Genomic DNA, 57671 nt, shown 5'->3' on the forward strand with positions numbered 1-57671 from the left:
CGCGCGTCCCCCTCCGGGGGAACGACGCACGACCCTACGGGTCGTAAAGACGATAAAGCCCTACGGGCTTTCAAACCCATTCCTCCGGAATGGGTTTGGGAATTCCTCCGGAATTCCCGCATGCGGTGCGGGAATTGGTGTCGGCCTGTTCGGCGGCAGCAGGCCCCGGGGGTGACAGGAGGTCAGGCCCTGGGGCGGTCTGCCTGCACGGCTCCGCAGTGCAGGCAGACCTGAAGCCGGATCACCGCCTACCGCACGGCACGCGGCTGACGTCACGACAACTACGCGCCAACAAGAGGGTGCCTGCCCGGATCGGGGTCGCGTGAATAAATCTCCTCTGAGGCTAAGGCAATAAAGACCGATCTGCATCAGCTTCATATGCTGGGTAGAGACTGGGAATTTCCCCTACCGCCGACTGCCCAATGAAATCTAATTCTGACCCATATTGCGAATGCTACGAGACTCGCTTGAGGGCTCTCCAAATCTCCCAGAGTTTCCACCCATCAGAAATCCTGAGCAGCCGCTAATTACCGCTAGGTAAGTCACTTCGTGACGCTCAGGGAATTCTGTGGTTCTCCGCGCGGGTGCCACCGCAGAACGAACTCCGAGAAGCGCAAGCGGCCGGGCAAGGCGCCGGCGCCGGGCCGAATTGTCCGCTCGGCCCGGCGCCTCGCAACGCGCCGGACGTGCCGACTGTGCGGCATCGCCTGTAGTCGCGGCTCCGTTCAGAAGGGCCGGAAGACCTTTTCGGGATCGTCCTGGGCCCATGCCGCGAACTCCTCGAAGCCCAGGTTGCCGATGCTCAGGTTTGCGTAGACCTCGTGGACCGCTGGGGGGGGGTGGCGCGGAACTCACGCCCGAACTCGATCAGTTGCTCGTAGTCCTCACCGTCGACGCAGTCCTCCCGTGTCAGCGTGGTGACCGCCAGCAGCGGGTGGTATTCGGCCTGCATGCTTACCCGGTCGGCAATGAAGACAACGGACGGTTCCTCATCGCCGCTGACCGCAGTCAGCACCTCGTCGACGGTCGCCGCCGCCCAGGCCGGATCGTTGATGAAGTGGACCTGCGCCTCGTACTGCCTGTCTCCCCAGGGCTCCCTCAGCGCCGCCACCACGTCCTGCCGCGCTTGGTCGTCGCGGTAGTCGGTCCTGACAACCAAGGCATGAAACTCATCGCGGCCAGTGACAACGGGCAACGTTCCCATGGGTCCTTCTTCTCGGTGACGTTCGGTGAGCCGTGCCGTGACTGTCTCATGGTCGTCTGTCACGTCCCGCGGGAGGTATACGGCTCCGCCACGGGGGCGGCGTTGGCAGTATGCCCTCATCGCTGATTGGGGGGGGGCATGGTCAAGGGGCCGTACAGCCACGGGAAGACGAAGGCGGAAGTCGCAGGTGAGCTGCGCGTGTACTTGGTGCGTATCAGCCGACGCCGTAACAGGTTCCGTTGTGCTGAGCAGAGGTACTTGCAGGAGGTTAGAAGACATGTCGTGGATGCGGTGGTCTCGGGGATCGGCGTCGAGGAGGTAGCCACTGCTGCCGGCTACACCCCGAAGACTGTCGCGCGATGGGTAGCGAAGAGGAGCGGCGAGGCGCGGGGCATACCTATTGAGAGGGCTCAGGAGCGGCTTGCCCGGATCAGGGATCGTCGGCGTCGTATGTCGCAGACGGAGTTGAAGATTTCGGCGAGGGCCCGGTCTTCGGTGCGGAGATCCATAGAGGTGGGGCTTTCTGCCCAGGAGTTCTCTGACATCACCGGGTACACCAGTAAGACGGTTGATAGGTGGTTCGAGTCGTCTCGGCAGGCTTTGGAGCAGGCAGCGCGGCAGCGGGAGGTCGCGCAAGCTCGTCGGGGAAAGCGCCGGCGACCGCCCCAGCACCTGTCGCCAGACGAGCGTGCAGAGTGGCTTGCGCAGAGGGAGCGACGGCGTGCGGCTGTCATGCAGAAGAACGGGTTTCGGGTGAAGCCGGTTCGTTCTCTGGCAGCTGTGCAGGGGGTGGGTGAGGTGGCGCAGCAGCCGAGGGCACCCTGGAAGAAGACCTCGAAACCGGGCCGGAAGCGCAAGCGAAAGTGAACTGCGTCACAGGAACCTCCCGTGCGCGCGGACGCGTAGCGGGAATGCTAATCGCTACTGGCAGGTAAGTCGTCCGACACAGCACTGAGCTGACGGTCTGTTTGGGGCTACTGTCACATCCACTTCCGCAGCGATGCGTGGCCCCGTTCCCTCGGTGACGCGGCCGTGTACCGCCCATTGCTGCAGGGGTACCGACAAGTCACATGACCGATTGGGAGGTGTTCTTTTGCTCATGCCTACCGGCGCCGAGAAGGACGAGGAGGACCTTGCGTCCGAGAACGCAACGGGCCGGGAGGACCGCAGGAAGCGGCAGGGTCTCGTCAGCATGACGCTGCTCGCGCTGCTGATCGGCTTTGCAACCGGAGCCGGCGAGCAACTCGCTGAACTGCTCGCAAAGGTTCTGGGCGCGTAACAGCAGCGAGCCCCCTCGTGTCTCACCACTCGGGGGCCCACCTGCGGTGTCCTTCACTGGTGGCGGAACCCGTCTCTCATTCCACTGACGGCGGGTTTCGCCACGCGGGCACACGCTACGGAAGTGTAGGAGCGAAGAGAAGACTCCCCGTACCCCGTCCTGAACAGACCTCAGTAGCTGACCCCGGCTGAGGGCTGGCAGGCCCCCGCTGGGGGCTGGGCAGCACCAAAGGGGGCCGGGGCTCGGCCCAATCGGGCCCTGAGGGCCGCTGGGCGCCCTGCAGAGCCAATCGGGCGGGTCGGGCCTAGTGTCCGGCCTCCGGGTAGGGAGGATGGGGCGCACGAGCTCGCGTCCGATACTGAATCAGCGGGAGGCTGCCGCCGGGTGCGGTGTCAGCCGCACGGCCATCCGCCGGCGCCGGGAGGCCGGCAACCTGCCAGGCGCGCGAGCGCACGGTGGCCCCGGTGGCAAAGAAGCAGAGCGTGGCGGCTCTGCGGGTCGACTGGAGCGTGTGCGGCATGAGCACGCTGTGGCCGTGGCCCAGGGCGAGCACGGCCGCTTCCTGGCCCATGCCGAGGCGCAGCACCTGCGGCAACAGGCGAAGGCGCAGACTCCGTCGGCGGGCGGATTTGCGGGGAATGAGCCGAGTGCGGCCATTCGCAGCTCGCTGACGGTGGTCCGGCCGGTCGAGAAGGGGCGCAGCCTCGATCTGGACCTCCTGGCCGGCCGGGGTGGTGTCCAGCAGTGTGCGGGCTGCGCGGTGTTCAAAACAGCGATGCCCGCCCGGGATGGGTACGAGAACGGACGCCCCCCGGAGGCCGGGACGACAGGAGCAAACGGCTCCCAGGGCCGTACGGCTGCTGGAAGGATCAGCTCATGCTCATCACACCCCGGCCGGGAGCCGACCCTCGCAACCTCCTCCAAGCCCTCGGTGGTGCCCAGCTGGCGGCGGCGAACCTCCGCAGCTCCCACAAAGGCCGTGCCTACACCCAGCTTCTGGCCTATCTCGAATGGGCCACCGAGGCGGCCGGTGTCCTGCGCCATCAGGTCCGCGACGCCGACATCGACCACTTGGTACTCACCCGCCGGTACCAGGCACTCCTTGGTAGCTGCGGAAGCCTCGCCGGAAGCTCCCAGGAGCGTCTGGTCAACGGCCTGGTGGACCTTGAACTGGCGGAGCGGATACAGGCTCTCCAGGCCGCTGGCGAGGCGCTGAAGGCGCAGATGGACCGGTGGAGCCAGCCGGAGGTCCTCGTGGTCGCCGACTCCAGTTTCTACGTCCAGAACGCCCAGAAGCTCGCGGAAGCCGATCTGCACCAGATTCTGGATCTGCGGTCTCACGACGATGTCCGTCTCCTCTTCCCGATCACGGTCGTTGACGAACTCGATGGCCTGAAGGAGTCCGGCAAGGAAAGGAGCCGCTGGCGCGCGTCCCACACCCTCGGACTTCTGGACGGGATCCTGGGCGGGCGCACTTCCAGCGTTTGGCGAAGTCGGAGCTCCTCCTCCTGCGGCGACGGAAGCATGGAAATCCGCGGCCAGGTGAGCGTCGAGATCGTTCTGGATCAGCCTGGTCACGTACGGCTCCCCATCGCCGACGACGAGATCATCGACCGGGCTGTCGCCATCCAGTCGATGGCCTCCCGAGCCGTACGACTGCTGACGTGCGACAACGGGCAGCACACACGAGGGTGGGCGGCGGGGCTAGAGGTGACGAAGATTCCCGCGAAGGACCCCGGTCCGGAACCGGACTGGGCCTCTCAAGGCAAGCCGGGTAACGGGACGAGGCAAAGGCGTCGTGACCGTGCGGCCGCATCAGCGGCGGCACAGCCGCCGGCGGTTGAACCCTCCGCAGTCGAACCATCGACGTTCGAGGCGTCGGCGACTACTTAACGGGCGTGCAGCGACGGCTCAAGAGGGGTTTCAAATGCCGCAGCAGTTCGGTCACTCCGGGGCTTGTAGCCGTCGCACCGGATTCGGTCTTCTCGATCTCGGGCAACACCCAGCAGGTCCTGAGCGGCGATGTAGTCGCAGGTCCCGAGTGCTACCTGCGTGCCACCCCGCCCTGAGCCGCGCGCGGGGACCGCTGTACGCCATGGGGAAGCGCCAGCCACCCATCACGCCAGAAGTGGTCTGGATGTAGCGCTGATCAGCGGCTCAGTCAGACGCCGAGTCCGTCAGAGGTCGGTCCCCGTCTGACCTCTGGTCCTCGCAGAAGTCCACCTTTCCGCCGAATAGGCCCTCCCTCTCCCCTGTGGAAAAGACGATCTTGCCGTAGAGGGAGCGCTGACAGATCGAGGAGTGGTCTGAAGTGGGCAGTTGCATCCTCCGTCGGTCCTCCGTCGACTCAGTGAACCATTGTTTGATGCGCATGTAGCGGTATCCCTCGGCCCCTGTGTGGTCGCCGTAAACGATGTCACTGAGCCCCTTCAGGACCGCCTCGTGGGACAGAGTCTTCTTCGTTCCTGCTGGGTCCGAAAATGAGACCTGCCATGACCACTTTTGATTATCCGCGAGTGTGGCATCAGCGGGGAAAGCGCCGTCGAAGCCAGCAAGGTACTCAGCGTTCGGACCAATCACGATGCTGTCGTTTGCCCACTCGACATCGCCCAGCCAAGGAGAGGTTCCAGGAACCCCTCCGCGATCTGACGAGTCTCTTCGTCGGAAATCAGATGCTCTGCGCTCATGCTCTCTCCTCCGGCCCACTACCCGGAAGCCCACCTGAACAGGGCCCCGGGTCCCATCCTGCGTGATCGAGCGACTCCCGGTCAGGCCGACTGGGAATTGGCCACAAAGCCCCTATGACGCCTCGCTCGGCGCGGTGGGGTTCGCAGCTGCGGGGGGCGCGGTCTGGGCCGAGGTGGTCGCCGGTGCGGGGTCGGTTGCCAGGCTGGGAACGCCGAAGAGGAAGGCGAGGGCGACCAGGGTGATGGAGCCGGCGGTGAAGGCGACGCCGAGGTCGCCGGTCGGCGGGGTGGTGGTCGAGGCGGCTTTGGTGTGGCGGTGGACGGCGTAGTCGACGGCGGCAGAGACGAGGAAGATCAGGCCGGCGTCGGCATCGATGGGTACGATCATTTCCGGGCCCTTCGGGCTCAGGGGGACCGGGCGCCTCGACTCTCACATCAGCTGCGGGCAGGCCCTGCCCGGTGCGTAAGGGCGCGTCGGTGGAGCAGGGGCGGGCGAGGTGGTCGGCGCCCGGTTGGTTGTCGCTGGCCATGGTCTGCATGCGGGCGGCGAGGAGCGGCCACTGACGGGCGTTCACCAGCAGGCCAGCCTTAGCTCTTCCACGTCGGCAACGTCCACCCCACACCGGGCTCTCGGACCCACCGCACTGCACCTCACCGTGCCCCTTCCGACCGCTGAACAGAACCAGTCACGGTATCGTCGATCCCCCGTTCTGACGGGGCATCGGACACCAACAGGGGGCAGAGCGATGGCAGTCTCGGGGGCGGCGCGCGTGGGCGTTTGGGTGGTTGCCGTGGTGGCCGGTGTGGTGTCGGCGGGGCTGATCGTGGCGCTGGGGGTGAACCCGGACATGGCCGATCGGACCGCGAGCGTCACCGGCGCCGTCGTCGGACTCGCCACCCTCGTCCTCGCTGTTATCGCCCTCGTTCACAGGCCCGGAACCAGCGGCGGCGGACGCCGGGTAGAGGCCGGACGGGGCGGCCTCGCCGCTGGAGGGAGCATCACCGGCAACGCCATCGGCGACCGGTCGAAAGCCGTCGGGCCTCCGACACCGGCAGGGCCCGCTCCCGCGAGCGGTCAGGACAGCGACGTGCGCGCCGCAAGGGACGGACTCGCCGCAGGTGGCGACGTCACCGACAACGCCCTCGGCGACGACAGTGAACGCCGATGCCCCCCCCCCCCCCCCCCCCGCAGGCCACGCCGCAGCAACGACGAAGCGGCCGGGTCGCCCGGCACGCTTCCCGCAGCCTGGGACGAGCAAGAGCAGCAGGTGCCGCCGGTGCGGGTGACGGCCCGCGGTGGCGGGATCGCCGCGGGAAACGATGTCTCACACAACGCGGTGGGGCCGGGTAGTCAGGTCGTCGACAACCGGCAGACCCACATCCACCACGCCTCGGCTGAGGTGGCGTGGCCGCTCGAGATCGGTGCCGTCCCCGCTCTCGCTTCCGCGTTCCAGCCGCGGAGCGCACTGCGGGAGCGGGTGGATGAGGTGCGTGCGCAGGGGGCGGGGGCGGTGCTGACGCAGGTGCTGTCGGGCGGCGGGGGTGTCGGCAAGTCACAGCTGGCCGCCGCGTATGCCAGCGAAGCGCTTCACGACGGCACCGACCTCGTCCTGTGGGCGCCCGCTGTAGAGGTCCAGCAGGTCGTCACTCTTTACGCCCAGGCGGCCCTCCTTGCCGCCGCCCCAGGTGCGACAGGCGAGGACCCGGAGGGGGACGCGCGGGCGTTGCTGGGGTGGCTGGCGACGACTTACAGGCGGTAGCTGGTCGTCCTCGACGACATCACCGACCCCGCCGGAATGGTCGGCTGGTGGCCTGCCAGCCGGACCGGGACCGGGTGGGTGCTGGCCACCACCCGCCTGACCGACGCCGCACTGACCGGCAACGGCCGCAAGCGCGTACCGGTGGACGTCTACACCCCCGACGAAGCGGCTGACTACCTCCGCACCCGGCTCACCGACGACGACGCCGGACACCTCCTCGACAACACCGTCCAGGACCTGGCCACGGCACTCGGGCACCTCCCGCTGGCCCTCGGGCACGCCGCCGCCTACATGCTCAACCAAGACCTCCCCTGCGCGCAGTACCTGGACCGCTTCAACGACACCAACCGCCGTCTGGAACACGTACTCCCCAATACGGCCGACGCCGACGGCTACGGCCGCCAAATCGCGACCACGCTGCTGCTCTCACTCGACGCCGCACAGCGCACCGATCCTGTAGGTCTGGCACGGCCCGCACTCCAGATAGCCGCGCACCTCGACCCCGCCGGACACCCCCACGCTCTATGGAGCGCTCCCGCCATCTTGGCCCACCTCACCGAACAGCGGGACCTCGTCCCAAAGGCTGCCGACAACACGCCGGAACCGGTTACCAGCGAAGAGGCCGAGGCGGTGCTGCGGGTCCTGCACCGGTACGCGCTGATCACCAGCGACCGCCGGCAAGAATCCCGCGCTGTCCGCGTGCACGCCCTCACCGCCCGCGCCGTACGCGAAACCACCCCCGCCGAGACGCTCCGCCCGCTCGCTCAGGCGGCCGCAGACGCACTCATGCACATCTGGCCCGACCCCGACCAGCCCCACCCCGACCTGGCCGCCACACTGCGCACCAATACCGACCAACTCCACCAGACCACCGGCAACGAACTCTGGCACCAAAAGGGCTACAAGGCCCTCTACAGGGCCGGCAAGAGCCTGCTTGAGGCCGGCCTAATCTCAACAGCCACCGCGTACTGGGAACGACTTGACGATTCGAGCCAGCAGGTCCTAGTACTCCAGCCGGACTTTGATGTTCTGCCTGGTCAACGGCTTGGGTGTGGGGATTGTAGCGGGGTGGTGCCGGAAGCGGGACGGGTTCGCGAGGCCCGTCCCGCGAACGAGTGCCCGCGCCGTGTGTAGTGACATCGGCGTGCTCTGGCCTGGTGCCGGCGGCGCCATCGTGACCAGTTCATCGAGTGGTCGCCCCGTGCAGCAGGAGGTCGGTGGGCAGCTGCCAGCAGACGCCGAATCTCGGCTGGTGTGAGGTCCACGAGGTCGGGTGTGTCCCGCTCGCGTCCCCCTTTTCCCTCGCGTGGGCGGCGGTGACGGCCAGGAACGCGTGGGCGAGCATGGCGAGGGTGATGTGCCGGTGCCAGCCGGTGTAGCGGCGGACTTCGTACTGGTCGAGGCCGCATTCGTTCTTCGCGCTCTGGAAGCACTCCTCGATCTTCCAGCGGCAGCCGGCGATTTGCACGAGGTCGGCGAGGGTGGCCTGCAGGGGTGCCGAAGCCAGGAAGTAGGCGAGCTCGTCCGGCTTGGTGATGCTGCGGCGGGCAAGCATCCATCGCTGGCGGGTGGGCTCGTCACCGTCGAACTCCCAGACAGCCGGCAGCCGGGCGGCGGCCCAATCGTAGATTCGTGGCCCTTTCGCGCCGTCGCCGCAGGAGAGCCGCTGCCATGCTTCGGCAGGAGCCTGGCCGATGAGGTGGTCGATGCGAGGGCCGTGGACCTGCTGGGACTTGGGCACGGCCATGACGTAGGACAGGCCGGCGTCTTCCAGGAAGCGGCGGAAGCGGGAGTCCTGCCCGTAGGCGGCGTCAGCGGTGACCCAGGTGACGGGCAGCGGGGAGGCGAGTGCCCGCAGGACCATGGTGCGGGCCAGGTCGTTCTTCGTCGCGAAGCCGCGCTCGCTGGGGATCTTGGCAGCGCGGCAGCGCTCGAGGTCGTCGGTCCAGGACTTGGGCAGGTAGAGCTCGCGGTCGACCAAGGCGTGACCCAGAGGGGTGGCGTAGGCGGCGAAGACGCCGATCTGGCAGTTCTCGGTGCGGCCGGCAGTGCCGGAGTACTGCCTTTGCACCCCGGCTGAGGTGATGCCTTTCTTGACGAAGCCGGTGTCGTCGATGATCAGGACACCGTCTTCGGCGCCGAGATGCTCGGCGACATAACCCTGCAGGTCATCGCGGATCTCGTCGGCCTCCCACTGGCTTTTCGCCAACAGGTGCTCCAGTCCGTCCGGCGTGGAGTGCCCGGCGAACTCGGCCAGTTGCCAGGAGTTCTTGCGGCCCACCGGGCCGAGCAGGCCACGGACGTAGTCCCGCATCCGGCGCCTCGGCTCGACACGCGAGAAGCGATGCCCGACCTGCAGGAAGAGTTCTTCCAGTTCCTGTTCCCACTCGTTGGCGGGTACGTCGTCAATCACACCGATTGGCTGTCCAGCCCGATGTCACTACACACGGCGCGGGCACTCGTTCGCGGGACGGGCCTCGCGAACCCGTCCCGCTTCCGGCACCACCCCGCTACAATCCCCACACCCAAGCCGTTGACCAGGCAGAACATCAAAGTCCGGCTGGAGTACTAAGCCGGGCAGAGCGTCGGTGTCAGGACATACATGGTCGGCGCACTCCGGCAGGATGGACGCCCACAAGGAAGTGGGCACAGCAGTTCGGAAGGGCCGGTGGTGCGGGAGAGGCCCGGAACCGCATCCTCCAGTACCCGGTCGACGGGATCTCCAGGACCGTTCGCAGCGCGAGAAGGGGCCTCTCGGTGCCGGCCTGTGGCCATAGCGCCGTGAAGGTCGCCGGCAGTCGGTCGGCCGTGCGCAGCAGGTCCGCGACGAAGGCGTGGGCGGACACCTCCGGCTTACACATCCGCTGTGCCGGCGCCTCGACGTCGACGACGAACCGGTGGAAATCGCTGATGCGGGAGCCCGACGGGTGAGAGCCGCCCTGGCACAACCTCGGTTCAAGCACCTTTCCCTATTGCTCCAGTCGCACCTCTGGCACGTAACCATGTCAGTCGAAGCGGTCCTCTTCGGTCCTGCGATGGTCGAGCAGCCACTGAAAGAACCGGGCGATCACGTCGTGGGTGAACTGCCATTGGCGCAGAGGCGGAGGTGTGATCACAAGGATCGCGTCGCTTCCCGCAGCGAAGAGGTCGTTGAATCGGTCGACCCGCGGTATCCACTGCGACATTGCGGCAGTGAGCGCGGCCTCGTCGGGATCTGTCGTACCGAAGAGGCCGCCCATGAACATCCGGAACCGGTGCCGGTAGCCGCCGGGCACGTCGCCGTCGAGGTAGTAGGCAATCAGTGCGGAGGACAGTGGCGTACCCTGGAGCCAACTTCGAGCAATGTTGAAACCGTCAATGTCGCCTAGCAGGTCGGCGTCCGGAGCCGACATGTGGAAATACCCGTCGAAGTCGACCCGCCCGTCCGCCAAGTGTGGCAGGACAACGGGTGCGTCAGGCTGCCCGTCCTGCTCGGTCCATACGGCGCCGATGCCGAGGTCGGCCACCCATGATGCAGGGTCGATGGCCGGCACGCCAAAGGTGACGTACGGCTCGCCCGCTCGGCCATGTGCCAGGGCGTCCATGGTCAGGAGTACATGCCCGAGATCCACCCGCTCGGCGGTGGCGTCGACAAGGTAGGGGCTCGGGTTGTCCAGGGGCCGCCCGGGCGTGGGGTTTTCAGGTGCCCGCTGGACGAGGCGACCGAAGAAGATCGGTTCCATACCCGCAGGGGTCAGGATACGGCGACTGCCGTCAGGCCGGCGAAACGGCGCGTCGGGCAGCAGGTGGTCGAACGCGACTTCACGGAAGGTCAGGCCGTCGGGATCGGTGCCGGGGTAGTAGAGCTGGCGGATCATCGTGAGGATCGCTTCCGCGGTCTCGCCCGGGTTCGCGCTCTCGGCTCCCTGTATGGCTTCCAACACGTCGTCAACGGAGAGATCACCGGGCTGGTGCGGCGGCGGAGGGAAGGGCACTTCGTCCACGAAGATGGCGTCGAGCGTCTTCATCGTGTTCACGCCGACCACGCCGTCGTTTGGGAAGATGTGCTGCTCGGTCTTGAAATGCACCACCGCGTCGGCCGTCTCCGGACCGTAGACGCTGTCTGCGCCGTGCTCCGGAAGAGCGAACCCCGCATCGAGTAGGGCCTGTTGTACTTTGCGGACGTGCCGTCCGGTCTCGAACGGCCCGGTCGGGCTACTGACCAGGAGCCGGTGCTGGCCGGCCAGTACCTGCTCCAGGATCTCGTCGTAGCGGAACCGGAAAGCTAGCAACGGCATTGGAGGCCTCCCTTGTGGACACGGCCAATAACCCGCCAGCGATGAGTGAGGGGCGATCGGTCAGCCGAGGTAGCTGGCTGGAGTCTGACCGGCGGGAATCATGACCATGTGCTCGACCGCGGTTCCCATGCCCGGCAACCCCACGACTGCCAACGTGCCGCCAGACTGCGTAGTCCGATCAGCCGGCGGCACCATCAGGCTGAACCCTTCCAGCGCCCGCTGAGCGGCATGCATTCGGAGCAGCGATATTCCCAGAATCTCACTGCCGAGTCCCGGCTTCCACCCCAGGGGTGTTGCAAAGCCTCATGATCTTGTGAGTCTGCCGGTCAGGCGATGCCCAGGAGCTCGAGCCGCAACCCGGACGACCTCCCGGTTCTGCTCCTCGGTGTAGCCAGGGCTGTCGGCCTGGAGGACCCGGGTGATCGCTGTGCAGCTGCTTGTCGCGCTCCCCCCGTACATCGGCTCGGCAGGCCAGGGCAAGGCCCGGGCGTACTGCGATGATGGGCACGCTGGCGGGCGGGCAGTACCAAGTGCTGTCCCGCCGATCCAGGCCGTCGGGGTCTCACGGTCGGCGGCCACCACGCGTGGGAGGCGGCCCGCACGGCTGCCTCCAGCACCACGTCCGACGCGAGCTGGGCCCTACGCTGCGCAGGCCCCTGGCGTGTGCAGGTGAGGTGAAGCGCTCCCTGGACCTGATCACGCAGCACAAGCGGCCCGACCGGGCCGGCGGGCGAGCCGCTTGGCGAAAGGCCGACCAGGCAGCGCGCGTCGCGGTCGCCACGGAACTCGCGACGCACGGCCCTGAAGCGGCAGGCGAACTGATCGATCCCCTGCTGAAGCGCCTGGACGCCGCCCGCCATGCGATCCACAGCCAAGGACCGCTGACCTCACTGGCAGAACTCCTGCCGACTGCTGCCTACCTGCCGTCTGCACACCAGTCGCTCTTCGACTCGGTGATGGAAGGGGCCCGCGTGCAAGTCGCGCGAAGCAATCCGCAGTCCTGGAATCCCGAAGGTGTCATCCTGGAGGCCTTCTTGCGCATAGGTGCTGGAGAAGACCCCGGCCGGCAACTGGACTCGCTGGCGAGAGACCTGGCCGCCCGCGGGGCCAGACTCTTTCCCACCGCCGCTCTGGCAGTACTCCACGCGGCTCTGTGCGACACCGCCGGCGCCCAGCGAGTTGCCACCCTGCGCGCTGCCCCACACCAAAAGGCGGCGGCGCTGTCCGCCGTGGCATCACACCTCGCCCGCGTCCCACCCCGCCCCTGCCCCGTCCCCAACTCCATCGGCACAGACCGCTTCACCCACGCCATCCAGCATCTGGCACTGAAGGTGACCTCAGCCACCCGCCCCGACAACGAGACTCCCATCAAGCTTCTCCACCAGGCCCTGGCTACTGCCGGCTGGCATCACGCGATCCCAGTTCTGGCTCGTCTCGCCCCTGAAGCGGTTGCCGCCGTCCGTGACATCGTCATGGTCCACCTTCGCGCATCGCACGTCTCCCAAATCTGATGACTTGACCGCGTGAACCTCAGCTGGTTTTTTAACGACCTTGCCGCGCAGCCGAGTTGAGCGCCCGCTGCCCTGCAAGGGCTGATGCCACAGCAGTGCGGCCTTGGTGTGATCATGTGTGTTGTCGAGACGCTGTTGATCATGCCAAGGCCGCGAGGGTGAGTCTGCTGCACGACGCTGTCCACGTTGAATCCCTGACCGTGTTGTCGCGGTTCCGGACCGATTTCTACGACTGCCTGACTGCCCGCGCGGACGCGTTGTTCGAGGTGACCAACTCGGTGCTGCGCACCGACGGGCCGGTGCGGTCGCATGTCGACCTCGCGCTGGCGCCCGAGCACCGCCTGGGTCACGGCGCCCTCTACGCCGGTCTCAACCGCGGCCGGGTGGACGTCGCCCGGCTGCGGCGTGTCCTGGCTCGGTCTGGTAGCCGCGGCCGTCAAGGCCGCCGTTTCGGGTCTCTGCTGTGTCAGTGTCCGCTGTTGCCGTAACCGTCGTCCCCGTGGCCATAGCCGTAGTCATCGGTGGGGTGCGGGGTCGGGGGGGGCGACGGAGAGGTGCTGTGTTCCTTGTTGGTGAGGGTGCAGGTGACCGTGTCTCCTGCGGTGAGGGTGACCTGGTCGTTGATGACCGGTACGTCGTCGCCTTCGGAGTCCTCGCATTCCCAGCCGGTCGGCCGGTAGCCCTCGGGGCCGCCGGTTTCACCGAGGGTGTAGGTGCCGGGAGGCACCGTCACGTCGGTGACGGCCGCGCTGCCGCTGGTGCCGGAGAGGCTTCCAGGGCCGGTGGCCGTCAGCGTCCAGTCGCCGGGTTGCGCGGTTCCGCCGTGCTGGTTGATGACGCGCTTGACCAGGGTCAGGCGGGACGCTTCCTCGTCTTGGCAGCTCACGGTGTTGCGTACGGTGAACGTGTTCTCGGTCTCGGTGAGCTGCGCTTCGTAGGGCAGAGATTCGTCGGCCGTGGTTCCGTTGGCGGAGACGATGCGGCTGCTGTCCAGGATGCACGTGTTGGGGATGGTGACGGTTTCGGCGATCGTCGTGGTGTCGCCGAGGGTGTAGCCGTCGCGGTCATCACCCCACTCCTGGGCGGTGGGGCCGCTGGTGCCGGGGCCGGTCAGGGTGAGCTCCGCGTCGTAGCCGTCCGGACGGTCGTCGTGATCGTAGGTCTCACCGTCGATGAGCCATTCCTTCTCGACGGTGATCTCGGCTTCCTCGTCCTGCTGCGGCCGGTTGTACATGGTGCAGCTGATCGCGGAGAGCCGGGGGACGTCCACGCCGAAGCCGGGGTTTCCGGTCGTTCCGGTGTTGGTGACCTGGACGGGTTCGCCGGTGTCGAGGTCGGTGCAGACGGCGTTGAGTCCGCCCTGGGTGATCAGGTCGTAGCCGGGGCGTTGGTCCTCGGTCACGGCGATGTCCGCGGAGTCGGTGCCGGTCGGGTAGGTGGGGTTGAAGGAGACGGCACCGGTGCGGTCGGCGGTGGTCTCCTGGGTGTCGGGCAGCCCGCCGATGCCAGGGGTCGTGGTCGTCGCGGTGAACTCCCAGCCCTCGCCCGCAGGGGTCGCTCCGGTGATGTCCTCACCGGTGTTGTCCTCCGGGACGATCTGCTTGACGACCGACAGCGTCCCGGCGCAGTTGCTGAGTGCGAGTTCGGTCAGGGCCTGACCGGCGCCGGCGAAGTCGGCGGTCTGGTAGTAGTCGGCGGTGAGCGGGTTGCTGCCGTCGAAGGCTTCCGGGCCCGAGATGGCCCGGAGGTTCAGTCCGGACACGCCCTCGACGCCCCGGCCGACGCCCACGGCGACGACGCGGGAGCCCTTGGCCTTGACCGCGTTGGCGGCGAAGATCCCGCCCTCGACGTCGGCGAAGTGGGTGTGGGAGCCGTCGCCCTGGCGGGCGTTGTTCCAGTAGGTGGGGTTGCCGTCGGTGAGCACGACGACCGCGTCGTACTGCGGTTCGGCCTTGGCCACCGCGTACAGGCCCTGGTCCCAGTTGGTGCCCGAGCCCAGGGCCCAGTCGGCGTACAGGTCCTTGAAGGCGTCGGCCCCCGACTGGGTGGAGACCGGCATCAGCTCCGGATAGTTCGCCGTGCCCGTGCTCGGGGAGCCGCGGTCGAACGAGAAGAGCGCCATCCGGGAGGGGGTCTGGGCCAGCGCGTCGGTGAACCCGTTCGCCGCCGCCTTCAGATCGGGCAGCGCGCTACCCACGGACGCGGAGAGGTCCAGAACGAGAGCGACGTCCAGGCCGCACTGCTCGGGGAGTTCCGGGTTGTTGCGGGACTGCTGCCAGATACCGCCGGAGGCTACATACGGGCTGGCCGCGTAATCGGTGCTGAACATGAAGTCGCCGGTGGACGAGTACGTCTGCCCCTCTTCCAGGGCCGGCGTCAGGAACCGGTACGGGGACTGCACCGAGCCGGACCCGTTTCCCGCTCCGGTCCGCAGCGAAGTGTTGGTGTACCAACCGGCAGGCACACCGTCCTCGGGCTGACCAACGAAGTAGCGAGCCCCCTCGTTCGCACCGCCGTCATTCGTATCCGGTACGACGAAGCTGCAGTCACCATCCCCGTCCGAGGTACACCGTGCCCACGGCGCGGCGATGGGGGTGGCAGCGTCTTCCGAGGCGTACAGGGCCAGACTCACCCCGGCCAGCGGGCCGATCGCCGAGTCCCCGGTCCGTTCACCGCCCGTCCTCACTGTCACCACCGAGCTGCCGGGCGCGGGGGGCGGGACCGTGGCATAGGCGGCAGCCCCCAACGACGCGGCGAGAGCGACCACACCCGCCAGCATCCGGCCGACGGGCCGGCGCTTTCCAGCACCGCGGCCCGGCTCGGCCAGGCCCTTCCCAGGCACACCCATGAATTCCCCTTTGAAATGATTCGTAGAGAGAATTCATTTAAGCATTTTTTCAGTCGATACCAGTTGATTAGTTCAATTGTGGGCGGGGTCGGTGGGACAGTGATCCTCCGAACGAGCTGGAGGATTACCGAACGCGGCGGTCCAAAATCCTTTGCGTCACCAGGCGGTGGCGGGCGCCTCACCGTCACTCTCCTCTCACTTGGCGCCCAACTCCGCACCTTGCTGGACTGGCCAGCCCCCCGTTTCTTCTCACTGGCGCTGCCGACGTCATAGGCCCCTCCCGCCTGCAGACTCGGCCGGCAGGAACACCACGCGGGTGGAATTTGCCTTACCGGAAGCTCTTCAGCCCGCCGGATTTGGCCACGGTCAGGTAAGGGTGACGACTCCCACGCCCGTCTGGCTCTTGACACCGGTCCCGAGGGCACATTGGAGAAGGTCGAGGGAAGCTTGGTTAATCTCCTCGACGTAGGTGTCGCCGGCGAACTGACCGGTCATCACGGGGCCGATGATGATGTGGACAACCTGTCCCGCAGCGTCCACACTCTGCGTGGTGCCACTGACCTGACTGCTAGCCCCGGCGTTCCAGTCGACCGGGAAGCTCTGCGTGGCGGAGGCCGGAAGGGCGAGGCAGGACCGAATGTCCTGGAACGACCCGTGACGCGAACCGCTGGTCACGCCACTGGTGCCCAGAGGCGAGGTGCAACCGCTGTAGCTCACGTCGAAAGTGACGGTCTGCAGGGTCGGGGCCAGGGTAAGTCCCGGAGAATAGGTCACCGTAGAAGCCGCAGTGCACGTCAGCTCCAGCAAGGAGGCCGGGGCAGCGGCCGCAGGAGCGGCAGAAGCGGCCACACCGCCGGCGAAAACGCAGGCAGCGGCAAGGGCAGAACCGAGAGGGCTTTTGCTCAACATAAGATTCCTTTCCAAAGCGGGGCAATCGCTTCGTAGCGCCAGTAGGCGCCGGGGATTCAGCTCAGCGTCCTGGTTTGTCCCTTAGCTGCCCTCCATAGCCCTTCTGGGCCGGACGCATCTTGACCATCCGCCCAACCACGACACCCAAGTAGCCGCCCGTCGCCAAGCCGCCACCGATCCAGCTGGCAGGCCGATTGCCGGCGTTGGCGGCCACCGGCCGAACGCGGGGTCGCCTGGCTCGTCCGGCACCGCAGACTCCGACACCACGGAACCATCTGGCTCATGCCCGAGCAGCCGTCCTCACCTTCATCGGCTGGTCAACCTCGGCCTCACCCGCGCCAATAACACCTGGCACCTCCCTTCAGCCAGTGCGTGACCGGAGGGGGCGGCGGCCGCACGGCCGGACCACCCCTCCCCAAGATCTTCATCAGCCTTCTAGCCGAGGATGGTGAGTTCGGAGACGCCGTACGTCGATGTGATCCCCTGTGTGCTGGAGCAGGCCGCCAGGTCGAGTGACACGCTGGTGATGGTCTCCTCGGCGGTTGCGCCCTGGAAGTCTCCGGCGGTGATCGAACCGGTCAGGGTGACGATCGTCTGGCCTTGAACTACGGTGACGGTCCGGTTGTAAGAGAAGGTGCTCGTCCTTCCGGTGGACCAGGTGATGAGGTCCGTTCCGGTGTTGGCCGCAGTCAGGCTCAGGCAGGACAGGGCCGACGTCGAGGTGAATGACGTGGAGCCGGAGAATGTGAACGGTGGCGCGGTGGACACGCACGGCGTGTGGATGTTCTGGCCGGCGCGCTGCACGGTCTGCGCCGTGTTGGTCAGACCGGGGTTGTATGTCGTCGTCTGGCTTCCGCCGCAGGTCACCAGAGCGACCTTCGCCTGCGCCGGCGATGCCGGGATGAGCAGGGTGAGGGAGCCGACAGCGGTCAGGGCCGCTGCGGCGATGCGGGACGTCACTAGGCTCAGCATGTTTCTCTCCGTGGGATGAAGTATCGAACCGGGGGCGGGTGCAGAGGGGACCCGAATCCGTCCCTTCTCGAGGCCCACTGCCTCGCGGCCTGCGCAGTCGAGGAAGGGGCGGGTTCGGGCGGGGCGGTCAGGTGGCATGTGTCGTGTTGCGCCGGGAAACGGCGTTGCAGGGCATGTTCGGTCCGGTGAAAGGGGCGACAGAAATCCGTCCGCACCACGGCCACAGGACGTTCGGTCTTCCCGCCTTGACCCGCGTCAGACCAACAAGCCGATCTTCGTGACGTTGGTCAGGCTGTTGCGGTTCTGCACGCCGTCTGAGAGACACGCGGTGAGGTTCAGGGACGGATAGGTGATCTGCTCGACGAACGGGGCACCGCCCGCCAGGCCGGAGGTGACCGTTCCCACATACTCCACGAGCACCCCTGCGGCCACATCGCTGACGATGCGAGTGACCGAGACGCCGGAGTGGCCCACCACGGCGCCGTCGTCGCCGTACCAGGTGATGGTGAAGTCAATCTCCTCCGTGCGGGCGAGGGTCAGACAGGACTGCACCTCGCGAGTCGAGATGGCGAAGTGGCCGTGGTGCAAGGACGGATGACTGAGCGACACACAGTTCTGGTAGTCGGTGGTGACATCGATCCGCTGCTCGACCGGGGTGGCTGTCACACCCGGGCTGTACTGCACGGACTGGGTACCGCTCAGGCACGTGACATTGTCCAGGGGGCCTGCCGAGACCGTCGGGGCACCGATGAGGGTGACGGTAGCCACCAGGAAGGCGAGCAGAAGCGCGAAACGGGGCTTCACTGTGAACTCCTTGTTCCGAGGATGGTACGAGCCAGTCGGGTACTTGTTCGAAAAGATCTTCCGGCGGTCACTCGCGAGTGCGGGTGTGTCCTCGGAAGGGCAGCTTGGTGGATCACGCCGCCATGGCAGATGCGCAAAGCTGGGCGGAGAGCTGCGACACAGCGATTCGGCCGGCGCTTCCTGCGTAGCGGGCCGGTGTCGTGCATGCCGCTGTATGCCCTGGTCGGCGCCTCAGCCGCTGAACGAGGCGCCGACCCGAGTGGCCCTTTGGCCGTGTCGATCAGGACCGGGCCGTTCGGCTGCCGATCAGAACGGCTGGGTGAGTGTGAGCGCCAGGATCCCCTGACTGGACGTGACTCCGCCGGGGGTCGCGCAGGCGAGTAGATCCAGGGCCGGGTATGTGCCCGTCTGATTGGCGATGTAGCCGCTGAACTGGCCGGAGGTGACGGTGCCGATAGTCGTGCCTACGGTCTGTCCGACCGGGCGGGTGATGACGAAGGTCGAGGTGATCACCGAATCCGGGCCCTCGTTCCAGTCGAGCCGGGTGACGCCGGTGGTCACCGGCGACGTGGTGGGCAGGCAGCCCGCGTTCACGGTGTAGTCGAAGCTGAGCTGTGCCGAGTTGACCGTACCGCCGCCGATGCAGGAGTACGTGGCGCTTGCTGTGATGTTGGTGGGCTTGTCCACGAGGGTGAGGCCCGGGCTGTAGTACTGGGTGGCACTCGCCGTGCAACTGATAACGAGCGGATCGGCCGCGGAGGCAGTTTGAGCCGAAGTCGTGACCATGGCGGACGATGCCAGAAGGAGGGCGAGCGGCGCCAAAAGGCGGCGCCGGGTGGTCATGAGGGTCACAGGAGTCTCCCTGAGAGTGTGGGCGGCCTGGGCAGGCCGGGTGTGGTTGATGGGCGGTTGTCGTCGGTGGCTAGCGAGAAATGGTCTCCGCGTTCGCCGGAGTGCTTCGACCGCTGGTTTGAGAATTGCGGTCATCGTCGATGCGGGAGCTGCCGACGGAGTGATCTCCGGCCGCGAAGACGCCGGCCGCAGTGAGACAGGGCAACGAGTCGAGTGGGATTGACGAGTGGATCCGGGTCGACATCGACGCCAACCAGGGCCCGAGGCGTCCAGAGGACGACGGTGAAACCGACACGGCCGCCATCAGGCGCGATCCGCACCCTGGCCTGAGGGATGGTGGCCCCTTGGAGGAGACGGTTGATCGGTTGGCCGATCCGGACGGTCTGTCCATTCGGTTTGAGTTGGAGGTGAGTCGGCCTTCGACACAGTTGGTCTCATCGGTATTCCACGGGTGGATGCCAGCATCAGTGAAGTTCACCCCCTGTGGGCGAAGGGGGGCAGGGTGGAGACGCACGGGGTGTGGTTGTCGGTGCCGGAGCGCTGGGCGGCCTGCGGCGTGTTGATCAAGCTGGGGCTGTAGGTGGTGGTCTGGTTGCCGCCGCAGACGACGTGGGAGGTGATGTTGAACTCCCCTACGGCGGTGCGCGGTCCGTCGAACGAGAGGCAGGCGGTGGGGTCGTTCCGGTGATCGCGATCGTGCTGACCACCGCCGCCTCGGTGAAATCGCCGGTCGGCGGTGCTCGTCCCGATGAGGACGAGCACATTGGTGCCGTCGGGGCGCAGCGAGACTCCGCCGGTGTAGACGTATTCGGAGGGGACCGTTCCCGTGTCGGCCCAGGTGACCCTGCCGGCACCGGTGAAGTTCCGGTCCAGGCAGGACAGCCGGCCGCTTCCGTCGACGACGACACTGGCACCGGTGTGGTGCAGGTCCGCGGACACGCACAGGGCGAGCGTGCCGTCGAATGACGACATGGGCTTACTCTCTGCTAGAGGGGCTGAATTCTTCAGGTTCACCGCGCGAAGCGGTCAGCGCGCCGGGGCTGAGACGCCGGGTGAGAGCGCGGGAGCGGTCTGCCCCAGCGGTTTGCGGTCGGCGGGCATGTTCATGGCGATGTGGTTGGCAGCGCCGGTGTTACGGTGCAGGGTCAGCTTGTTGCAGACCGACGCGAAGCTGCAGGAGCCGGGGCCGTCGCCCTCGAGGGAACTCAGGTCGGGTCAGCCCTGCAGGACCTGGTGCCGCGCATAGGCGAGCTGTTCGTCCAGCATGCTGACGAAGAGATCGAAGACCTCGTCGACCATGGCCAGGGCGGTCGGCCGCTGCGCGCCGAGGTCGATGTCGCGCAGTTCGTTGTCGATGTCGTCGGCGCCAACCGCGTGGCCGGTCTCCAGCGCCGCGTGCTCGGGGCCGAAGTAGCGCAGCACGTTGCCTGTGTCGGCGGTGTACGCCTCGCTCGCCTTGAGGAACGCACGCCAGGCGATAAAACCCGTGGCTTCGACGGCCTCGACGAGTGCGATCCGCAGGGGCGGCGTTGCCTGTTCGGCGAGGGCGAAGAGGCGGTAGGTCAGTCGGCGGGTATCGCGGCAATGGTCGCCCCACAGGAAGCGGATCGTCTCGGTTGGCCTGGCGGGCCGGTTGTACCCGAGAGTCTCCAGATCGTCCAGGTACATGCCCCAGTGGTGATCGTCCTCCCTGGTGTGGCCGTTGACCAGGGCCTGGAGCCGATCGTCGTCCTTCACAGCGTCGTTCCGCAGGCCCATGGTGTTGATGTCGGCGAAGCCAAGGACGAAGGGCGCGAGGCAGGGCGCAAAGGCCATGCGACGTCGGGAATCGATGCCGGCGTTGGTCAGTGAGGCGAGGAAGGGGTGCTGGGCAAGGCCCTTCTTTCGCTTATTGATCGCGGCGATGACGGCGAGCATGTGGACCACCTCGTCCAGGAGTTGTCCCGTGGCCGCGTTGAGAAACCGTGCACGGCGCATCCGGCGCGATCCATTCTCGGCACCCGACTCACTGCGCCGGGAGCCCGGACGGATGCCGTTGTGTAAAAATCTGAATGCCGTCAAGAGCACTGGCCACCCGCAGGGCCCTCAGCTGTAGGGCGCGCCTCCGGGCGTCGGACCTCATGTTCAGCCGGTAGTGCTGCGCGCACTGGCGGGCGGGAACCGGTTCGGCCGCCCTGCCGGGCGCCGAGCCTCCGTGAATGGCCTTTCCTGCTTTCCCGAAAGGTCTGGGAGGGTGTTTGAGGCACCGTGACCGGTCGACGAGCAATGCTTACCGGACCGGTACGGCACGGGCAGAGCACCCCTGGGTGTCAGGAACACCCGCACGGGCCCAGCCTCGTCTTATTCGGTACGAAGCCCATGCTTCCCCCCTTCCCTGCCCCGGGCTACAGGTGTCCCGAGCGGGACCTCAGCACCGAAAGGCCGCCATGCCCGGCTCCCCTCAGTCCCCAACCAGGACTTCGACGTGATCGTGGCCGGCGCCGATGCCGCAGGGCCGTCCGTCTCCTCGAAACTCGCCCATGACCACCGAGGCGTCGTCCTCGATGCGAAACCCGGGCAGCCTTGCGGCCGGGCCCGGCTCACCAAGGTTCGGACTACGCGAGGCGACGGCTCTTCCGACGGCAGGTGCGTGCATGCAGCCTGGTTCTGCCCGCACGGCTGCCTCTACGACAACCCCGAACTGCTCGTTTCCCGCGAACCCGGCAGCGCGACCCGGTTCCTCGCCCGCACCTACAGCGGACCGGCCGAGGAGGAACCAGAGCTGTTCGACCTGACCTGGAGCGCGCGGCAGTTGCTCAACACCGCACCGGCCGGTACCCCTACCTCCACGAGTGCAAGCTCATCGCGCACTTCGAGCAGCGCGGTGCGGGCTCCCCGCACTGCAGTGCCGTCCGCAATGGGCACAGATGCCAGGTCACACAACGCGGCCGGACAGGGCCAATGTCGGGTTCCTCGTGTAGGACACCCCGCTGCGGATTCGCACCGCCGCCCACACCTGCCGCCTCCTGCTGAACGCGAGCAATCGGCGGAACCCCTCACGCCACCTTCGTCCACCGGGGTGAACGAACGCGGCCACTTGATGACTGCACCGTCGCGGGGCTGCTTCGACCCGGCCCCGCGACGGCCACCGGGCTGGTTCACCGCTCCCGGTGCCCCATGCAGACCACCCCCTCGCGAGAGCAGCCGGAGGAGAGTAACACGCCGCCCCGACCTGTTGGACCGCGACAACGACGGACTGCTGTTCACCCGCACCGAAGAGACAGGGCACACCATGAAAATCACCGACCGGATCATCCTCCCTCCACTGGCATCGCCCTTTCCGCAGCAACGGCACGCCGGAGCGGAAACAGTGGCCGCCCGTGCCCGGGCGTGGGCTGACCGAACCCGTCTGTATGCCGTGCCGGAGACGGCCGAGCGGGCCTACCAGCAGCAATGCGACCTGTTCGCGGCCTGGGTCTATCCTCTCGCCCCCGAGGCCCGGCTCGAAGCGCTCTCCTGCCTGGACTTGATGATGTTCCTCGACGACGATCACGCCGACGAGGGCGCGGTGCGTCGCCGTCCTCTCACCGACTCGTCGCTGCTGGAAGTGGTAGAAGAGCCCATGAGCTCCGACTGGCGGGCGCGTTTCCGCTCGCACCTCTCGGACTGGGAAGGAGCCAACGCCAGGGCCGCGCGGCGGCGAGCCCGCTCGGCTCCCCCGCAGCACCTGGAGGAGTACCTGCCCTGGCGCCGCGTCTCCTCGACCCTGTTCTGGCATTTCGACCTGGTCGAGTACGCCCAGGAAAGCGAGCTGCCCGCAGAATTCGTCTCGGGCTCGCGCTACCGCGCCCTCGCCGACTGTGCCGCCGACGTCATCGCCTGGACGAACGACTTGTTCTCCGCGCCCAAGGAACTCTCCCGCGGTGAGCAGGACAACCTGGTGGCGGTACTCACACACCACCAGAGCATGGACCTCCAGGAGGCCGTCGCGCTGACCGCGGAGTGGATCGCGGACCGGACCAGGCAGTTCCTCAGTGCCCGTGACTCGCTGGCCGCGGAGATCCGGACCGACCCGAGCGCCGCGGACACCCTGCTGGAGTGGACGGACGGACTCGGGCGGTGGGCGGGCGGGAACCTGGGCTTCTGCCTGGCCTCGGCACGCTACCCGCACCGACTTGCGGCTCCGGAGCCGGGTTCCGGCGGTTGACCCGGCAGATCAAACGGCCTGTCGGCCCGGTGGAGGCGTGCCCGCTGAGGTTACGCATCGACGCTTCCGCGGTTGACGTGCTTTCACTCTTGACGATGTGGTTGTCGAAAGGCGGGGGCGCTAACCACCCGCAGGCGCAGAATCGAGGGGGGCCGGCCTCTCGCCGATCGACCGTCGGGAGTCCCGTTGTGAGACCGGCCACCCGGCGTCGGCCCTGTACGGGTGTTCCCCTGCCGATCCCCGCCCGTATGCGGAGGTCACACCGCGTCAGATTGGCACGCAGTGAGGGCACCCGCCCGGCTCCGGGAGCATCCCGGCCGGGCGTGCGGATGATCCCGCCCTAGCGGGCGCCGAACACTGCCCCTGACACGTCGACTCCTACAGGTCGGCGAGAACACGGAGAAGCCCATGCGGACAGCCCTGCTCTTCCCGGGCCAAGGCGCCTACGAGCGAGGTGTGTTGGGTGCCGTCGTCGCCGAGTCGGCTGCGGCGGATGCTGTCCTCGACCGCGTCGAAGAAGTGGGCCGTGAGTTCGGGTACGGCCCGCTGCGTCCCTTTCTGTGCACGCGGGACGCCGGGCGTGCGGAACCGCCCCCGAGCGACCTTTTGATCTTCGCGACCTCCGTGACCGCGTACACCGCCCTCACCGACAGAGGCTTCTCCCCCGACCTGCTGATCGGCCACAGCTTCGGTGAGTGGGCGGCATTCGCGTGCGCCGGCGCGGTCGAGATCGAGGACGCCGTGCGGATGATCTGCGAACGGATAACTATCCTCCAGGAGTTCGCGCCCGAGGGCGGGATGCTGGCGCTCAACGCCACCGAGGCCAGGGCACGCCACCTGATAGGTCTCCTCGACGACCCCTCGGTGTCCTTGGCCGTGGACAACGGCCCCGACCAGACAGTCCTGTCCGGCCCGCACGAAGCTCTCGAACGCGCCGCCCGCATCGCGACCGCGACGCACCTACGATCAACGCGCCTGGCGGTTCGGCTGCCCTTCCACAACGGCCACCTGCTGGCCGCGACCGCCCGGAGACTGGAGCGGTCCGCTCTCGAAGCACCCGTCCGCAGACCGCTCGCACCATGCTATTCGGCGCTGCTGGGACGCGCGGTCGACAGCCCCAACGACGTGCGCGAGATCGTCCTGCGGCATCTGACGGATCAGGTGCACTTCCGGGAGGCGCTGCTCCACGCCTACCAACGGGGCGTGCGCCGATTCGTGGAGTGCGGTGCGAGGAACGTCCTGACGGGTCTGGTAAGGGCCGGCCTGCCCCGCGGTGCGGTCGCCGTCGCTCCTTGGGCGGTTCCCGGCCGCGACTGGCACGAGCTGCTCTCCGTACCCGCCGGAACGGGCGGGCTGCCGGAGCCGACGCGGGACCTCCCGGAAGCCGGGACCGAGGCGGAGCGGGCGCCCGCTGCGCCCCCGGAGACGACCGTTCCGGAGGCGACCACCCTGGTACGGGCGGCGGAGGACCCTCTGCTGCCCGCGTCCGAACGGACCGCGGAGCACTACGTGGCGGCCTTGCGCACGGCGTACGTCGACCGGCTGGGCTTCCCGCCCGAGTTGTTGGAGGACGGCATCGACATCGAGGCCGACCTGGGCGTTGACTCGATCAAACAGCTGGAGGTCTTCTCCTCGGTCAGGACGGCCTTCGGCCTGGCCGAACCGAGCGCCGACGTGCGCGTCACAGCCCACACCACGCTGGAGTCCCTGGCTGAGCTGCTCACCACCCTGGCGCCCGCGCGGGACTCGCGGGCATGAGCGCCGACCTGCGCGGCCGCACCGCTCTGGTGACCGGCGGCGGTCACGGTGTCGGGGCTGTGACGGCCCTGCTGCTGGCAGCGGCCGGGGCCCACGTGATCGTCAACTACTTCCACTCGCCCGAGCAGGCTGCCGCGACCGTCGAGGCGATCAAGCGGGCGGGCGGCAGCGCGGTGGCGGTGCGGGCCAGCGTGGCGGACCCCGGATCCGTACGCGGAATGTTCGAGCGGATCGCCGCCGAGTACGGCGGTCTCGACGTGCTGGTGAACAACGCCGCGCGCGGCACGCTCGCTCCGACGGAGGAGCTGTCGGACGGCGAGTGGGACAAGTGCCTCCGGGTCAGCCTGCACGGCACCCGGTGGATGTGCCGGGCCGCCGCACCGCTGATGGCGCACCGCACCGGAGCAGCAATCGTGAACCTCTCGTCCATCGGAGCCACCCGCGTACTGGCGAGCTACACCGCGCTGGGCGTCAGCAAGGCGGCTGTCGAGGCCCTCACCCGCTACCTTGCGGTCGACTACGCCCCCCTCGGGATCCGGGTGAACGCGGCCTCCGCAGGGCTGCTGGACAACGGGGTGGCCAAGGCGTTCCCCGACGCCGAGGCACTGGCGGAGCAGGTGCGGCTATCCACTCCGCTGGGGAGGCTGGGCTCGGAGGAGGATCTGGCCCGGTTGGTGCTCTTCCTCGCCTCGGACGAATCGGCGTTCTTCACGGGCCAGACGCTGATGGCCGACGGAGGGCTGGGGCTGGGGCACCAAGCCCTGTCTCCGCGGTCCGCGCACGCGTGCGGACCGCCTCCGGCGCCCGGTCCTGTCCCGGTGTCGGCGGTTGAACCGGCCGAGAGTGCCCACCGCGTCCCCACCGAGGCCCGGCCGGCGGTGGACGAGTCGCTGGTGGCTGTCGTCGGCATGGGGATCGTGGTGCCCGGAGCCGATGACACGAGCGGGTACTGGGACGTTCTGACCTCGGCCGTGCCCAGGTTCGTCGAGCCGGGTGACCGTTTCGACCTGGCGAAGTTCTGGGACCCCGACCCCCTGGCGGAGGACCGCACCTACAGCAGGGTGGCGGGATACTGCCGGTCCGCTTCGTCCGCAGTCACGGGACAGGACGGTCACTGGCTGCGGCGGGCTGCCACCGAGGCACTGGGTCCACTGCCTCGCGACGGCGTGTCGGCGTGGATCGGTGCGTGGCCGGGCGGGAGCCAGGACGCGGCGGAGAGCGCCGTCGCACGGGCCGTCCTCGATCTGACCGACGCGTCGCACCGGGAGGAGGTGGGGAGGCGACTGGCCGACCTGCTGCCCAGGGCGGACGTGGACGCGGGGTGCCGCGGCCCTCACGCCCGCGTCGTCGAGGCGCTGACTCCGCTGGGCGTGCGGGCTGAGGACGTCCTGGTCGTCGACGCGGCGTGCGCGTCCTCGTTGAACGCGGTGGAGCTGGGGGCCGCGGCGCTGGTCGACGGTCGGTGCGCCGTCGCGCTCTGCGGCGGGGTGGAGCAGCTCGATCCGACCGCTTCGGTGATGTTCGCCAAACTCGGGGGGCTCTCGCCGACCGGGCGGGTGGGCAGCCTGGGCGAGGACGCGGACGGCACCCTGTTCAGCGACGGCGCGGCCGTCGTCGCGTTGAAGCTGTACGGACGCGCACGCGCGGACGGGGACCGGATCCTCGCGGTCCTGACGGGATTCGGGGCGTCCGCGGACGGCCGGGGCAAGTCGATCGCGGCTCCGAACCCGGAGGGTCAGCGGCTCGCTGTCGAACGTGCGCGCGCCGCACGGAACACGCCGGCCGACCGAATTGACTGGGTCGTCGCCCACGCGACCGGCACCCGGGCGGGCGACGCGGCCGAACTGGAGGCGCTGGCAGGGCTGGCGGCACCGGGCCGGACGACGTGGTGCAGCTCCGCCAAGGCCCAGATCGGCCACATGGGTTGGGCAGCGGGGACCGCCTCGTTGATCCAGGCGGTCCTGGGCCTGCAGCACGAACTGATCCCCGCCCAGCTCCTGCACGGTCGGGCCCGCCAGGTGCCGCCCCTGGTCGTGCCGGAGCGGCACGTGCCTTTCCCGCGGTTGGAACGCCGACGGACCGTAGCCGTGTCGGCCTTCGGGTTCGGGGGGACCAATGCGCACCTGCTGGTGAGCGACCCCCCGACGGACGCCGATCCCGTGCCCGGAGCGGCGTCCGGACCCGGGGGCGAGATCGACGTGGTGGCGTGGAGCGCCGTGCTGCCGGGCCGGCCCGGCCCCGACGCCGTACGGGCCTGGCTCACCGGCACGGGCCCCGCGCCCGAACCCGCCTTCCCTGTGCCGTACCCGGCGCCGCGACCCCACGACACCCTGCTGGCTCCCCGCACGGCGTCGGCGATCGACCCGGCCCAGGTGCTGGCCCTGGAAACCGCCGCCGCCTTCGCCCGGGAACACGGCCCGATCTGGACCGGACTGGAACGGAGCACCGGCGTCGTGGGTGTGACCACGGGGATGTCCACCTTCCTCGCGGCGACGACGCTGCGCTGCTACCGGCCGGTCCTGTCCGGTCTGCCGTCCCCCGCACGTCTGACCGAGGCACTGGCGGCGGCCACCCAAGCGGTGCCGCCCTGCACGGAGGACACTCAGCCGGGCGTCATGCCCAACGTGACGGCGTCGCGGCTCGCCCGTCGCTTCGGCCTCAAGGGCTCGGCGCTCGTGGTCGACAGCGGGCGGCGGGGCTTCGCCGCAGGGGTCGACGTGGCCGCGTCAGCCCTGCGGCGCGGCACTCTCGACCTGGCCCTGGTGCTCGCCTGGGACGGCCCGGAACGAGCAGCCAGGCCAGGGGACGGTGAGGGGGCGGTGCTGGTCGCCCTGGCTCGTCGGGGCACGGCGGCGGAACGGGGGTGGCGGACGCTCGGCGGCCTCGATGAACTGACCCGTGCCGCAGAAGAGCAGCACGACCACCCGGAACGGTTGGTCACCGGCCCGGCCCTGGCCCTGGTCGCCGCGGCCGAACACGCGGTGCGGGCACGGAACGAAGCAACAGACCCCGGCCGGACGGGAACCGTGCCCCGGGCAGTGGAGTGCGGGGCGGTGGAACGCCGGACCGTGCGTCATCTCGGCAGACTGCTCCCACGGCCCGACACGGCCGGGCCCGACACAGCGGCCCCGCCTCCCCGCAGCGTGGTGATCAGCGACCACCCGGATCCGCTGTCGTTCCTCAGCCCGGGGAACAAGCCGGCCGGGGCCCTCGTACTGACGACGGCGGACCGGCCCGCTCCGGGCGTTCACCGGGCCGGACCGCTACTGGAGCGGAAAGGGCGTGAGGCCCTGTCAGCGCTCCTCGCCGACCGTCCCCCGCACCTGCGGCTGGTGGTGACCGGCAGCGACGACCGCGGTCAGCACACCATGCACGACCTGCTGTTCGTCACGGCCCGCACGCTCCACCGCACCGCCGGCCGGGATCCGGGCAGCCTGGGCATGCTGCTGGGGAACGCCGCGGACCGGTTCGGCCTCCGGCCCGGCGCGGCGCTGCACAGCGGTTTCCTTCTCGCCCTCGCCCGGGAACGTCCACGGTTGCCCGTCGCGGCCGTCGCCTGCGACGGGGCCCTCGACCGGAGTTCCTGGATCCGGATGGAGCGTGCGCTAGCGGCCAAGCACACACCGCTGCTGCTGCGGCTGGACGGCGTCGACCACCAGGAGGTGCTGTATCCGGTGCCGCTGCCGCCCGCCGGCGCCGGGGAGTGTCTTCCGCCGTCCACCGGCAGTGCCGTCGTCGCCGGCGGCACGGGGGGAATCGTGGGCAGCATGCTTCGGGCCCTGGCCGAGCGGTCCCGTCCGACACTGTGGGTTTTGGGCAGCAGCACGCCGGAAGAGCTGCCGAACGGGTGGGACGCGCTGCCAACGGCCGAGGCGCGCCGACGGCTGGTCCGCGCCGCGGCCGCGGCGGGAAGACCGGTCCGGGAAGCGCTCGCCGCGGCCGACCGGCTTCTGGCGGGCGCACGGGCCCAGCGCGCGCTGACCTCCCTACGCGGGGAGTTCGGGGAAGGGAACGTGCACTACCTGGTGTGCGACCTCACCGATCCGGAACAGGTCGCGGCAGCTGCCCGGGCGGTCTACGCGGTCACGCCGCGGATCGACCTCCTCGTCCACGGCGCCGGTCGGAGCCGTCCCACCCTCCTGGAACGCAAACGGTTCGCCGACTTCTCCCGGATCCGCGACGTGAAGACCCTCGGGCTGCTCAACCTGGCCGCTGCGTTCGACGACCCGGCACCCACCCGGTGGCTCAACATCGGCTCCCTGTCAGGGGTCCTGGGAACGGCAGGAGATACGGACTACACCGCCGCGAACGCCTTCCTCCGGGCCCACTCCTCACGCCTCCGCGACAGCGGTACCCTGAGCTTCACGCTCTGGCAGGACGCCGGACTCGGCAGCGAACCCCTCGTCAAGGACTACCTCCGCGACCGGAGCGAGCTGACCGCGATTGACGAGCGGGAGGGCCGGGAGCAGTTCCTGGCAGAGCTCGTACACGGCACCCGCGCCGAGCCGGGGGGCGTCTACCTGGGCCGGGCGGAGCACCGCGCGTTCGACGGACACCGCGCGCTGGCCGCGGCCAGCCCCTACCTCCGGCAGCGCGTCGAACGGCACCGTGACCGTGCGCGTTGGGAGTGCCCGTTCACCCTCTCGGCCGACGCCATCTTCCAGCACCATCTGGTGAACGGGCGCCCGACCATACCGGGCACCTTCCTGCTCGACGCCGCCGCCCAGGCGGCGCACGAACTGCTGCCCGGCCAATTCCTCGCGGGTTTCAGCGCGGCCGACTTCAGCCGTTTCGCCGTCCCGTACACGAAGCACGGGACGCTGACCCTGGACATCGCGGCGGAACTCGCCCGGGACCTCGACGGGACCTTCGCCCCGGGAGCTGTGTGCGTCCGCGTCGTGCTCACCTCGGTGCCGAGGCCGTTCCGGCAGAACCGCGTGGACGGCGAGAGAGTGCGGCACGCCGAGGTACTGGTGCACCTGCTGCCGGAGCCGCGCACTCCTCCGTCCCGCTGTCCGCCACCCGGGCCGGTGGCCCGGCGGGCGGTGAGCGATCCCTACCACCGCCCGGAGAGCCCTGTGCTCCTGCGGGGGCCCTTCGCGAACACGTCCGGGTGCGGGTACGCGGAGCAGCGCGCGACCTCGGTGTGGAGGCTGCCCCCGGACGCCGAGGTGCGGGAGCTCGGCGGACTCGCGGTCCCCGCGCTCCTGCTGTGCGCGACGCTGCGCACTGCCGCCCTGCGGGTCGGAGCCGACGGGCGGCAGGAGGTGTTCGTGCCCCGTCGGCTGGCCCGAGTGGACGTGTACGCGCCGGGCAACGACCTCGACCTGGCGGCAGCGCACCCCGAGGGCATCCACCTCGTCGGCGATCTGCGTGAAGGACGCTTCGAGGCCTCGGCGGAGGGCGGCGTCCTGCTGACCGCCGAGGGTCTGGAAGGAGTCGCCCTCGGAACGATTGCAAACGTCGGTGGACCGGAGGGGACCACGTGACCAGGCCACCATTACCGCAGGTTGCCGACGTCGTCGAGGTGTATCCGCTTAACGTGTGGGCCGCAGACGTGGAGCAGGCGCTCACCGTGCTCGACGAAGCTGAACGGCTGCGGTTCGCCAGGTACCGGGACCGGTGGAAGGCCCACGAGTTCGCGGCGACGCGTGCATTCCTGCGTCGGCTCCTCTCGGACCGCGCGGGCGGCAGCCCGCGGGACGTCCCCCTCGACAGCATCTGTAGGCGGTGCGGTCGCCACTACGGTCCGCCGCGGCTCGTCCCGCCCGCCGATCCGGTGGCCATCTCAGTGACGCACAGCAATGGCTGGGCGTTGGTGGCGCTCGGTCCTCCCGCCGCGCCGATCGGCATCGCCTTGGAACACCCCTAGCCCGTCTCTCTGCAGTGGGACGATCCGGCCAACCTCAGGCAACCTCGGGGGACGTTCACCGAAGTGCCGCACAAACGTGCCCCGCTCGCTGTCGCCCTCCTCCCACCAGCAGCGGAGCCTTCCGGTGCCAGGTAAAGGGTTACCTCCTCGATCGCGGGCCGACGCGGCCGGAGCGCCAGGCAAACGTTCCGGTCGTAAGGAGGATCGGAACAAGCATTGAATATCACTCGTTCCGGAGCGAAATCGGTCTCACACGATCGCCGACGATCCGCAGGACGACGGCCGGGTGACCGAAAACTTCCACTCCGCTCCGGCCTGACCAACCGATCGGGGCTCCCACGACGAATGGTCTCCGAGTCCCGTGAGGACCTCGACTCGGCGAAGGAGACAAACGACCATGGTTGCGCGCTCGAAGACGACCTGCGAGCTCCCGACAGGGCTCGTCCTGAACGAGGCGACGGTGCTGTCCGACTTCTGGCATCCGGACAGGGGCCAGGTCGTCTGTCCGGCCGCACCGTTGCTTCAGGCGCATCTGGAGAGAACAGGCGTTCCGTCCGAGCTGGGGACGGCCGACCGTGGGGACATCGGCGGGGCGCTGCCGAAAGAGCCGGCGACACTGATCGCCACCACCTTCGCGTTGCCGGGCGGTGAAGTCCTGGGTTTTGCCGTCGCCGCTCCGCCGCGCTGGATCGGACAGGCCCGGCGGGCGGTCCACGACTGGACCGCCGCCGTGCGCACCCGCCGGCTGTTCGTCCCGGCAGTCCTCCCCAGCTGCGAGGAGGAGAAGGGGGTGTCGCCGGGCCTAATTCCGCGGCCTGCCCGCAGTGGGCAGCACGCGTGCCCGAAACTGCGCTGGATCGACTCCGCCGGGAGGGCCTTCGCCTCGGACGGCGACACCGTCCTGCTCGTCGGCCCCCCTGATCCGTCAGCACCGGTCGGCCTCGGATGGCCCGGCACCACCCTCTTGTGGACGCGGGTGCCCGACGTGGAGACGGCATGGCGGATGGCACTCCCTCCGAGCGGTGCTGCGGCCTTCGTGCTAGCGCCCTGCACATCGGTGCGCACCGCCTCCGAGATCCTCGCCGTCCTGCGCGCGCGTCTTCCCCGCCTCCGCGGCATGCATCCCGACCAGTGGTGCTACCGGACGGACGACAACCGCGCCGCCACGGCTGGAGCCGTAGCGGCGAGCGACCTCGTCCTGAAGCTAGGGGCTGGGACCGCCCCGCAGGTAAAAGTCGGCCGCCCGGTGGTCGACCTGCGCAGCTGGAGGGACCTGGACGCCGAGCGGCTACGCCAGGTTTCGACCGTCACGGTGGTCAACGCCGAACCGTTTTCTCCCGGCACCCTCTCACTGGCCGAGGTACAGGAGGTGCTGGCGGGGCTGGGACCGCTCGCCGTGGTCAACCACCGGGTGGTCACCGAGACGCACCTCCACCTTACGGCCGGAGCCTCGAAACGCCGTACGGTGTGACCGACTCCGATGCCCCACTACCGTCCCTCCGTCAGCGGGGCTGCGCGGGCGACGCGGCAGCGCGCAGTTTGGCCTCGCGGTGCAATTCGAGGACCCGTGCCGCCCAGCGGCGGTTGCGGTACGGAAGCAGCGCCCTGACCATGCTCTCCCCGGCGTGGGCCAGCCGCTGGGACTGCGTACCAGCGCGGACCTGGACGAACTTCCCCCACGACTCACAGGCCGCGTCGAACACCCCCTGCTCCATCAGCAGTTCTCCAAGCTCGGCCAGCACCAAGCCCCGGGTGCGGCGCTCCGCCTCCGACCGCAGTTTCGAGGACAGTTGCAGGTCGGCGATTGCCCCCTTGGTGTCGCCTAACTGCAGGCGGGTCCGTGCACGCTGGTGGACGAATCCCGCAGGGTGGTAGAAGCCGATGGCGGTGGGTGCGGCCGGAGCCGACCGCACCTGCGACTCGGCGTCCCGGAGCGCGGCCAACGCCTCCTGCCGGCGTCCCACGGTGGCCAGCGCCTGCGACAGCTGCCCCAGGAGGAACGCCGAAGTCGCCGGGTCGCACCCTTTGGACTGACCGACCGCCCGTTCCGCGAGGCGGACCGCGTAGTCCACGTGGCCGAGGTCCAGGGCCTGCACGCTCATCGCCCTGAGCGTCACCACCAACGTCCGCGATTCCCCGCACGCCTGCGCGAGCTGCGCGGCCTGGCGGTACCACTGCTGCGCCGCTCCGTGCCGCCGCTGGTCGACCTGGAGGTAACCGGCGATGTATGCCAAATTGGCGGCCTCCGCGATCAGCGCGGCGCGGAGCGCGGCGCTGGCCGGCGCCGACAGCCATACGCAGACGGCCGACCGGTAGAAGGAGGTCAGGGCCTTCAACGACGACGAGGATTCGCCCCGGTGGTCCGCACGGGAGAACTCCTCCGTCATCAGGGCGATGCACTTGACGTGCTCCGAGCCGATCCGGGCCGACTTCCTTCGCGGGAGCCAAGCGGCTTGGTGGAGCCCCTCCTCCAGAAGCTCATCGAGGTCGGCGAGACGATAGACGCTGCCCTGTGCCGGTGGCCGTGGGTACTCGCCCGCCTCCGGCCGGCGCCGTGGCGGAAAGCCCACGTCGGCGGGAGTGAGGGCACGGCCCAGACGTCGCGAGAACGCCTCGGCGACGAGGGCAGGAACCGGGTCCCTGGGCACGGTGCCATTCGCCCACTGGCTCACCGAAGCCCGCTGGTAGTTCAGATCGAGGCCGACCTCGGCCCCCAGGTCGTTGACGGCGCGGGCGAGTTCGGAGCCACTGCACGAAGTCTGAGCCAGCAGCATCCGGAGCCTACTGTTGATCGTCGGCGTTTGCTTCATGGGGTGATGCTCAGCCTCCCCTGCCCAATGTCCGACCTCCACGGAGGTCCGATGGGCGCCCACTCTCACAGTCGCCGGGGCTCGAGTGGTCGCTACGCCCGCGCTCGTGACGCAGGACGGACCGTTCACGCCCGCGCTCCAACGGTGTTCGCAGGAGTCGTGAGGAAGTCCGCACGAGGGTCCACTCCAGCTCACGCGCCGATAAGAATCCCCGGGCGTCAATCAATACCGACCAGGATCGCCGAATCGTTTCGCCGGGTCAACCTGCCTGCAGCACTTAGGAGTTGGCTTCATTTGGATACGGCCGCGACGATCCTCCGTCTGGTCCTGGCCAAGTCGCCTGGCTTGAGCGTCCGTATCCGGCCGGGCCACTGTTGGTCTACGAGATCCGCTTCTGCCCTTCTCGTTCCCGCACCGTTCCCTCTGGGAGTACCTCATGCGCGCCTATCTGACGGAGCTGCTGACCGGCCCCTACCAGGTCCCTGCCCCCGTGGACACCGGGCTCTCGCTCGCGGAGCTCGGACTCGACTCGCTGACCCGCGCCGAGTTCGGGGCCGAGATCCAGGACCGCCTGGGAGTCGCGGTCGAGGAGGACGCCGTCTCCGCCGACACGACGGTGGACCGCCTGGCGGACGTGCTGACCGCCAAGGGCGCACACCTCAGCTCCTGAGCAACGAGCCGGGGACCATCCACCGAGGTCGGCGCCCCCACCCAGTAATCGTTCCTCCGACAGTTTCCAGGAGACAAGTGGTGACACTCCCCGCAACCCCGGTCGAAGCCCTCCGGGGAATCGCCGCGCGGAATCCCCGGAAGCAGGCGTTCGCCTTCACCCGTGACGGTCTGGAGACCGGCCACCTCGACTACAGTCAGCTGCTGAACGCCTCCCTCGCGCAGGCCAGCCGCATCTCCGCCGTGGCTGCTCCCGGGGAGCGCGCCGTCTTGTTGGCGGACGCGAGCCCGGAATTCGTGACCGCCTTCCTCGGCTGCTTGCTGGCCGGAGTCGTTGCGGTCCCCGTCCCTCCGGTGGGGCCGGGTGACGACAATGGGTCGGCCGCCCGGCTGGAGGGGGTCGTCGCCGACTGCGCCCCCCGGCTTCTCGTGGCCGGCCGACAGCACGCCGACCGGCTGGACCGGATCGCCGCGCGCGGGCGGGTGCCGCGACCGAAAGCGCTGGCCGTCACCGTCGACGCCGGGGCCACCACCGATCCGACCGGCAGCCAGGTGGCGCTGCCGCAGCCGGACGCGGCCGCTCGGGCCGTTCTTCAGTACACCTCCGGGTCCACGAGCTCGCCTCGGGGCGTCGTCCTGACGCACCGCAACTTGGCTGCCAACCTGGACATGCTGGCCCGGACCCTGCGCTGCGGGCCGGAGTCGGTGATCGTCTCCTGGCTCCCGCCCTTCCACGACATGGGCCTCCTGACTGGTGTCCTGCTGGCCCCGTACACCGGTGCCGGGGCGGTCCTGATGCCCCAGTACGACTTCATCCGCGCGCCGCACCGGTGGCTCCGCACCATCCACGCGCACCGGGGGACTATCTCCGGCGCCCCGAACTTCGGCTACGAACACCTGCTGACCCACGCGGGCGACGAGCGCCTGGCGGGCACCGACCTGTCCTCATGGAGCACCGCGTTCTGCGGGGCGGAGCCGGTCCGGCCCGCCACCATGCGCTCGGTCGCGACCGGACTGGCCCGGTACGGGTTCCGCCCTTCCGCGCTGATGCCAGCGTACGGCCTCGCGGAGGCCACCCTCATCGTCAGCGGCGGTCCGAACGGGACGGGCGCCAGGAGCCTCACCGTCCGGCGGAAGGACCTCGCCGCCGGAGTCCTGGCCTCCGCGAAGGGCGGCTCCGGGAGCGTCACGGAGGTGGCATCCTGCGGCAGGCCCACCCAGGGCACCATCATCCGCGTCCTGACACCCGGCGGCCTCGAAGAGTTACCGCCCGGCCGCGTCGGCGAGATCTGCGTGCTGGGGCCTTCGGTGGCGGACGGCTATTGGAAGGCACCGGCCTCTGACGCCACTTTCACCCACACTCCCGACGGAACCCTGCTGCGGACCGGAGACCTGGGGGCGCTCGTCGACGGCGAACTCCACGTCACCGGCCGGATCAAAGACCTGATCGTCGTCGCCGGGCACAACATCCATCCGCAGGACGTCGAGCACTGTGTCACGCGGGCGAGCGCGCTGGTCCGACCGCGCGGCTGCGCGGTCTTCGACGACCGGGCCGATGGCGCCCTGCCGAGGATCGTGGCCGTCGCCGAGGTCGCCGTCGGCGCCACCAACGACGACCTCGACTCCCTCGGGGAGCGGTTGTTCTCCGCCGTCGCGAAGGAGAACGAGGTCCGCCTGGACCGAGTGGTCCTGGTACCACCCGGCACCGTCCCGAAGACCTCCAGCGGGAAGGTCCGGCGCAGGGCCTGCCGGCAGGCTCTACGCGACCGGTCGCTGACCGTCCTGCGGAACTGGTCCCCGGACGCCCTGCCGGTCACCGCCCCGGACCACACCAGGTGGCACGACGACCGGGAGGCCGTCATCGCCGACCTCTGCCTCCAGGTCATCGGCACCAAGCCCGCGACCGCCGACGAGGAACTGCCCAGGCTCGGCGGAGGATCGCTCGCGATGCTTGGTCTCATCAACAAGGTCAACCAGGTGCTCGGCTGCGCCATCGACGTGACGACGGCGTTCGAGACCCCGACCGTCGCGGGACTCGCACTGGCCGCCGCGGCGAGCACCCGGGATGCGTCCGAACCGGGGCTCCGTCGGCCGCCGTCCCTCCGGGACGACGACGAGGGCCAACTCCTGGACGATATCGCCCTCGACCCGGCCGTCGCACCGCCCAAGGCCCCATTCCTGACCAGTGCCGCTAGGCCGGGAGAGGTGCTCCTCACCGGAGTGACCGGTTTCGTCGGCGCACACCTCCTAAACGAGTTGCTGCACCGCACCGGGAGCCGAGTGCACTGCGTCGTCCGGGCCCGGGATGACGCCTCCGCGCAGGCCCGCGTGGACGCCGCAATAGCCGAGTACGGGCTCGCCCCCATCGACGCGGGACGCGTGCACGCCTACGCCGGAGACCTCGCCCAGCACCGGTTCAGCCTGCCGGAGGATCTGTACACCCGACTCGCAAGCAGCGTCGATGTCGTGGTGAACAACGCGGCCTCCGTGAGCGCCGCCCAGTCCTACGGCACCATCAGGGGCGCCAATGTGACCGGCACCCACCACGTGCTGCGCTTCGCCGCCCGCACCCGGCTCAAGCGTGTCCACCACATCTCGACCCTCGCAGTGCTGCTGGCCGACGACCCGGTGGCGCGCCAGGGACTGGAGGCCAGGATCTCGGGCCGCCCGGAAGTCCGGTTGCGCAGCAGCGGCTACTGGCTGAGCAAGTGGGCGGCGGAGCAGCTTGTCAACACCGCCGCGGAGCGCGGGCTGCCTGTCACGATTCACCGGCTGGCCAGGGTCAGCGGCCACAGCTCCACCGGGGCCTGGGCCCGCGGCGACTTCTGGAACCGGATCCTCGAAGGCGGCCTGCGGATCGGCGCCCTCCCGGACACCAAGTGGGCGGACCGGTTCACACCGGTCGACCACGTCGCCGCCGCCGTGGTGGAACTGATGCTCCAACCACGGTCCACCGGGAAGGTCTTCCACATCGCCGACACCCCAGTGGTCGACATCACCGACATCGCGCGCTGGCTCTCCGAAACCGGCCACCCGGTGGGAACCCTGCCATGGGAGCAGTGGGTCGAGGAGGTCTCCTCCGACCCGGACAACCCGATGGCGCTCCTGATCCCACACCTACGGCAAGGGGTCTCCGGCCGGGCCTCCGACGTCCTGCCCTCGCAGGAGCAGAACGTCGACTGCCGGCAATTCCGACGGGCCCTCGACGGCACCGGCATCACGTTCCCGGCACCCGGCCCCGCGCTCTTCGGCCGCTACGCCGACGCCTTGGGCTTGCCCGTCGACCACCCCGAGACAGCCGTTGGGAGTGCCCCGTGAGGAACCAGCCCCCACTCAACGAACTCACCCGGCTCCTGCGCGAAAACCTCGGGGAGGCCGAGCACCGCACGCTCTCAGAGCTCTTCGCCCAGCCGCTCTTCCGCCACGACGACCGCCTTCCGCCTGCTGGACGCCGTTCCCTCGCCTACCGGCGGCTCCGCGCCCTGCAGGAACAGCTCGGGCCCGCCTCCCGGCAACTGGGCCACCGTGAGCTGTTCCTGAGGACCCATGCCTGGATAGCCCTGACCGACACGTCGCTCTTCGTCCTGTACACGCTCCACTACAGCCTCTGCCTGGGCGCCGTCCTCGAACGCGACACCGGCGACCCGGCGCTGCGCCGCACGGTGGAAGCCCTCGAACGCATGGACACGGTAGGCGAGTTCCTCATGACCGAACTCGGCTACGGGAACAACTCCCAGTCACTGCGCACCCAAGCCGTCTACCACCCCGTCCGCCGGGAGTTCCTCCTTTCCACCCCCGACCCTTCGGCGGCGAAATACATGCCGCCAACCACATTCCACGGGATCCCGAAGACCGCCGTGGTCGCTGCCCGGCTGGTCTCGAAGGGCGACGACCACGGCGTCCACCTCTTCCTTGTCCCGCTCAGCACCGAGGAAGGAACCCTGCCGGGAATCACCGTGCACGAACTCGGCGACAGGCCCGTGAACCATGCCGACCACGCACTGACCCTCTTCGACCAGGTTCCGGTCCCGCTGTCCCATCTGCTCACCGACGGCACCAGCCCGCTGCTGCCCGACGGGAGCTACCGCTCGTCGACCGCCGACAACCACCGCAGGTACCTGGGAACCACGACCCGCCTCCGCTTCGCCCGGCTCGCGGTGGGCGGCGCGGCCGTCACATGCTCGCAGGCCGCGTTGCTGATCGCCCTCCGCCACGGAATGCACCGGACCACCTTCGCCGCAGAGGGCCGGGAAGCACCACTGCTGTCCTACCGAACCCATCAAAAACCCCTCGTCACCGCACTGGCGCGCACCTACGCGATGACCTTCCTGCTGCAACGGGCCAACCGGATCGACCGCGACGCGAGCGGACAGGACCCGACCGCCGCCGCGATGGCCAACCTCTTCAAGGGCGTCGCCACCACCTGGGCCGAACGCATCGTCTCCGAGTGCCGCCAGCGCGTCGGGGCTCAGGGGATGTTCAGCGTCAACCGAATCATCGACTACCTGGTCTTCACCCACTGCGCCATCACTGCGGAGGGAGACAGCCAAGTCCTTTTGCTCAGATCCGGGAACGATGTCCTCGCCGGCCTTCTACCGCCACCGTCCACGCCCAGTGCCGCGGATCCGGGGGGAAGCCTCCTGAACGAGGACCGCTGGCTCCCGCTGATGTCCGCGCGGGAAGAGGGGATCCGTCGTGGCGTCCAGGCTCGGCTGGGCCGGCCGACCGAAGGGGACGGGGCGTTCTTCGACCTATGGAACGCGGCCGGCCCCGACCTGCTCGGACTCACCGAGGCGGCCGGTGCCCGCCTGGCGCTGGAACAGCTTCTCGATGCCGCAGCCGGGGCGGATGATCCCGCGGTTGAGCACCGGCTGCGCCGCCTCGCGGGTATCTTCATGCTGGACGAGGTCAGGCGCGACGCCGCCTGGTTCGCGGGCAGCGGCCTGGTAGAGCCCGGAGAACTTCTCCGGTTGCAGGACGCCGTGGCCGACCTCTGCGACACGCTCGTCGAATCGGTCGACGAGCTCGTCGAGGCGTTCGGCCTGCCCTCGACAGTCACCTCCTCCCCGATCGCGTCTTTCGGGGGCGACTACGGCCGCCTCCTGGCCGGGTTGAGCGGCCAGGACACCTCTACCGGGGCTCCGGCCCCTCGTACGCCCGCCGCCGCTCGGGGCGGTGCGGCATGAGGCCGTCGGAACAGTTCGATGTCGCCGTCACCGGCATCGGCCTCATCACGCCCGCCGGAATCGGCACGGAACAAACCTGGGAAACCCTTTGCGAGGGAACACCGACCGCAGGTCCCGTGGACGTGCTGGCGGACCTCCCCGTCCCGTTCGCCAGCACGGTCCCAGACTTCGCACCCGCTGCTCTCATCGGCCCCGGCGCACGACGGCTCGACAGGTTCTCGCAACTGGCCGTCGCCGCGGCCCGGCAGGCCGTCGACGACGCCGCGCTGGACCGAGAGGCGTGGGTCCCGAACCGGGTGGGCGTCGTGCTCGGCAACGGATTCGGCGGACTCGACACCTGGGGACAGCAGTTCGAGCGCCTGGCTCGGGGCGCACGGTACGTCTCGCCGCTCACCGTCCCGATGGCGATCTCCAACATCGCAGCCGCGCAGATCACCATCGACCTCGGCATCGGCGGCCCCTCCCTAACGGTCTCGACGGCGTGCGCCGCAGGAGCCACCGCCCTCGGGGTGTCCGTCGACCTGCTCCGGGCCGGCCGCTGCGACACCGTGATCGCTGGCGCGGCCGAAGCGGCCGTGCTGCCGGTTACGGCCACCGCCTTCGACCGCCTGCACGCCCTCTCCCGACGGGCCGATGACCCCAGTGCGGCTTCCCGTCCATTCGACCGGGAGAGAGATGGATTCGTTCTCGGCGAAGGAGCTGGTGTTCTCATCCTGGAACGGCGCGAGCAGGCGCTCGCACGCGGCCGCTCCCCCTATGCCGTCCTCGCGGGATTCGGAGCGTCCAGCGACGCCCACCACCCCACCGACCCGGATCCCGGCGGAGCCGGGATGCGCAGGGCAGTCGAGGAAGCGCTCCGCGACGCGGACCTGTGCCCGCAGGACATCGCCCATGTCAACGCGCACGCCTCCAGCACACCGACCGGCGACGCGGTCGAAGCCCGGATGATCACGGAGATCTTCCCCGACGGAATCCCGGTCACCGCCAACAAGGGGGTACTGGGACACCTGCTCGGCGCGGCGGGAGCAGTCGAGGCAGCTGTCACAGCCCTCAGCATCAGTCGCGGCATCGTCCCTCCGAGCGCGAATTTCGGCGTGGCCGATCCAGGGTCCGGCGTCAACGTGGTGCACGGGCGAGCACTGCGCCGTCCCATCCCGGCTGCCGTCTCGCACTCATTCGGCTTCGGGGGGCACAACGCCGCGATCGTGCTCGTACGGCCCTGACGCCCGCCGACTTCCGGGCGGCTCCACCACTCGATCGAGCCCTCGACACCCTTGTACGGTCACCACCCGACACGCCCCTGGGCGGGAAGGAGCACACGTTATCCCGCTGTTTCCACGAAGCGGGGAACCACCTCGCCGTCCTGGTGGTGATCCGCGATCTGGTCCCGGCCACCACCGAACCCGTCGAGGAACTCCCAGCTTCCTCATGGGACGATCCGATTCCTTGCAGTTGCTGGTGCGTCCGCGACATGGTGGGGCACATCGCCTCCGATCTGCTAGGGGTGCCTGCGGCGGTGGCAGGCGAAAAGCTGGGCCGGCCCGGAGCTCTCGGCGGGCAGCTGCGCCTTCCCCAAGGGCCACGCGACGGTCTCGACTACGCGCGGGAGCTCGCCGCCGGCCAGAACCGGACACCGAACCGGCAATACCTGAGCCGAGCAGCGCTTCAGGCCGAGTGTGGTCTGGTTCGGACGCCGGCGGCCTCCGAACCGGGGAGGCCGTTGCCCACCCAAGTCCCGCGACACCAGGTGCGAGCGTTCGGCACGGGCATCGCGCCGCAGGTGCGCCTACCGTGGCGGTATCCACTCCTCCCTCCGAGGCAAGACGTGCCGTCACCAGTCCTTGCGGAGAAGGACAACGCCCTTGGAGGCGCCCCCGACGGCGCCGTCCTTCACCACCAACCCAACCGGAGATCGCCATGGACGACACACCTGCCGACCGCCGCGACCTGGGCCTGGCCACCGCCCGCGCGTTCGCCGGAGACGAGCTAGCCGACGGGTACCTGGCACGATTGGGCCAACTCAGCCCGGACCTCGCAGACGCCCTGCTCACGAACGTTTATTCGGATGTGCTGTCTCGCTCAGGCCTTACCCCTCGTGACCGGGAGCTCCTGACCTTGGCGACGCTGATCGCACTCGGAGGTTGCAACGACCACCTGCGCATTCACGTGGAGCTGGCACTCAACGTCGGCACCGATCCCCAGGAGATCCTGGAGACCCTGCTGCAGGCGGCCGCCTACGCTGGCTTCCCTCGGGCGCTGGCTGCGGCAGCGATCGTCCACGACGCCTTCGCGGCCCGGGGACTCCTGCGGGGCAGAGAGCACTGAGGTTGACCTCGGGATGTCGTGCTGCTGGTCAGACGGGTGGTCAGGCAGGTCTCGGTGAGGCAGCCGTCGATGAGGTGGCTGCGATGCTGGATGTACCGTAAGCCGCTCCGGACTGTGGATGAGGTGCTCTGGAGCGGAAATAGCGATGTTGGAGAGCCAGCCGCGCCGCAAGATGTACCAGATGCCTTCGACGGGGTTGAGGTCGGGTGGGTAGGGCGGCAGGTAGTGGATGGTCAGCCAGTCCCGAGCATCGGCGAACTCCCGCCGACCTGCGGCTTTGTGGACGTTGAGGTTGTCCTAAACGAGGGCGGGCCTTGTGCCCTCCTCCACGACGGACGGACCTACCGACCTCTGCCAGCCTACGACTGGTTTCCCAGCAGTACAGGAACGTCGAGCCTGCCATTGAGCATGAGAGAGGGGAACTGCTGGAGGGCTGCGTCGGGTACAGCAATGCGGATGCCTGGAAATCGTTCGAACAGAGAAGGCAAGGCCGTGATTGCTTCCAGCCTGGCCAGCGGCGCACCGATGCACACATGAGGTCCACGACCGAAGCTGGTGTGTCCGCCTTGCGGGCGTCGGGTGATGTCGAAGGCAGACGCTTCAGGACCATAACGTTCGGGGTCGCGGCCCATAGCGAGGTAGTTGACCAGCAGAGGGTCTCCGCGCCGCACATCCGCGTCGCCGATCCGGACAGTCTGCGTGGCGTAGCGAGCGAAGAAATTGGCGAGGGGAGCGTCGTAGCGCAGGATTTCTTCGACGGCTCCGGCCCACAGTGCTGGGGTACCCATCGCACGGCGCAGCTGCTCGGGGTGGGCGAGCAGCGCACGAAGGCCATTGACCAAAACGTGCACGGTGGTTTCGTGGCCCGCCCCGATCACTACCAAGAGGGTGCCGATTAGTTCCTCGTCGGAGTAAGGCTCGTCGATGCAAGCGGCCAGCAAGCCGCTGACAAGGTCATCCCCGGCCTCCAATCGGCGACGCGCAAGCAACTCGGTGATGAGCTCATGAATCCCTCGGATAGCGGAACTCTTCCGCCCGGCGGTCACGGCTTCACTGAAGAAGTCCTCGAACAGTACGCGTAACGACTCGTGCCAGCCCTCTGGGATCCCCAGCAATGCACCAATGACCTTCATCGGAACCGGGAATGCGAAAAGGGTTCGGTAGTCTACAACCCCTCCGTCGTTGGCCGCGGACGCCATGGCAAGTTCGTCCAGTTGCTCCTCGACGATGGCGCTCACCTGGCCACGCAGGGCCTCCACTCGTGTCGGCGTGAGTGTCTGGGCCAGAGGGGCCCTCAGCCGGCGATGCTCCGTGCCGTCCACAGTGATCATGCTACGAGGCGTGTCCACGATGGCCCGCAAAGGCCAATCCGCCGGGACCTCTCCGCGCTGCCAGGCGTGCCATTCAGCGATGTCCTTCACGAACCGAGGGTCGACCAGCAGTTCCCGTCCCAGTGCGTCGGACGTCACCACCCAGGCAGCCAAGCCGCCTGGGAGCTCGACAGGGACAAGCGGTCCGAAGTGCCGGAGGCTAGCTGCTTGGCGGTGCAGATCACCGTCGGAGGGGGCGATCCGGAGAGCGGGGCGGGATAACGTCAGATCCACGGGCGGTACTCCGTTTACTTAGTCGGGACGGGGAGGGGTAGGCCCCTACCGTTTCCTCGCACCAGCATGACGGAAATCGCACTCACATCGAAAGCGTCACGGCTGAACTATCGAGGCCGGTCCCGGAAGGATCAGTGAGCTGTTCCACCCTGACGGAGGCGTTCGTCGCCACCCCCGACGCCCCACGACCTTCCAGCAGTACCTCGATGCCCAAGGCCTGACCTGGGAATGCTGGTGGCGGCAAGGTAAATGAGCCGCGCGCACAAGATCCCCGACAGAGTTGATTATCGCGCCGGCTTGACCGCCCTCAGTGCGTCCGTGCGCCCCGCGCACCGCATTGCCTCTTCAAGCCAATCCGATTAACCTCCCTCGACCCACCTGCTGCGCTACTACACGATCAGCCCTTCCGGTTAGCAGGTCACAGATCATGGGATCGGTGATCGGAACCGCTTGTGCTGCGCCACACGCATATCCTCGCCGTCTGCCACAAGTCGCCCGATGTTAGGAGTGAGTATGCTTGCTAGTCGATCTCTATCAAGATCTGGTGCGGCCCTGGTCATCTTAGTCGCCACTCTTGCTGCCACTTTGGCTGCCACGCCACCGGCTCAGGCAACCGCACTGCTCGTAGAGTGCGTCGGCGCCCAGAACACCACCTACAGTCCCGGGCTCACTCTGGTCGCGCAAACAGTGGCCTTCGAGACCCAGGCGACGGTCGGACCTTGCACCGGGATAGGAGTCCAAAGCTCCACGGGCACCTACAGCACCACGGGCAGCGGCTCCCTGTCCTGCCTTCTCGGAAGTAGCACAGTCGTCACTCAGACCTACACCTGGGCGGACGGCGTCAGTAGCACGCTCATGCTAACGGCGGCAGTCAACGCGAAGCCTGATGGCACCACTGTGCTCGTCAACACGGGTACCGTCACTTCTGGCCGCTACGCCGGGGCGTCCGCAGTTCAGACTGTCACAACTACGCAACTTAACCCGCTAGCCTGCCTGGAGCCGGGCGGCGTCACTTCCGTGAACGGTCCCAACACCCTTACGCTCGTCGGGATCTGAATCTGGTCCGCCGTCGGGGTGCCGCATGAGGCAGCACGATCTCGCACATAGTGCACTGAGGAAAGCGCAGAAGAGTCGGATCCTCTCCGTCATGCGCTTGACCTCTCACCATAGGATCCAAGTTGATCTTAGTGGATGCGCAGAGGCTCACCTGGCTTCCGGCACCGTCCACAGCAAGACCTGGATTCTCCGGGACGAGCTCACTCAATCTTGAGGGATTACGCCATGGCACTAACGATCAGTTCTCTCGGATCCAGGACGAATATCCGAATCGTCATCGTTACTGTGATCATCGCGTCCCTATCATTGATCGCGCCGTCTCCAGCTAAGGCTGGGACCGCGATCGCGTCGTGTGTCCTGGGCAGTACGGCCACGAACTACAGTCCGGGAGTACGAACTCAGCCTGCCCCCATCCAGGTCGACGTGCAGGGGTATCTCGGCCTCTGCGTCTCCTCCGAACCCGGCGCGGGCACCGGCACCTACACAGAGAACGCCAGCGTCTTCCTTTCGTGCAGTCAACTTCTTGCACAGGGAACAGGCTCCAGGATCTTTACGTGGCAGGACGGCACCACAAGCACGTTTGCCCTCACCCGCCTGGTCAACGCAGTGAATGGCGAACTGGTCAACACCTTCACCGGCGACATTACGCAGGGGAAGTTCGCTGGCCATTCCGCGACCCAGGTCGTAGCGGCGTTTGCCGACATCACAGCATGTCAGACGGCGACTGGCCTGACCGCCACTCAGGGAACCGGGGTACTGACCGTCATCTGGTGGGAGCCTGAAGGCTCTACCGTGTATGTGGGTCTCGTCAGGCCACGAGGATCTCGACGCCGAGTGTCTTGAGTTGCTCGATCACCGCGTCGTGAGGGTCGGCGTCGGTGATCAGCCCGGTGATCTTGTCCCACGGCAGGACGCGGTACGGCGAGGCGGTACCCGATCTTCTCGCGGGAGGCGAGGACATAGGTGTCCGCGGCCCGCGCGGACAGAGCCCGCTTCATCGCAGCCTCCTCTGCGTCCCCCGTGGTCAGTCCGACCTCGGGGTGGACGCCGGTGAAGCCTAGCTTGATCTTTAACCTGTGCGGCGAGGACGTGGGGTCGTTGACTTCTTGGTGCGTCGTTTCGAGGAGCCTGGTCTGCCAACTGTGTGCACGTCGTAGGGGGTAGTGGGCTGGTCGTTCTTGCGGCCGGGTGGGCGTCCTGGCCCGGGCTGGGCGGTTTTCGGTGCTCCGGCTGGACAGGCGGCCTTCGTGCGGAGGTGCCGAAAGTCGCGGCGGACTCGTGCGGGGGTGAGTCTGTCGGGCGGGGCCGGCTTTTCCCACGGCCGTCGGCGGTCTGCCGCCAGTGGGCGGGCGAGCCGGACCTGGGTGAATGCGGCGAGGATCAGCCAGGTCCAGCGGTCTGCGGCTTCGGGGCTGCGGATTTTCGGGCAGGTCCAGCCCAGGGTCTGCTTGAAGAGCCGGAAGGTGTGTTCGATGTCGAAGCGTCGCAGGAATGCCTGCCAGAGCAGGTCGACGGTGCTTGCGGTGGCGTCGGTGCCCGACCACCACAGCCAGACCGGCTTCGGTGTCGCGCCGCTGGGCAGGTGCTCGACCTGCAGGCGGATCACGGTGCCCTCGATGACGGGCAGGGCGCCCAGTTCGGCGGTCCAGGCCGAGCGGTGGGTCCGTCTCGGGTGGAGCCGGTCCCAGGCCCGTGCGGTGGCAGTGCCGTAGAGACGGGTCACGGTCACCGTCTGGGTGTCAGGTGTGTTCCAGGTGGCCGGGTCACCGAAGACGAACTCGCCGCCGTGGCGGGGCGGCCGCCCTCGCAGACCGGGCTCACGGGGTGGGACCGCGCGTCGCAGGACGCGGTCCGAGCGCATCCGGCCCAGCACCTGCACCGGCAGATCCCGTAGCAAGAACGCCAGACGTGGCACGTCGTAACCGGCGTCCACCACGATCAGGATCTCCGGGTCGGCGTCCTTCCACTGGCCGGCTGTGATGAGCCGTTCGACGAGCTCGCGCATCTGTCTGGCGGTGACGGTGGCGGCGTCGTCGCCCGGTGCCAGACGTAGTGCGTCCAGCGGTGCGGTCCAGGAGCTTCGGCCGGTCTCCAGCGCGCAGATCACCGAGTAGGGCCAGCCGGGAACTGGGATGTGCTGGTCCTTGCCCCGGCCGTAGGTGTGGCACAGGATTCGCTGCGGCGAGGTGTGGGCGCTGGGCCGGAGCCAGCAGGTGAGGTCGGCGGCCAGGACCAGCCGGCCGTCCGCCGTCCTCGGCAGCGACACCGTGGCCAGCGCCCGACGCAGCCGGGTGACATCGACCCGGCCCGCGGACAGGGCGTCGTAGAGCCCGCCGTGCCCGCGTCGATGTTCGCCGACCATCGACAGCTCCACCAGGGAACGGACCGGCCCGTCGGCGCACAACACCGCATCCACGAGTTCGAACAATGCGTCCGCACGCCTGGTCAGACAGGAGTAGAACTCACCCCGGAAGCGTGACAGTCCCGCAAACGGATCCTGCCGGACAACATGATGCGACAGACTCATCCCCACGGCCTTCGTGCTGAGCGTTGTGTGTTCCTTGGTCGGATCACATGCTCAGCCGAAGGCCGCCCGCACGTACCGCAGTTGCCAGTCCGAGTGATCAAGTACGACGAGCCGTTCGGACCCCGAGGTTAAAGATCAAGCTAGGTCTTGTCTGATAAATGATCATCCGTGGGCTCAGACTGCCGGATCCTTGTTAACGGAGGGTGGCTACCGTCGTGGGGCGTCGCGTCTCTCTCCCCCGTGACGGGCCATGACGACGAGGAGTGTCAGCGGTGTTGGAGACCTACCTGTCCTGGTACCGCGAGGGCCGGATGGACGAGTCCGAGTTCCGCTCGGTCACCGAGCACTTGGCCCAGTCCGGGCTGACCGTCGAGCACCCGATGCTGGGCTGCGGGATGCTGTTGGACGTCGTGGGGGAACAGGTGAAGCTGCCTGCCGGGCGCATTATGGAGCTTGTTTGCCTGTCGGTCGGGCCGCTCTGCATGCAGTTCTGGCTATCGGCAGACAAGGACGTGGTGTGCGATGTCAGGTATGTGGCGCCGGACACCCAGATCCTCACCTTCGTGCTCGGCGGGTTGACCGAGAACGAGCGTGAGCAGGCCACCAATGCGGTTCAGCGCCTGATCCAGCGGGAGTTGGACAGGAGTGTCGCGCTGCTCGTCGATCTGGGCGGCGAAACAGCGGACTATGACGATGACGCGCTGGTCCTGTATGGCCGACTGCCGATGGGCCCGCGCCCGGACCAAGTGCAGTTCCGGACAGACCGGCTCAGCGCCGTCCCGGGTGTTCTTGCTGGAGCTGAGGTGACGGATCTCGGCAACGGGCTGAGTACAGTCCGCTGGTAATGATCATCGGGCAGTATCGCGGAGCCAGAGGACGAGTGCTGCGCGGCGAGTTTGTCGAACCGTGCCGCGACGGCGCGGAACTGTTTGAGCCGGCTGAAGCAGCTTCGACGACATTGCGGGCTTTGTAGAGCTCGCAGTCGAAGGCTGGCGGCCTGCCACCGGTCCGCCAGCGCCGAACACGGTTGGCCTTCTGGTCGACCCTTTCCGGAATGACTGCTCGGGTGCCCCGGTGACGCAGGGTCCGGCGGATCGCCCGTGACGAGTACGCCTTGTCTGCGATGACCGCGTCGGGCCTGCGGCGAGGCCGCCCGACGCCGGTCCTGGGTACTCGCAGCGCGTCCAGGACCGCATCGCAGGCGGTGGAGTCGTTGACGTTGCCGGGCGTGACGAGGATGGCCCGAGGCAGGCCCCGGCCGTCGCACGCCAGGTGAACCTTGGTGGTCAGCCCGCCGCGGGACCGGCCGAGCGCCTGGTCAGCTGCCGCGCGTGCCGGATTTTCCAGTTCAGCCCCCGCCTGTGCCCCTTTTTGTGGGCGCCGGCGGCGTGCTGGTGGGCACGGTTAATGGTGGAGTCGACCGACACGGTCCACTCCACCGCTCCGATCGAGTCGTCGTGGGCCTGGACCTCCTCGAGTAGACGGGCCCAGGTTCCGTCCACCTCCCAGCGCGCGAACCGCTCATAGATCGTCTGCCATGGCCCGAAGCGTTCTGGCAGGTCACGCCACGGAGCACCTGTGCGCAATCGACACAGCACCCCGTTGATCACCTGCCGATGATCCCGCCACGGACGACCCCGCCCGTCAACACCTGGCAGCAGCGGCGATATCCGCTCCCACGCCGCATCCGTCAGCTCTCCGCGACCCATCACAAGATCAATTATCAGACAGTTCCTAGCCCCCTGACTGCTCCGGTGGGCTCATCTCCTGGTCGCGCAGGAGGACGGCCATGGAGAGCACGTGGTCGTCCGTGACTCCCGCGCCCCCGGCGGCCTTTCCGCGTATGCGGGCAGACTCGTGGCCTTCGAGGGTGCGGTCGCGGATGTACTCGCGTTCCTTTCCGGACCTGGCGGCGGGCGCACGCGGGACCGCGGAAGCGGGGTCAGGCCGTGTCGATCGGCAGCCGGTCTGCGCTGACCGGCGCTCGCTGGTTTCGCTGGCAGCGACTCCGGTTCAGCGCTCAGTGTTCTGCGGGCCGGACAGGGAGTGAGAACCTGACCTTGTGCCGGGCCTGGGCCTCCACGCCGCGGTAGAAGCGGATGGCATCGGCGTTCCAGTCCGGTGTCTGCCACTGGAGGGCTGCGGCGCCGCGTGACGCTGCCGCGTCCTTCACGGAACTGAGCAGAGCACGCCCCCACCCTCCTCCTCGGTGCGGTTCGGAGACGAACAGGCAGTCCAGGTGGGCGTAGTCGGTTGCCTGCCAGGTGGAGAACTCCAGCGAGAAGGTGGCGTAACCGATCAGCTCGCTCTTGCTTTCGGCGACGAGGCACCACGCCCGGGGACCCTCCGAGAACAGCACGGGCTCCAGACGGGCCGCGAGATCGGGCGGCACGGGCTCGGCGCGTTCGAAGGCGGCGTGGTCGGCGCACAGGCCGGCTATCGCCGGCAGGTCGGCCGGCGTGGCCGGACGGATCAGGCCGTCCGGGCGCCCGGTGTCCTTCAGCATGCGCAGGAGATGCCCGAACGCGGGGCGGTGAGGTCGTCGACAGGGCGCTGCTCGGCTCCGGTGGCGGATTCGTAGGCGAAGCCCTCGCGCACCCAGTACTCGAAGCCGCCGAGCATTTCCTTGACCTGGTAGCCGAGGCGGGCGAAGGCCAGCGCCGCGCGGGTCGCGCCGTTGCAGCCCGGGCCCCAGCAGTAGGTGACCACGGTCAGGGCCGGGTCGATGAGCCCGGGGGCCAGGTCGGCGATCCGTGCGCTCGGGATGTGGAGGGCGCCGGGGATGTGCCCTTGGTCCCAGCCGGCACCGCTACGGGTGTCGACCACCACGATTCCGGGCGCGCCGGATTCCAGATCGGCGTGGACGTCGGAGACATCCGCCTCGAACGCCAGACGGGCGGCGTAGTGAGCGGCGGCCTCGGCCGGCGCGGCGGCGGGCACGCTCAGGACGGCACCGGTGATCTCGGCGGAATCGGTGGCAGGCACGGGGTACCTCTTTCGTCTTGGTCGGGTCGGTACGGGGCCGCCAGAGCCATGCCAGGTTGCCCGGCCGGCGACGACTCCATCCTCCGGCCCCGGGCACCGGTCCCACGAGTGGCACGAATGCCATGGACCACCAAGATTCCGCCAGCCCGCCCAGGGGCCTCATCAGCACGCGGCGGCATGGGTGAACGTTCTCCGGTAGGCCGTCGGCGTCGTACGCATCTGCCGGCCGAAGTGGTGCCGGTACGTCGCCGCGCTGTCGAAGCCGACCGCGGCGGCGACCTCGTCCACGGTGCCTTCGCCGGACTCCAGCAGCGGCAGGCTGGCGGCCACCCGCTGGGTGATGACCCAGCGCATGGGACTCACACCGTTGCGGCGGGTGAAGTGCCTCGCGAACGAACGCTCCGACATGTACGCCGCTTCGGCCAGGGCGGTCACGGACAGCGGCGTGTGCAGATGGCGCAGCGCCCAGTTCATGCTTCGCGTGACGCCGTCGTCCTCGTGATCGATGTCTCCCACCGCCGCCTCGATGAACTGTGCCTGCCCGCCCTCGCGGTGCGGGGGGACGACGAAGCGGCGTGCCACGGCGTTGGCGACAGCGGCTCCGTGATCGGCCCGGACCAGGTAGAGGCACAGGTCGATGCCGGCCGCGCTGCCCGCGCTGGTGAGGACGTCGCCGGTGTCGACGTACAGCACGTCGGGGTCGACGTCGATCCCGGGATGGCGCTCGGCGAGGGCGCGGGCGTAGCGCCAGTGCGTCGTTGCGCGCCGGCCCTCCAGCAGGCCGGTCGCCGCCAGCGCGAAGGCTCCCGAGCAGATCGACACCAGACGTGCCCCCCGGGTGTGGGCGCGCAGCAGCGCGTCCACCAGGGCCGGTGAGACCTCCGTTCCGGTCTCCGCCACCCCCGGCACGATCACCGTGTCCGCCGAGGCCAGCGCGTCCAAGCCGTATTCGGCACGCAAGGTGAACCCACCGACCGCTCGGAGGTCCCGGCCGGGTTCCTCAGCGCACACCCGAAGCTCGTACCAGGGCACGTCGCCCAGTTCGGGTCGGGACAGACCGAAGACCTCCACCACCACACCCAGCTCGAAGGGCGCCATGCCATCGAAAGCCAGAACGGCGACCGCATGCCTCTTTGTCATGGCTGAATCTTAACGAACCTCCAAGTCCGGCCATGAGAGGAGGAGACAAAGCCGACAGCTCGACCGGGCCGGTCTCCTCGGCCCGACCCTTGGCATCGGTGGAGACGACGCAGCACGGTCGGCAAATCGGCACGCTTGTCGGCAAACGACGCCGATGTCGTCCCGTGGTCACTCTGCGAAGCGATCAGTTGTGGTCAACTGCTGCGAGGCGTCGTACATAAGGCACTTCCCTCGCGAATCACTGCTCAGGCGATCACGCTGACCGCCCAGAACCACAACCAGACGCCTGATATGCGAACCAAACGGGCCCGGCGCCGATGTCTCCTCGCTCCGGGATCCTCGATCGACTCGTTCTCCCGACGTCGAGGTACCCGGCCGGGGACCGGGACGGCCTCCCGTGCCCGGCCGGGAGGGCGCGTAGCGGCGGGCGGCCCCATGACGTGGGCCCGGCCCGCCGACCGTGCCCCCGCCCCCTCGTGAGCCCGCCGCCCGCTTCCGCCGCCGCGACGGCCCCGGCCCGCGGTCCCGTGCGCGCCGCCCTCCGGGGCCAGGGCCTCGTGCGGACGGCGAGACCGGCATCAGGCGGGCGGACGGAACGCCCGGCACCGGGCGCCCGGCGTCCGGCGCCCGGCGTCCTGGTGACCGCTACGACCGCGTGGGCACCCCCGGCGCGGGCAGGAAGCCTGATTCGTGGAAGTACGTCAGGTAGCGCTGCAGGACCTCGTCGGTCAACGGTGGCCGGCGCACGCCCACGGCCGCCGCGGCGTCCTCTGTCCGTCGGGAGTCGAAACGGCGCCGGTCCGTCGTCTCGGGCCGGGTCCTCCCCGCATCGCCGAGGAACAGTTGCGCCGCGTTGTCGGGTTGCGCCGCCACACGGGCCTGCCACTGCGCCACGGAGACGGTTTCCAGATCGTGCCCGAGGACGGCCGCCGCGTTGAAGACGCGGTCCAGCCCCGGCGCATCCGGGTTGGTGTGGTGGTACGTCTCCACGTCCGTCCGTCCGGCTGCGGAGAGCGCCACGACCGCCGCACTGACGTAGTCCACGGGGACCCAGTCGGTCGACACGTGCGCCAGGTCCGGGACCGCCCTCGCCTGGAGGCAGCCCTTGATGAGCTGCCAGAGCAGGTCACGGTCCTGACAGGCGCCGGTGGCGGTGTCGCCGCTGATGCGGCCCGGCCGGTGGACCGTCACCGGCAGCCCACGTCCACGGGCCAGGCCGACGAGTTGCTCGGCGACCCACTTGCTCTGCGCGTACCCGTCGGGCAGGGCGGAGGAAGGGCCCGTCGGCGTCGACTCCGTGATGACGACGGGACGGGAGCCGGAGCCCGGGGCGTAGACGCCTGTGGTCGAGACGTAGTGCATGCCCGGTGAGGCCGAGTCGGCGAGCAGTCGCAGCAACTCCTCGGTTCCGGCCACGTTGGGGGCCCGCAGATCACCGTATGCGGCGGCGAAGTTCACGCGTGCGCCGTTGTGCAGGACCGGGCCGAGGCGACGGACGAGGGCGGTGCGGTCAGCGGGTGAGAGCCCGAGGCCCGGGGCGGCGAGGTCGCCCGGAACGGGGTGGATCAGTTCCGCGTACCGGGGGCGCCACAGGCCGTATTGCTCCAGATTGGTCCGCAGCCGGTCCGCCGCGCGGTGTTCGTCCTCTGCCCGTACGAGGCAGTCCACGGGGCCGCCGGTCGTCTCGATGAGATCGCGCAGGAGGAAGGCGCCGAGGAAGCCGGAGGCTCCGGTCAGCAGAGGGCGGGCCGAAGGGCGCGGTGGCTTGCGGGCGACGGTCGCGGCCGCACGCGTCGTGCTGGAGATGTCCGGTGCCAGCCGGGCCTCCGCGGCCAGGTCGGGACCGGTCTCTTCCCTCCGGTTCTCCTCCCCCGCCTCGCGTCCCAGCAACCGGTCGACGCCCTCGACGGTGGGCGCGGCGAACACGGCCCTCAGAGAGGGTCGCCGTCCGCACCGCTCGCCGATCCGCCGGGCCAGGGTCACCGCCAGCAGCGAGTGGCCGCCAAGGGCGAAGAAGTCGTCCGTGACACCTACCTCGGGCACGCCGAGCGTTTCCGCGAACACCTCGCACAGGGCCTGTTCGCGTGCGGTACGCGGCGTGCGGCCTCCTGCCGGGGCCGTGTGCCGGGGGGCGGGCAGGGAGCGCCGGTCCGTCTTGCCGTTCGGGGTGACGGGCAGGGCGCCGAGACTGACGTGGGCGGCCGGCACCATGTGCTCGGGCAGGATCGCGGCCAGGTGCGCGCGCACCTCGGCCTCGTCCGGTCCCCGCGCACCGTCCGCGGGCACGGTGTAGACGACCAGGCGCCGGTCGCCGGGGCGGTCCTCCCGGACGGCGGCGCAGGCCGCGGCCACACCGGGCAGGGCGGTGAGCGCCGCCTCGATCTCACCGAGCTCGATGCGGAAACCGCGGAGCTTGACCTGATCGTCGACCCGGGAGACGTAGACGAGTTCCCCCTCCGGTGTCCAGCGCACCAGGTCACCCGTGCGGTACATGCGGCCCCCGGCGCGGTCGAACGGGTCCGCCAGGAATCGGGAGGCCGTCAGAGCGGGCTGCCCGTGGTACCCGCGGGCGACTCCGTCACCGCACACGTACAGCTCACCGGTCACACCGGGCGGCACGGGTTCGAGACGGTCGTCCAGGACGTGGACCCGGGTGCCGTTGACAGGGGCGCCGATGGACACCGCGCGGTCGGGGGCGTGCGGACCGTCCGCGTGCTGGAACGTGCTCATGGTGGCGCAGACCGTCGTCTCCGTCGGCCCGTAGGCGTTGACTAGGAACCGGTCACGCGCCCAGGCGTGCACCAGGGCCGGCGCACACGCCTCGCCGGCGAGGACCATCGTGGTGCCCGCGGGCAGCGAGCCGGGCGGCATCACCGCGAGTGCGGCCGGCGGCAGGGTGAGGTGGGTGATGCCCCGCGCACGGACCAGGGCGGCGAGGTCGGGGCCGGGCAGCAGGGCGTCGCGTTCGTCGATCTCCAGGCAGGCGCCGGAGAGCAGACCCATGCACAACTCCCAGAACGCCGCGTCGAAGCTGACGGACGCCATGTGCAGCACACGGCTGTCCCGGGTGACGCCCAGCCGTTCGCTCTGCGTCCTGGCCATGGCGCCGATGCCGCGGTGGGTGACCACGACGCCCTTCGGGCGGCCGGTGGAACCCGAGGTGTAGATGACGTACGCCGGATGATCCGGGTCCGGGGGCGGAGCGGTCCCGGTGAGGGCCGTGGGGTGCGCGCCCGTCGTGGAGCTGTCCCCGAGCTCGTCGGCGTAGAGGTGGGGCACGGGGGATGCGGGGAGGCGGCGGTGGATGGCGGGGGTGGTGAGCAGCAGTCGCGGGCCGGCGTCCTCGATCATGTAGGACAGGCGCTGGGCGGGGTAGTCGGGGTCGAGGGGCACGTATGCCGCTCCCGTTTTGAGAACGGCGAGCACGGACACGACGAGTTGGTGCGTGCGGGGCAGCGCGATCGCAACCCGGTCCTCGGGGCCGATGCCCCGTGCGGCGAGGCGGCCGGCGAGGGCGCCCGCGCGGGCGTCGAGTTCGCCGTAGGTGAGTACGGTGTCCACGTCACGGACGGCCGGGGCCCCCGGGGCGCGCCGTACCCTCTGCGCGAAGAGCTCGGGGAATGTGGACGCGGGCAGTTCCTCGACGGGCCCGGTTCCCCAGTCGGCGAGGCGGGTGCGCTCGGCCGGGGTGAGCACGTCGTACGCGTGCAGTCGGCGATCCGGGTCCGCGACGACGGCCCCGAGGAGGTGAACCAGCCGGTCGGCCAGGGCGTGGACCGTGGTCGCGTCGAAGAGCTCCGTGGCGTAGTCGACCGTGGCCCGCAGGCCGCCGGGGGCGCCGTCGTCCTCGTAGGTCTCGGTGAAGGTGAACGACAGGTCGAACTTGCTGACCCCGGCGTCGACCGGCACGCCGCTGACCGTGAGGCCGGGCAGGTCGATGGCGGGGGCAGCGGCGTGGTTCTGAAGGACGAGCATGGTCTGGAAGAGCGGATGGTGGCTCTGCGAGCGGGCGGGGTTGAGCAGCTCGACGAGTCGCTCGAAGGGAACGTCCTGATGGGCGTACGCGCTGAGGTCGAATTCCCTGACACGGGCCAGGAGTTCACGGAACGTCGGGTCGCCCGTCAGATCCGTGCGCAGCACGAGCGTGTTCACGAAGAAGCCCACGAGATCCGAGGCTGCCTCGTCGGTACGCCCGGCGACGGCTGTGCCCAGCGCGATGTCGTCGCCGGCTCCGTGCCGGGACAGCACGGTGGACAGGGCGGCCTGGAGCACCATGAAGAGGGTGCATCCGCTGCTCCGGGCGAGGTCCGCGAGCTGCCGCGAGGTGGTGCGGTCGACGGCGAAGTCGCAGGTGGCCCCCGTGTGCTGGGGCACGGCCGGGCGGGACCGGTCCCACGGCAGCTCGACTATCTCCGGGAGCCCGCGCAACGCGTCCTTCCAGTAACCGAGCTGACGGGAGAGGACGCTCTCGGGGTCCTGCTCGTCGCCGAGCAGGCGGCGTTGCCAGAGGGTGTGGTCGGCGTAGTCGACGGGTGGTGCGCCGATCGCGGGGTCCTCCGCGCGGGCCCGGGCCCGGTAGGCGGTGCCCAGGTCATGCGCCAGGGGTGCCAGGGACGAGCCGTCCGCGGCGATGTGGTGGATCACGAGCACCAGGACATGGGCCTCGTCGGCCAGGCGCAGGAGCGTCGCCCTGAGCGGAAGGCTGTGTTCGATGTCGATGGGTTCGGCCACGGCGGCTCTGATCCGGTCAGCGGCCTTGTCCTCGTCGACGGCTTCCGGCACCAGCGGGAGAAGGACATCGTCCGGCGCGGTGATGTGCTGGTACGGGCCCTGGTCGTGCTCGGGAAAGACGGTGCGCAGGGCTGCGTGCCGACGCACGACGTCGCCCAGGGCCAGGTGCAGGGCTCCCGTGTCGAGCGGCCCGTCGATGCGCACGGCGAAGGGGATGTTGTACGTCGCGGAGGGGCCTTCGAGCCGGTGGAGGAACCACAGGCGCTGCTGCGCGTACGACAGCGGGAGGACGGCCGGGCGCTCCTGCGGGACGAGGGCGGGGCGGGCGGGACGGCTCCCTTTCTCCAGGGCGGTGGCGAGCGCCGCGACGGTGGGGTTCTCGAAGAGGGTGCGGATCTCTGTCTCGCTGTCCAGGGCGGTGCGCACACGGCCCACGAGCCGCGTGGCGAGCAGGGAGTGGCCGCCCAGGGCGAAGAAGTCGTCGTCGACGCCCACCCGGGGCACGCCGAGCACGTCGGCGAACAGCCCGGCGAGGATCTCCTCGAGGCCGCTGCGCGGCGTCCGGCCCGGGGTCCCGGGCACAGTGGGGGCTGCGGGCAGCGCGGCCCGGTCCAGCTTCCCGTTGGGAGTCAGCGGCAGCGCGTCGAGGGGCTGGATGACGGCCGGCACCATGTAGGCGGGCAGGTGGAGTGCCACGTGCGCGGCGAGCGGCCCGGGTTGCGGGGTGTGGCCCGGAGCGGCGACGACGTAGGCGGTCAGCGTCCGGTCACCGGGCAGGTCCTCGCGGACCATGACGCAGGCGGCGCTCACGGACGGGTCGGCGCGGAGCACCGTCTCGATCTCGGCGGGTTCGATGCGGTGGCCGCGCAGCTTGATCTGCTGGTCGGCCCTGGCCACGTAGTGGAGGGTGCCGTCGGCGTCCCGGCGCACCAGGTCGCCGGTGCGGTACATGCGGGCCCCGGTACCGGAGAACGGGTCGGCGACGAACCGGGTGGCGGTGAGACCGGGCCGCCCCAGGTAGCCCCGCGCGACACCGGCTCCCGCGACGTACAGCTCCCCCTCGGCGCCCGGCGGGACGGGCCGCAGCGCCGCGTCCAGGACGTAGGCGTGCCTGCCGTCGAGCGGTCGGCCGATCGGGGCCACGCCGCCGGGGACGTCCTCGGGGCGCACGCGGTGGAGGGTGGCGAAGGTGGTGGTCTCGGTGGGTCCGTAGACGTGGAGGAGGCGCACGTCCGCGTGAGCGGTGGCGAGGCGCTGCAGGATGCCGGGCGCGGCGGCCTCACCTCCGGTGGCGACCAGGCGCAGCAGCCCGAGGGCGTCCGGGTCGGTCTCGGCCAGCACGTTGAACAGGGCGGTCGTCAGGAACGCCGCTGTCACGCCGTGCCGGGCGACGAGGTCCCGGAGCACGGCGGGCTGGAGGGTGCCCTCCGGCGCCACGACGACGCGGCCTCCGTTGAGGAGGGGGGTCCAGATCTCGAAGGTGGAGGCGTCGAAGACGTACGCCGAGTGCAGCAGGACGGCGTCGGCCGCGCCGTCGCCCCAGTTCCGGTCGGCTCCGAGGGCTGTCACGTCGGCGTGGGTGACGCCGACGGGCTTGGGCCGTCCGGTGGAGCCCGAGGTGAACATCATGTACGCGAGCCGGGTTCCGCCCGCGAGAGGCGGGAGGGTACCCGGGGTGTCCGGGCGCCCGTGCCGGACACGTCCTGCGCCGTCGACTGT

Annotated in this window: 37 protein-coding genes and 4 pseudogenes (1 of these 41 running past the window's edge); 18 read left to right on the forward strand and 23 right to left on the reverse strand. The window is 69.1% G+C overall.

Translation table 11 applies throughout. The annotated features are described in order from the left end of the window. Positions 1-725 precede the first annotated feature (725 nt). Together ACFY8O_RS29910 and ACFY8O_RS29915 are read right to left on the reverse strand one after the other, a co-directional pair. On the reverse strand, positions 726-806 hold the full coding sequence (locus ACFY8O_RS29910; RefSeq protein WP_387908148.1) for a hypothetical protein: 81 nt from the start codon (positions 804-806) through the stop codon (positions 726-728). Then, positions 803-1204, reverse strand: a complete 402-nt coding sequence (locus tag ACFY8O_RS29915; protein ID WP_387907829.1) for a DUF6924 domain-containing protein — start codon at positions 1202-1204, stop codon at positions 803-805. The genes ACFY8O_RS29910 and ACFY8O_RS29915 overlap by 4 nt, the downstream gene beginning before the upstream one ends. Before the next feature lie 138 nt (positions 1205-1342). On the opposite strand from ACFY8O_RS29915, the gene ACFY8O_RS29920 reads away from it, so the two are divergent. The 3 genes from ACFY8O_RS29920 to ACFY8O_RS29930 all read left to right on the forward strand — a co-directional run bounded on the left by ACFY8O_RS29920 (position 1343) and on the right by ACFY8O_RS29930 (position 4376). After that, a complete protein-coding gene (locus ACFY8O_RS29920; RefSeq protein ID WP_387907832.1) occupies positions 1343-2071 on the forward strand; it encodes a hypothetical protein in 729 nt (242 codons plus the stop codon). Between the two features lie 232 nt (positions 2072-2303). Next, positions 2304-2483, forward strand: coding sequence for a hypothetical protein (locus tag ACFY8O_RS29925; RefSeq protein WP_387907834.1), 180 nt, complete (start codon positions 2304-2306; stop codon positions 2481-2483). A gap of 876 nt (positions 2484-3359) precedes the next feature. Beyond that, positions 3360-4376 (forward strand): PIN domain-containing protein, encoded by a 1017-nt coding sequence (locus ACFY8O_RS29930; RefSeq protein ID WP_387907837.1) that lies wholly within the window; start codon positions 3360-3362, stop codon positions 4374-4376. Positions 4377-4640: 264 nt separating this feature from the next. Here the strand turns inward: ACFY8O_RS29930 and ACFY8O_RS29935 are convergent, their stop codons facing one another. Continuing rightward, positions 4641-5063 carry a hypothetical protein gene (locus tag ACFY8O_RS29935; RefSeq protein WP_387907839.1) on the reverse strand — a complete coding sequence of 141 codons (423 nt, stop codon included), beginning with the start codon at positions 5061-5063 and terminating at the stop codon, positions 4641-4643. A gap of 219 nt (positions 5064-5282) precedes the next feature. Further along, the gene (locus ACFY8O_RS29940; RefSeq protein ID WP_387907842.1) at positions 5283-5558 is read right to left on the reverse strand and encodes a hypothetical protein; all 276 of its coding nucleotides are present in this window, start codon (positions 5556-5558) and stop codon (positions 5283-5285) included. Between the two features lie 358 nt (positions 5559-5916). On the opposite strand from ACFY8O_RS29940, the gene ACFY8O_RS29945 reads away from it, so the two are divergent. Further along, complete coding sequence (locus ACFY8O_RS29945; protein WP_387907844.1) at positions 5917-6930, forward strand: hypothetical protein; 1014 nt, start codon at positions 5917-5919, stop codon at positions 6928-6930. 78 nt (positions 6931-7008) lie between these two features. Continuing rightward, positions 7009-8064 (forward strand): hypothetical protein, encoded by a 1056-nt coding sequence (locus tag ACFY8O_RS29950; RefSeq protein WP_387907847.1) that lies wholly within the window; start codon positions 7009-7011, stop codon positions 8062-8064. Between the two features lie 49 nt (positions 8065-8113). On the opposite strand, the gene ACFY8O_RS29955 is transcribed toward ACFY8O_RS29950, so the two are convergent. Both ACFY8O_RS29955 and ACFY8O_RS29960 read right to left on the reverse strand, forming a co-directional pair. Continuing rightward, positions 8114-9343 carry an IS701 family transposase gene (locus tag ACFY8O_RS29955; RefSeq protein ID WP_449341834.1) on the reverse strand — a complete coding sequence of 410 codons (1230 nt, stop codon included), beginning with the start codon at positions 9341-9343 and terminating at the stop codon, positions 8114-8116. Between the two features lie 592 nt (positions 9344-9935). Beyond that, positions 9936-11207, reverse strand: coding sequence for a peptidoglycan-binding domain-containing protein (locus tag ACFY8O_RS29960; protein WP_387907849.1), 1272 nt, complete (start codon positions 11205-11207; stop codon positions 9936-9938). Positions 11208-11881: 674 nt separating this feature from the next. On the opposite strand from ACFY8O_RS29960, the gene ACFY8O_RS29965 reads away from it, so the two are divergent. Continuing rightward, positions 11882-12718, forward strand: a complete 837-nt coding sequence (locus ACFY8O_RS29965; RefSeq protein ID WP_387907851.1) for a hypothetical protein — start codon at positions 11882-11884, stop codon at positions 12716-12718. Between the two features lie 158 nt (positions 12719-12876). Then, positions 12877-13134: pseudogene (locus ACFY8O_RS29970) on the forward strand (transposase); the annotation flags it as partial. Positions 13135-13184: 50 nt separating this feature from the next. Here ACFY8O_RS29970 and ACFY8O_RS29975 read toward each other — a convergent pair. The 7 genes from ACFY8O_RS29975 to ACFY8O_RS30005 all read right to left on the reverse strand — a co-directional run bounded on the left by ACFY8O_RS29975 (position 13185) and on the right by ACFY8O_RS30005 (position 21020). After that, positions 13185-15566, reverse strand: coding sequence for a hypothetical protein (locus ACFY8O_RS29975; protein ID WP_387907854.1), 2382 nt, complete (start codon positions 15564-15566; stop codon positions 13185-13187). 366 nt (positions 15567-15932) lie between these two features. Further along, a complete protein-coding gene (locus ACFY8O_RS29980) occupies positions 15933-16475 on the reverse strand; it encodes a hypothetical protein (protein ID WP_387907856.1) in 543 nt (180 codons plus the stop codon). A 435-nt stretch (positions 16476-16910) separates the two neighbouring features. Then, complete coding sequence (locus tag ACFY8O_RS29985) at positions 16911-17447, reverse strand: hypothetical protein (protein WP_387907859.1); 537 nt, start codon at positions 17445-17447, stop codon at positions 16911-16913. Between the two features lie 255 nt (positions 17448-17702). Then, positions 17703-18251 (reverse strand): hypothetical protein, encoded by a 549-nt coding sequence (locus tag ACFY8O_RS29990; RefSeq protein ID WP_387907862.1) that lies wholly within the window; start codon positions 18249-18251, stop codon positions 17703-17705. A gap of 306 nt (positions 18252-18557) precedes the next feature. After that, the gene (locus ACFY8O_RS29995; protein WP_387908152.1) at positions 18558-19094 is read right to left on the reverse strand and encodes a hypothetical protein; all 537 of its coding nucleotides are present in this window, start codon (positions 19092-19094) and stop codon (positions 18558-18560) included. A gap of 483 nt (positions 19095-19577) precedes the next feature. Beyond that, positions 19578-20075 (reverse strand): hypothetical protein, encoded by a 498-nt coding sequence (locus ACFY8O_RS30000; RefSeq protein WP_387907865.1) that lies wholly within the window; start codon positions 20073-20075, stop codon positions 19578-19580. Positions 20076-20318: 243 nt separating this feature from the next. Next, positions 20319-21020, reverse strand: coding sequence for a hypothetical protein (locus tag ACFY8O_RS30005; RefSeq protein ID WP_387907868.1), 702 nt, complete (start codon positions 21018-21020; stop codon positions 20319-20321). Between the two features lie 1480 nt (positions 21021-22500). On the opposite strand from ACFY8O_RS30005, the gene ACFY8O_RS30010 reads away from it, so the two are divergent. From ACFY8O_RS30010 to ACFY8O_RS30030, 5 genes are all read left to right on the forward strand, one after another. Next, complete coding sequence (locus ACFY8O_RS30010; RefSeq protein WP_387907870.1) at positions 22501-23289, forward strand: terpene synthase family protein; 789 nt, start codon at positions 22501-22503, stop codon at positions 23287-23289. A gap of 408 nt (positions 23290-23697) precedes the next feature. Then, positions 23698-25047 carry an acyltransferase domain-containing protein gene (locus ACFY8O_RS30015; protein ID WP_387907873.1) on the forward strand — a complete coding sequence of 450 codons (1350 nt, stop codon included), beginning with the start codon at positions 23698-23700 and terminating at the stop codon, positions 25045-25047. Beyond that, the gene (locus ACFY8O_RS30020; RefSeq protein ID WP_387907875.1) at positions 25044-30536 is read left to right on the forward strand and encodes an SDR family oxidoreductase; all 5493 of its coding nucleotides are present in this window, start codon (positions 25044-25046) and stop codon (positions 30534-30536) included. Before ACFY8O_RS30015 ends, ACFY8O_RS30020 begins: the two co-directional genes overlap by 4 nt. Beyond that, positions 30533-30919 carry a 4'-phosphopantetheinyl transferase family protein gene (locus ACFY8O_RS30025; RefSeq protein ID WP_387907877.1) on the forward strand — a complete coding sequence of 129 codons (387 nt, stop codon included), beginning with the start codon at positions 30533-30535 and terminating at the stop codon, positions 30917-30919. Before ACFY8O_RS30020 ends, ACFY8O_RS30025 begins: the two co-directional genes overlap by 4 nt. A gap of 397 nt (positions 30920-31316) precedes the next feature. After that, entirely contained in the window at positions 31317-32390 is a 1074-nt protein-coding gene (locus tag ACFY8O_RS30030; RefSeq protein WP_387907880.1) for a hypothetical protein, read from the forward strand. 31 nt (positions 32391-32421) lie between these two features. On the opposite strand, the gene ACFY8O_RS30035 is transcribed toward ACFY8O_RS30030, so the two are convergent. After that, positions 32422-33729: a hypothetical protein gene (locus ACFY8O_RS30035; protein ID WP_387907882.1), complete on the reverse strand. Its 1308-nt coding sequence runs from the start codon at positions 33727-33729 to the stop codon at positions 32422-32424. Between the two features lie 436 nt (positions 33730-34165). On the opposite strand from ACFY8O_RS30035, the gene ACFY8O_RS30040 reads away from it, so the two are divergent. The 5 genes from ACFY8O_RS30040 (at position 34166) to ACFY8O_RS30060 (ending at position 41909) form a co-directional block, all read left to right on the forward strand. Beyond that, a complete protein-coding gene (locus ACFY8O_RS30040) occupies positions 34166-34399 on the forward strand; it encodes an acyl carrier protein (protein ID WP_387907885.1) in 234 nt (77 codons plus the stop codon). Positions 34400-34479: 80 nt separating this feature from the next. Further along, positions 34480-37716 carry a thioester reductase domain-containing protein gene (locus tag ACFY8O_RS30045; protein WP_387907887.1) on the forward strand — a complete coding sequence of 1079 codons (3237 nt, stop codon included), beginning with the start codon at positions 34480-34482 and terminating at the stop codon, positions 37714-37716. Then, positions 37713-39584, forward strand: a complete 1872-nt coding sequence (locus ACFY8O_RS30050) for an acyl-CoA dehydrogenase family protein (RefSeq protein WP_387907889.1) — start codon at positions 37713-37715, stop codon at positions 39582-39584. The genes ACFY8O_RS30045 and ACFY8O_RS30050 overlap by 4 nt, the downstream gene beginning before the upstream one ends. After that, complete coding sequence (locus tag ACFY8O_RS30055) at positions 39581-40807, forward strand: beta-ketoacyl-[acyl-carrier-protein] synthase family protein (RefSeq protein ID WP_387907892.1); 1227 nt, start codon at positions 39581-39583, stop codon at positions 40805-40807. The genes ACFY8O_RS30050 and ACFY8O_RS30055 overlap by 4 nt, the downstream gene beginning before the upstream one ends. 694 nt (positions 40808-41501) lie before the next feature. Beyond that, a complete protein-coding gene (locus ACFY8O_RS30060; RefSeq protein ID WP_387907895.1) occupies positions 41502-41909 on the forward strand; it encodes a carboxymuconolactone decarboxylase family protein in 408 nt (135 codons plus the stop codon). A gap of 186 nt (positions 41910-42095) precedes the next feature. Here the strand turns inward: ACFY8O_RS30060 and ACFY8O_RS30065 are convergent. From ACFY8O_RS30065 to ACFY8O_RS30080, 4 genes and pseudogenes are all read right to left on the reverse strand, one after another. Beyond that, a pseudogene (locus ACFY8O_RS30065) lies at positions 42096-42206 on the reverse strand (transposase); the annotation flags it as partial. Between the two features lie 62 nt (positions 42207-42268). Beyond that, on the reverse strand, positions 42269-43330 hold the full coding sequence (locus ACFY8O_RS30070) for a cytochrome P450 (protein ID WP_387907897.1): 1062 nt from the start codon (positions 43328-43330) through the stop codon (positions 42269-42271). Between the two features lie 2047 nt (positions 43331-45377). Beyond that, positions 45378-45630: pseudogene (locus ACFY8O_RS30075) on the reverse strand (DeoR family transcriptional regulator); the annotation flags it as partial. Between the two features lie 8 nt (positions 45631-45638). Further along, positions 45639-47096, reverse strand: coding sequence for an NF041680 family putative transposase (locus ACFY8O_RS30080; protein WP_387907900.1), 1458 nt, complete (start codon positions 47094-47096; stop codon positions 45639-45641). Positions 47097-47368: 272 nt separating this feature from the next. Here ACFY8O_RS30080 and ACFY8O_RS30085 point away from each other — a divergent pair, with 272 nt between their 5' ends. Beyond that, positions 47369-47941, forward strand: coding sequence for a hypothetical protein (locus tag ACFY8O_RS30085; RefSeq protein ID WP_387907902.1), 573 nt, complete (start codon positions 47369-47371; stop codon positions 47939-47941). Positions 47942-47970: 29 nt separating this feature from the next. Here the strand turns inward: ACFY8O_RS30085 and ACFY8O_RS30090 are convergent. The 5 genes and pseudogenes from ACFY8O_RS30090 to ACFY8O_RS30110 all read right to left on the reverse strand — a co-directional run. Beyond that, positions 47971-48805: pseudogene (locus ACFY8O_RS30090) on the reverse strand (IS5 family transposase); the annotation flags it as partial. Positions 48806-49116: 311 nt separating this feature from the next. Further along, positions 49117-49602, reverse strand: a complete 486-nt coding sequence (locus ACFY8O_RS30095) for a GNAT family N-acetyltransferase (RefSeq protein WP_387907905.1) — start codon at positions 49600-49602, stop codon at positions 49117-49119. Further along, complete coding sequence (locus ACFY8O_RS30100) at positions 49596-50081, reverse strand: rhodanese-like domain-containing protein (RefSeq protein ID WP_387907908.1); 486 nt, start codon at positions 50079-50081, stop codon at positions 49596-49598. The genes ACFY8O_RS30095 and ACFY8O_RS30100 overlap by 7 nt, the downstream gene beginning before the upstream one ends. Positions 50082-50243: 162 nt before the next feature. Continuing rightward, positions 50244-51221, reverse strand: a complete 978-nt coding sequence (locus ACFY8O_RS30105) for a helix-turn-helix domain-containing protein (protein ID WP_387907911.1) — start codon at positions 51219-51221, stop codon at positions 50244-50246. A gap of 645 nt (positions 51222-51866) precedes the next feature. Next, positions 51867-57671, reverse strand: the 3' portion of a protein-coding gene (locus ACFY8O_RS30110) for an amino acid adenylation domain-containing protein (protein ID WP_387907914.1). It continues 1770 nt past the right edge of the window; only the last 5805 of its 7575 coding nucleotides appear in the window; its start codon lies beyond the right edge, outside the window — the gene reads right to left on this strand; the stop codon is at positions 51867-51869.

The sequence above is a fragment of the Streptomyces argenteolus genome (assembly GCF_042902585.1).
GTDB classification, from domain to species: Bacteria; Actinomycetota; Actinomycetes; order Streptomycetales; family Streptomycetaceae; genus Streptomyces; species Streptomyces argenteolus.

Bases quoted from the DNA above. Each gene is read 5' to 3' on its own strand.
- ACFY8O_RS29915 (WP_387907829.1), bottom strand. From the start codon at position 1,204: ATGGGAACGTTGCCCGTTGTCACTGGCCGCGATGAGTTTCATGCCTTG.
- ACFY8O_RS29920 (WP_387907832.1), top strand. From the start codon at position 1,343: ATGGTCAAGGGGCCGTACAGCCACGGGAAGACGAAGGCGGAAGTCGCA.
- ACFY8O_RS29925 (WP_387907834.1), top strand. From the start codon at position 2,304: ATGCCTACCGGCGCCGAGAAGGACGAGGAGGACCTTGCGTCCGAGAAC.
- ACFY8O_RS29930 (WP_387907837.1), top strand. From the start codon at position 3,360: ATGCTCATCACACCCCGGCCGGGAGCCGACCCTCGCAACCTCCTCCAA.
- ACFY8O_RS29940 (WP_387907842.1), bottom strand. From the start codon at position 5,558: ATGATCGTACCCATCGATGCCGACGCCGGCCTGATCTTCCTCGTCTCT.
- ACFY8O_RS29945 (WP_387907844.1), top strand. From the start codon at position 5,917: ATGGCAGTCTCGGGGGCGGCGCGCGTGGGCGTTTGGGTGGTTGCCGTG.
- ACFY8O_RS29960 (WP_387907849.1), bottom strand. From the start codon at position 11,207: ATGCCGTTGCTAGCTTTCCGGTTCCGCTACGACGAGATCCTGGAGCAG.
- ACFY8O_RS29975 (WP_387907854.1), bottom strand. From the start codon at position 15,566: ATGGGTGTGCCTGGGAAGGGCCTGGCCGAGCCGGGCCGCGGTGCTGGA.
- ACFY8O_RS29980 (WP_387907856.1), bottom strand. From the start codon at position 16,475: ATGTTGAGCAAAAGCCCTCTCGGTTCTGCCCTTGCCGCTGCCTGCGTT.
- ACFY8O_RS29985 (WP_387907859.1), bottom strand. From the start codon at position 17,447: ATGCTGAGCCTAGTGACGTCCCGCATCGCCGCAGCGGCCCTGACCGCT.
- ACFY8O_RS29995 (WP_387908152.1), bottom strand. From the start codon at position 19,094: ATGACCACCCGGCGCCGCCTTTTGGCGCCGCTCGCCCTCCTTCTGGCA.
- ACFY8O_RS30000 (WP_387907865.1), bottom strand. From the start codon at position 20,075: ATGTCGTCATTCGACGGCACGCTCGCCCTGTGCGTGTCCGCGGACCTG.
- ACFY8O_RS30005 (WP_387907868.1), bottom strand. From the start codon at position 21,020: ATGCTCGCCGTCATCGCCGCGATCAATAAGCGAAAGAAGGGCCTTGCC.
- ACFY8O_RS30015 (WP_387907873.1), top strand. From the start codon at position 23,698: ATGCGGACAGCCCTGCTCTTCCCGGGCCAAGGCGCCTACGAGCGAGGT.
- ACFY8O_RS30020 (WP_387907875.1), top strand. From the start codon at position 25,044: ATGAGCGCCGACCTGCGCGGCCGCACCGCTCTGGTGACCGGCGGCGGT.
- ACFY8O_RS30030 (WP_387907880.1), top strand. From the start codon at position 31,317: ATGGTTGCGCGCTCGAAGACGACCTGCGAGCTCCCGACAGGGCTCGTC.
- ACFY8O_RS30035 (WP_387907882.1), bottom strand. From the start codon at position 33,729: ATGAAGCAAACGCCGACGATCAACAGTAGGCTCCGGATGCTGCTGGCT.
- ACFY8O_RS30040 (WP_387907885.1), top strand. From the start codon at position 34,166: ATGCGCGCCTATCTGACGGAGCTGCTGACCGGCCCCTACCAGGTCCCT.
- ACFY8O_RS30055 (WP_387907892.1), top strand. From the start codon at position 39,581: ATGAGGCCGTCGGAACAGTTCGATGTCGCCGTCACCGGCATCGGCCTC.
- ACFY8O_RS30060 (WP_387907895.1), top strand. From the start codon at position 41,502: ATGGACGACACACCTGCCGACCGCCGCGACCTGGGCCTGGCCACCGCC.
- ACFY8O_RS30080 (WP_387907900.1), bottom strand. From the start codon at position 47,096: ATGAGTCTGTCGCATCATGTTGTCCGGCAGGATCCGTTTGCGGGACTG.
- ACFY8O_RS30095 (WP_387907905.1), bottom strand. From the start codon at position 49,602: ATGCTGAAGGACACCGGGCGCCCGGACGGCCTGATCCGTCCGGCCACG.
- ACFY8O_RS30105 (WP_387907911.1), bottom strand. From the start codon at position 51,221: ATGACAAAGAGGCATGCGGTCGCCGTTCTGGCTTTCGATGGCATGGCG.